This window comes from Magnetospirillum sp. SS-4, from assembly GCF_902729425.1.
Classification (GTDB): Bacteria; Pseudomonadota; Alphaproteobacteria; order Rhodospirillales; family Magnetospirillaceae; genus Phaeospirillum.
Genome location: NZ_CACVCH010000081.1, coordinates 228,678 through 278,734, shown reverse-complemented (window position 1 = coordinate 278,734; position 50,057 = coordinate 228,678). Strand labels below are relative to the sequence as shown.

Genomic DNA, 50,057 nt, shown 5'->3' with positions numbered 1-50,057 from the left:
AGCCCCCCAATGGGACGAGCGCCCGAAAGGCGGCACCTATCCCATGTCAACGGCAGCGAAAGCGGCCTGGTCCGGACGGCCGGCGGCAAACCGCCATACCGGCGGCGTCTTCTCCTGGTCCGGCGATGGCAGGGCTATCAGCGAGCCCGACACCGTGCCAAAGCCGTCGGGACGGCGAAAGCACATGGCCGGCGTCTCCTCCGACGGGTTGCCGACGCCGCCGGCATCGCTCATCAGCCCGATCCAGCCGCTCCAGTCGCCGCCATCGGGATGGTTCGGGTCGGGACGGGGCGGCGGCGCGGCGGCGAAGCGGTCAAGATAGGCATCGATGCGCGGACTGGTCCGGTCATCGAGGTCGAGCGCGCTCAGCATGTGCAGGCCGGGAGCGATGGTCAGCGCGGCGATCCGTTCGCCGTCGGACCGCAGCCAGAAGGCGTCGCGGCTGTCGGCCACCACCATGTTGAACGGCCGGTAGGCTCGGGCCGCCAGATGCGACAGCGCATCGGCGGCGTCGGCGGCGTCGGCGTGGTCGAGCGCCTCCAGCACCAGTTCGCCGCGCGACCGCTTGCCCGGCGCCGGCCCCAGGGTGCCGACGCGGTTGAGAATGGCGGCGACCACGCCCGCATCGTTCATGCCCAGCCACGATCCGCCGGCCAGGCTGTCCTGGCCGGCGATCACATCGGGCCGGTCTCCCCACCAGCGGCCGGGGGCAAGCCAGGGGCGATCCGCCATCTCGTCGCGATTGGCGGCGACGATCAGCGGCCACAATTGGGTGGGGCGGCGAAGCAGCACCAGGGTGCACATGGGCAGGATTTCCGATATTGACGCGGTTGGCCCCCCTATATACTACGGGTAGCCACCCGCAGGAGGAGCGCCAGCCCATCATGACCGTGTTCGACGATCGCGAGAAGGCCTTCGAGGCCAAGTTTCACCTTGATCAGGAGATGGAGTTCAAGGTGAGGGTCCGCCGCGACAAACTGCTGGGCCTGTGGGCGGCCGACAAGATGGGCATCAGCGGCGACGCCGCCCGGACCTACGCCCTGTCGGTGGTCGACGTGGAATTCAACGGCAGCGACCACGATTGCGGCCACAAGGTGCTGCGCGATTTCGGAGCCAACGGCATCGCCATCGGCGAGGACGAGATTCGCCATCGGATGGCGGTGCTGATGGAAATCGCCCGCGAGCAGATCTACGAGGAAATGTCCACCGGATCGCACGGCGCCAGGCCGACATAGTCGGCCTCGATGTCGGCGGCGTGTTCGGAATAGAAGCAAAAGCCGTTGCGGCCGGAATGCTTTACCCGGTACATGGCCACGTCGGCCGCCTTGCAGACGTCTTCCATGCTGGCCCCGTCATCGGGGAAGATGGCGATGCCGATGGAGGCCCCGACCCGGCATTCATTGCCCATGTACAGGATGGACTTGGCCAGGGCATCGATGATCTTGCGCGCCACCATGGCGGCCTCGGCCGGGCGGGCGATCTCCTCGACCACCACCACGAACTCGTCGCCGCCGACCCGCGACACGGTGTCGGAACCGCGTATGCACACCGACAGGCGGCTGGCAACCTCGCGCAGCACCACGTCGCCGGCCTCGTGCCCCAGGGTGTCGTTGATCGGCTTGAACTTGTCGAGATCGACGTAAAGCACCGCCATGCGGCCACCGTGGCGGCGCACGCGGGCCAGGGCGTGATTGATGCGGTCGTTCAGCAGGTTGCGGTTGGGCAGGCCGGTCAGGTTGTCGTGATGGGCCAGACGCTTGATGCGCTCCTCGTTCTCCTTGCGCTCGGATATGTCGCGCAGGATGCCGGTGAACAGGCGGCTCTTGCCGTGGCGCAGTTCGCTGACCGATATCTCGATGGGAAACATGGTGCCGTCGGCGCGACGGCCCAGGCTTTCCACCGCCCGCCCCATCAGGCGCTGGTGACTGCCGTCGAGGTACTGGCGAAACATTTCCTGGTGGTGGTCGCGCAGGCTCTCGGCCATCAGCACGCCGAGATGCTGGCGCACCAGCTTGCCGGGAGGATAGCCGAACATGCGGTCGATGGCGGGATTGGCGGTCTCGATCAGTCCTTGCTCGTTGACGGTGATGATGCCCTCGGCGACCGAGGCCAGCACGCCTTGCAGCCGCTCCTCCCGCTCGCGCAGCGCCTCGGCCGAGCGAACGAATTTCGAGATGTCGCGGGCTTCCAGCAGGAACGTTTCCTCGGGCGACGGCACCACCCGGACCCGGATCTCGGCCTCGAACAGGGTTCCGTCGGTGCGGTGCAGCTTGAGCGGCAGAAAGTCTTCCTCGGCCAGCAGGTCCCAGCCGGCCTCAACCAGAAAGCGGTAATCCGCCTCGACATAATCGACGAAGGGGGTGCCCAGGGCGACATCGACGCCGCTCAGCCCCAGCATCCGGCTGCCGGCCTGGTTGATGAACGCGACGCGCCCCTCGCGCAGAATGCAGACAAGCGAGGACACAAGCTCTAGCAGCTGGTGATCGAGAACGGCAGTTCCGGGCTTCACAGCGGCCGATGAGGGCACGGTTCCCCCTGGTTCAGGTCGTCCCGATGGTCAACCATGCGGTGCGGCCTTGTCAATATGTGGCGACCGACCCCGGTCATTTAATCAATCTTTAGATACTGCGATACTTCCGCCAGTCGTCCGAACGGTGACGCGCCCTCGGCCAGGGAGAGGTCCCCCGCCCGGCGGACGCCTTCGCGGCCGAACCGTTCGCGCACCGCATCCACCAGCCACGCCTCGGCCTGGAGATGCCGCAACCGCCGCAACCGGTGCCCCCCGGCCAGGAAGGCGGCATGGGAATCGATGCCGGAAACCAGCATATCGATCCCGTCCCGCGTATTGGAAGATACCATCAGGACCGGAACCGTCCAGCCTTCATTATCGCCGCCGCCGAGGCTGAGGGCTCCTTGGACGTCGGCCATGGCCCGCCCGGCCGCCGCCCCCATGTCGGCCTTGGTGACCACCACCAGATGCGGAATCTCGGCGATTCCGGCCTTCATGAACTGAAGCGAATCGCCCGATCCGGGCTGGACGCAGAACAGCACGGTGTCGGCGACGGCGACCACGTCGGTTTCCGACTGTCCGACTCCCACCGTCTCGATCAGGACCACGTCGAACAGGGCCCGCATCAGCACCATGGCCGAAACGGTCAGCCCGGACAGGCCGCCCAGACGGTCGCGGGCCGCCATGGAGCGGACGAAAACGCCCTGATCCTCGGGGTCGGTGGTCAGACGGGTGCGATCCCCCAGCAGGGCGCCGCCCGACCGCCGCGACGACGGATCGACGGCGATGCAGCCGACGCTCCGCCCCTGCTGTCGCCAGGCGGCGATCAGGGCGTTCATCAAGGTCGACTTGCCGACGCCGGGCGGGCCGGTCATGCCGACCACATGGGCGACCGGGGCGGCGAAGGCGGCATCGAGGAGCGCCACCGTCGCGGGCGCGTCGGGGGACCGTTCCAGTTCGGCCAATCCCCGCGCCAACCCCGCCTTGCCGGCGCTCCTGATGTCGTCCAGGGTCATCGGTCTACGACATCAACCGGTTCCACCACCCCCGGCGCGGCGGATTGGCCGGAACCGGGGCGGGCGGCGGCTCCTCGGCCGGCGCGTCCACGACGGCGGCGACCGCCGACTCCTCGGCCGGCGCGTCCACGACGGCGGCGACCACCGGCTCCTCGGCCGGCGCGTCCACGACGGCGGCGACCACCGGCTCCTCGGCCGGAGCCTCGGCCTGGAGTTCGGCCAAAGCTTCAGGAGGCGGCTCGACGGCCAAGGCCACCTCCGGCACCTCGGCGGCGGCGGGTTCGGCCTTCTTGCGCGGCGCCCGCTTGCGCTTCGGCTTGTCCTCGGTCGGAACCAAATCGGCGGCGACGGATTCGGCCTTCTTGCGCGGCGCCCGCTTGCGCTTCGGCTTGTCCTCGGCCGGAACCAAATCGGCGGCGACAGCGTCCTCAACCGCCTCGGCGATGGCGACGGCCGGCGTCTCAGCCGAAGCGGCTTCTTCCCCGGTGGCGATGTCGGCGGCGGGGCTCACGGCCCCGGTTTCGGCCTCGTCCTCGGCGGCAGTCCCGGCTTCCGACTCGATTCCGGCATCCCCCTCGCCCTCGCCGTCACGGCGGCGGCGGCGGCGGCCGCCGCGGCGGCCACGGCGGCGCTTGCGCGGCTGGTCGCCGTCATCGCCATCCTCGCCACGGGCTTCCGTCCCCTCGCCCTCGCCCTCGGCTTCATCGTCATCGGCGTCGTCGTCGCTATCGGCGGCCGTCTCGGTCTCGGACTGCCCGGCGAACGAGGGGGAATCATCCCGGCCCTCCCCACCCTGGTCCTCGCCCGGGCGCCGCTTCTTGCGGCGGCGGCGGCGGCGCTTGCGTTCCGAACGTTCGGCCTCGGTCTCCGGGCGGCTGTCGCCACCGGGCGAGGCCACGCCCGCAGTCTCGGCCTCGGCCTCGGCCTCATCGTCTTCATCCTCGGCCTCGGCGACGGAATCCTCGTCGTCCTGCGGCGGACGATGGGCGACGTCATCCATGCTGACGGCGGCGCGCGGCGGCTCGTCGGGACGGAACTCCGCCTTGACGCGATCCATGCGGTAGGCGGGCGGGATCATGGAATCATCGCCGGCCAGCAGGACGGCGAAGTCGTAGCGTTCCTCGATGGCGGCCAGGGCGCCGCGCTTCTGATTGAGGATATAAAGCGCGATGGCGGTGGAAACGTGCACCGTCACCTCGGAGGAGCGACGGCGAATGCCCTCTTCCTCGATGGCGCGCAGAACATGGACGGCGGCGGATTCCACCGAGCGGACCAGACCGGTTCCGGCGCAGTGGGGGCAGGGGCTGAAGGTGGTTTCCTGCAACGACGGCCGCAGACGCTGGCGCGACAGTTCCAGCAGGCCGAAAGCGCTGATGCGGCCGACCTGGATACGGGCGCGGTCGTTCTTCAGCGCCTCCTTCAGGCGACGTTCGACCGCATGGTTGTTGCGGCTCTCCTCCATGTCGATGAAGTCGATGACGATCAGGCCGGCCAGATCGCGCAGGCGCAACTGGCGGGCCACCTCGTCGGCGGCCTCCATGTTGGTCTTGAGCGCGGTCTCCTCGATATGGCGCTCCTTGGTGGCGCGGCCGGAATTGACGTCGATGGCGACCAGGGCCTCGGTCTGGTTGATCACCACGTAGCCGCCCGACTTCAACTGCACCGTCGGACTGTGCATGGCGTCCAGCTGCGCCTCCACCTGATAGCGGTGGAACATGGGCATCACCGGGTCCTTGTAGGGCTGGACCTTCTTGGCATGCGACGGGGTCAGCATGCGCATGTAATCCTTGGCCAGGCGATACCCCTCGTCGCCGTCGACCAGCACCTCGTCGATGTCGCGGGAATAAAGATCGCGGATCGAGCGCTTGATCAGGCTGGCTTCCTCGTAGACCAGGGCGGGGGCGCTGGAACGGAGGGTGAGTTCCCGCACGCTGTCCCACATGCGCAGCAGATATTCGGAATCGCGCTTGATCTCGGTCTTCGACCGCTCCGAGCCGGCGGTGCGGATGATCACCGCCATTCCGTCCGGAATATCCAGCTCGTTGGCGATGGACTTGAGACGGCGGCGGTCGGTGGAGCTGACGATCTTGCGCGAAACCCCGCCGCCCCGGGCGGTATTGGGCATCAAGACGCAATAGCGGCCGGCCAGCGACAGATAGGTGGTCAGCGCGGCGCCCTTGTTGCCGCGTTCCTCCTTGACCACCTGGACCAGCATGATCTGGCGGCGCTTGACCACCTCTTGAATCTTGTAGTGGCGCAGCAGCTTGGCGCGGCGGCGCTCGCTCTCGGCGTCGTCGTCGCCGCCGACGGTCTCCACCGACTGCTTGCGGCTGACCTGATCGGACTCGCCCGCATCGGCCGGAGCATCCTCGACCACGCTGCCGTCGGTGACCTCGGCCACCGCCTCGGCGGCGAGATGGCCTTCGCCGACCGGCTCGACCTCGTCGCGGTCGCCGCTGGCTTCCCGCATCACCTCGGCGCGCTGGGCCGCCAGCAGGGCCTGACGGTCGGCCACCGGAATCTGGAAGTAATCCGGGTGGATTTCACTGAAGGCGAGGAATCCGTGACGGTTGCCGCCGTATTCGACGAAGGCCGCCTGCAAGGACGGTTCGACCCGAACCACCTTGGCGAGATAGATGTTTCCCTTCAGCTGCCGCTTGGCGGCAGTCTCAACATCCAGTTCCTCGAGGCGGGTTCCATTGACCACGACGACCCGGGTCTCTTCCGGGTGCGTGGCGTCGATCAACATACGCTTGACCATTAAATCCATATCTCCGTGGCGCCGCCCGCGACGCGACATGCGCATGCGAGCGGCTGTCTGATCCAGCGAAGCCGGCGCGCACGGACACGCGATCGCAAGTTCCGCCGGCAAGGCCGGCGCCGCCTGAAGTGGAGTCCACGATCCTGAAGTCTTGGACGGGCATCATAGTGGCGAGAAACCTGATCACGGGCGATTCGCCCGGCTTCGAATTCGAGTCTGGCTCCGCAGGCCGAGATGTGGCGTTTCGCCTGGGGTCGCAGTGAATGCGAAAGGGCGCGAAACCACCGTCCAGGAATGGACGCTCGGAGAATGCGGGCTCATGACGACCAAAATAGCCGCAGCGGATAGTTTCGACAACGATCTTGTTGTCCTCGGGCAATTACGCCGTTCATTCCCCCTTGCGGATGAACGAACGAGGCCCCACCATGCCCCCATGATCAGGCGCCTGCTTTCCCTGGGCGCCGCCACGCTCGCCGCCCTGGCGGGCGGTTGCGGCGACGGCCCGTCCACGGTTCCCGGCGGCTACCGCTCGCCGGCCACCTGGAGTTCGTTCGTCTACGCCACCAGTTCGGGGCCGCTGCTGCTGGAGGTGCGGGGCGATCCGTTCGGAACCGGCACAGCGCGCCTGGAGGCGGCGGTGGCCGCCAGCATGGCCGCCGCCCTGCCCGGCCGTCCCTTCGCCATGACCACCGATGCGTCGCAGGCCCCGCGCCCCGCCTTCCGGGTGACGGTGGTACTGGGACCGGCCAGGGATCTGGACGACCGCGACATCTGCGCCGGCCGCGCCGTTCCCGTCACATCCTCGCCGGGCGATGGCGGGCGGGTCGACGTGGCCGCCGCCTTTTGCGACGGGTCGTCGCTGCTGTCGTCCAGCCGCGGCTGGGTGGCCAAGGTCGAGGATATCGACGACCGGCGGTTTCGCCGAATGCTGGAGCAGATCGCCCGCGACCTGATGGGCGATCCCCAGTGACGGGCGGCGGCGGCGACGCCGAATCGCGGCTGACCGGGCTGGAGACCGCCCTCGCCCATGCCGAGGCGGCGCTGGCCGACCTGTCCGACATGGTGGCAGTCCAGGCCGGCGAAATCGAGTCCCTGCGCCGCGACAACCGCCGCCTTCAGATCCGGATCGAGCGGCTGGAAAGCGGATTCGACGAGCCGGACGAGGCCGGCGAACGATTCATTCCGTGACTCTCCGCCGTTTTCGGGCTAGAGTGAGACACTTCTGTTCAGCCAGAAAGGCAGGACCATGGACGTTTCATCCGTCGGCGTCGCGAACTCGGCGCAATATCTCCAAAAGGCCCAGACCAAGCTGGAGGGGCCTTTTGATCCCGCGAAACAGCAAGATCAGGCCGCCCGCGTCGCCGCCCAGGTGATCGCGCAGGCTCCGCCGCCTCCCCCGCCGCCATCCGCCGCCGCCGAAGTCAGCAAACAGGGCGTCGGACGGGTGTTCGACATCAAGGTCTGATCCGTCGGGGTGAAAGCCGCCACCATCGCCGGGCGACGTCCTCGTCCGCCCGGCGGACGCGGGTGGCGTCGCCCTGCGGCCAGACCAAGCGGTGATCCCTCCGCCCGGCCGGCGGGGGGCTTTTCTGCGTGGCCGGCCGAATCGTTCAGATGATCTTGCCCTCGCCGTCTTCGAACACCCCCGACACCCCCGACAGGTACGAACGCAGCGAGCGGCGGTCCAGCAGCTTGTCCTGGGCGGGTGCCGGCAGGTCGGTGAAGGCGATCACCCGCTTTTCGATCAGCACCGCCACCAGATCCTCGACCACGCGGATGAAGGCGAGATCCGAGGCGAGAAAGCGCGACGACGCCCGCTCGCCGGCGGTGTCGCGAAACAGGAAGTCGAGCACGTCGGGATGGCTGGCGGGAAGGCTTTCCCCCACGCCTTCGGCGGGATGCTCGAACAGGCCGACGACTCGGCCGTCGCCATCGCGGCTGACATAGGGCATGGCGCTGTTTCCCTCCTACTCGTCCTTCTTGACGGCGACCGCCTTGGGCTTCCAGGTCACGACGCTAACCGGCTTGCCGGTCTGGGAGCGCAGCACGCGGGGCTTCACCACCTGATCCACATGGTCGATTCCCCCCGGCGCCTTGGTGCGGGCGGCGGCCTCGGTGGTGTAGAACCTGACGATCTCGTCAAAGGGAATTTCCTCGTTGACGCCCTTGGCCATGGCCAGGGCCACCGGGGCGTGCTCGGCCACCTTCCGGGTCAGCTGGTCGGCGGAATACTGGCCGAAGCGCCGCCAGATCCCCTCAAGGAAGTGGCGCACCTGATCGCTGAGGGGGTTGCCCTCGATCATCAGCGGCCGGCCATATGCGAAAGCGTGGAACACGGTAGGCTCCACCGGTCCGAAGGCGTCGGTGACGAAGGTCGCCGGCATCAGCTTGCGGCCGTGATAGGCCACGGCGAAATAGGCCTGCGACAGATACAGCAGGCGATGCAGCTTCTGCGGCTGGATGTATTCCCGGTCGTTGAGCGCCTGATCCGACAGCCAGAACACCACGTCGAGACAGGACTTCACCGCAATGGGCATGCTTTCTCCTCCGTCGCCCCATGATAACGTCCCCCCGCAGCCCCCGCCAGACCATTGACCATTGCCCGGATGCACTTCACCCTGGAGCGGCACGGTCGAAAGGTGAATGCATGAGGATCAGGCTGACGGTCAACGGGGCCGGGGTGGAGGCCGACATCGAACCCGCCACTCTGCTGTCGGCCCTGCTGCGCGAACGGCTGGGCCTGACCGGCACCCATCAGGGATGCGATACCGGCCAGTGCGGCGCCTGCACCGTCCATGTCGACGGCCGCGCCGTCAAGTCCTGCCTGATGCTGGCGGCCCAGGCCGACGGCCGCCGGGTGCTGACCATCGAGGGAGTCGCCGAAGGGGAAGCCCTGCATCCGGTGCAGCGGGCCTTCCGCGACCGCCACGCCCTGCAATGCGGCTTTTGCACTCCGGGCATGGTGATGACGGCGCTGGATCTGGTCGGACGTCTCGACACCGCCGACGAGGGGGCCATCCGCCACGGCCTCGCCGGCAATCTGTGCCGCTGCACCGGCTACCGCCCCATCGTCGAGGCCATCGCCGAATCGATCCGCGCCCGCCGGGGGGACGGCTGATGCATCCCTTCCGCTATCTTCGTCCCGAATCCGCCGCCGAGGCCGTCGCCGCCCGGGGCGAGGACGACGAGACCCGCTATCTGGCCGGCGGCCAGAGCCTGCTGCCGGCGCTGAAACTGCGTCTCGCCCACCCCTCGGTCCTGATCGACATCGCCCGCCTGCCGGAACTGCGCACCCTGCGCCGCCATCAGGGTGGCCTGGAGGCCGGCGCCGCCCTGACCCACGCCGAGATCGCCGGCCTGGACGACATTCCCGCCCTGGCCGCGCTGGCCGGCTCCATCGGCGACCTGCAAATCCGCAACATGGGAACCCTGGGGGGATCGCTGGCCCATAACGATCCCGCCTCGGACCACGCCGCCGCCGTGCTGGGCCTGGGCGCCACCGTCCGCACCGACCGGCGGGAAATCGCCGCCGACGGCTTCTTCCTCGACATGTTCGAGACGGCGCTGGAACCGGACGAGCTGATCGTGTCGGTGAATTTCCCCCGCCCCCGCCGGGCCGGCTACGCCAAGGTCCGCAACCCCGCCTCGGGCTATCCGGTCGTCGGCGTGTTCGTCGCCGAGACCGACGGCGGAATCCGGGTGGCGGTGACCGGGGCCGGCGGCTGCGTTTTTCGCCTTCCGGATTTCGAGGCGGCGCTGGCCGACAATTTCCGGCCGGGCGCGCTGGCCGGGCTGGCGACGCCGGTCAATGGTCTCAACCGCGACATCCACGCCACCGCCGAATACCGCGCCCACCTGATCGGCGTGCTGGCGGGCCGCGCCGTGGAGCGCTGCCGATGACCCGCGTCGCCGGCATCGTCCTGGCGGCCGGCAGCGCCCGCCGCATGGGACGCGACAAGCGGCTGGAGAAGGTCGGCGGCGTCCCGATGGTCCTGCTGGCGGTCGAGGCCGCCCTTGGCGCCGGCCTCGATCCGGTGGTGGTGGTGACCGGACCGGAACCGCTGGCGCTGCTGCCCGCCACCGTCGCGGCCGTCGCCAATCCCGCCCCCGAGCGCGGCATGGCCTCGTCCCTGGCCCTGGGGGTGGCGGCGCTGCCCGAGGATGCCGGGGCGGTGGTGGTGCTGCTGGCCGACATGCCCCGCGTCGCCGCCGCGCATGTGGACGCCCTGACGCGGGCGTTCGACCCGGCGGCGGGCCACGAGATCGCGGTGCCGGTCCACGGCGGCCGGCGCGGCAATCCGGTCCTGCTGGGCCGGCGCTTCTTCGCCGAGATGCGGGGCTTGACCGGCGACAAGGGCGCCAGGGGGCTTCTGGTCCAGCATGCCGCCCTGGTGGCGGAGGTCGAGTGCGACGATGCCGTCCTGATGGATGTGGACACGCCGGAGGACCTCAAGATGGTGGAGCCAGGATCGTGACAATCGCCGCCATCCGCGCCGCGTTCCCGGTCCTGTCGCGCGCCGGCTTTCACTATCTCGACAATGCCGCCATGGCGCAATGCCCGGGAACGGTGGTCAAGGCCGTCGCGGCCCACGACCTGACGGCGCGGGCCAACGTCCATCGCGGCCTGCACGAACTGGCGCGCCGCGCCGACGAGGCCTATGACGGCGCCCGCGAACGGGTGGCCGCCTTCCTGTCGGCCGGGGCGGACGAGGTGGTCTTCACCGGCGGCTGCACCCTGGCCCTGAACATCGTCGCCCTGGCCCTGGAGGAGCGGATGCAGGCCGGCGACCGCATCGTGGTCTCGGCGGCCGAGCACCATTCCAACCTGCTGCCCTGGCTGGCCATGGCCAGGCGCAAGGGGCTCGACGTCGCCGTCATTCCGGTCAACCGTGACGGCCGGCTCGATCTTTCCGACCTGTCCATGATCGACCGGCGCTGCAAGGTGGTGGCGGTGACCCATGCCTCCAACGTCACCGGCGCCGTCACCGACATTCCCCGTCTGGCCGGGGCCGCCCACGCGGTCGGGGCGGTGCTGGCGGTCGACGGCGCCCAGCGGCTTCCCCACGGCCCGGTGGACCCCAGGGAATTGGGTGCCGATTTCTACGCCTTCGCCGGCCACAAGACCTATGGCCCGACCGGAATCGGCGTGCTGTGGGGCCGGCGCGAGGCGCTGGAAACCCTGCCGCCGGCCTTGTGGGGCGGCGGCATGGTCGCCGGACTGGACGGCGATGTCCCCATTCCCCTCGACCCGCCCGCCCGCTTCGAGGCCGGCACGCCGCCGGTGGCCCAGGCGGTGGGGCTTGCCCGCGCCCTGGACTGGATGGCCGGGCTGGACTGGCCGGCGGTGAGGGCTCACGAGGCGGCGCTGACCCGGCGCCTGCTCGACGGGCTTGCCGGCCGCGACGGCATCCGTCTGGTCGGGCCGGCCGACCTTGCCGACCGCCTGCCGGTGGTGTCCTTCGCGGTGGAGGGCTGCCACCCCCACGACCTGTCGCACCTGCTGGCCGAGCGCGGCGTGGCGGTGCGCGGCGGCGCCCATTGCGCCCGGCCGCTGATGTCGGCCCTTGGCCTGGACGAGGGATGCGTCAGGGCCAGCCTGGCCCCCTACAACGACGAAACCGACGTCGACGCCCTGCTGAGCGGGCTCGACCATGCCATTGGGGTTTTGCGATGAGCGACGATCTGTACCAGCAGGCCATCAAGGATCTGGCCGCCCGCGAATCGAGCCGGCTGGACCCCGCCGACGTGTCCGTCACCCTGGACAACCCCCTGTGCGGCGACCGTATCGTCGTTGACGCCCGCCTCTCCGGCGGCAAGGTCGAGGCGGTGGGCCATGCCGCCAAGGGCTGCCTGCTGTGCAAGGCAGCCGCCGCGGTGATGGCCGACAACGCCGCCGGCCGCGACGCCCAGGGCGCGGCGGAACTGCTGGATGGCGCCCGCGCCATGCTGAAGCAAGGCGCCGAGCCGCCCTTGCCCGCCCTGGCCCCCTTCCTGACGGCACGGCCGCACAAAAGCCGCCACGACTGCATCCTGCTGCCGTTCAAGGCCCTGGCGAAGGCGACTTCCCCCTAGCAATAATGCCATCATCGATAACTTGTCATCACATTCCGTTGCACTCATCCCGGCAACATTTATAATCCGTTCACCACTCTGGTGAGGCGGCATCATGACCATCGGCTGGCGGGATGAATACGCCATCGGCCATTCCGAGATCGACCAGGACCATCGCTCGCTGATGGACGCCCTTGCCGTGCTTTCGTCCGGCTATTGCGAGGCCGATCTGGTCGACACCCAGATCAAGCTGCTGGAACGCTACACAATCGAGCACTTCGCCCGTGAAGAGCAACTGATGCGCGGCATCGGCTATCCCGACATCGACGCCCACCTGGCCCTGCACGACCAGTTCAGGGACAGCGTCCGGCGCCTGCGCGCCCAGTGGGCGGCCGGATACACTCCGGAACTCCAGGCCGAGATCGCGGCGGAGCTGTCGCATTGGCTGGAAAAGCATATCCTGGCCGCCGACCACGATTACGGCGCCTGGCTTCGGAAATAGAATTTCCCGCCGTCCGGCGATATGGTGCGGGTGAACGCCGCCGAGAGGGGATTTCATGTCCAGCACCGCCGAGCCGACCACCGGGACATTGGTGTCGCGGGTGGTGCTGCCCTTCGCGGCAGGGTATTTCCTGTCCTATCTCTACCGTACCGTCAACGCGGTGCTGGCCCCCGAGATCGGCCGCAGCATCCAGTTGGACGCCGCCGATGTCGGGCTGATGACCGGCATCTATTTCATCACCTTCGCCGCCGCCCAGTTACCGCTGGGCCTGCTGCTGGACCGCTTCGGCCCCAGGCGGGTCGAATCCATCCTGCTGGCCTTCGCCGCCGCCGGCGCGCTGGCGTTCTCGCTGGCCGAGGCGGTGCCGGCCCTGGTGGTCGGCCGCGCCCTGGTGGGGTTCGGCGTTTCCGCCTGCCTGATGGCGGCGCTGAAGGCCAATGTCCAGTTCTTCCCCCCCGCCCGCCTGCCGCTGATGAACGGCATCATCCTGGGAGCCGGCGGCCTGGGCGCGGTGGCGGCCACCGCTCCGGTCCATCTCGCCCTGATGGTGACCGACTGGCGAGGCGTCTATGCCGGCGTCGCCGGATTGACCCTGCTGTCGGCAATGGCCCTGTGGCTGGCGGTTCCCGACCGCCCGACCGGGGCGGGCGGCAGTCTGGCCGCCCAGATCGGGGAAGTGGCCGAAATCTTCCGAAGCCGGGACTTCTGGCGCATCGCGCCCGCCGCCATGGCGTCCACGGGCAGCTTCATGGCCATACAGGGGCTGTGGGCCGGCCCCTGGTTCCGCGACATGGCCGGATTGTCGGCCGAGGCCGCCGCCGGCGGCCTTACCGTCATGGCCGCCGGCATGGCGGTGGGCTACCTGTCGATCGGCGCGGTGGCCGAGTGGTTCGAACGCCATGGCGTGGCCCCCATGACCCTGGGCGCCGTCGGCATGGGCATCCATGCCGTCACCCTTGGCCTGATGGCGCTGGGATGGAGCGCGGCCCCCTCGCTTCTGGCGGCGGCGTACGGCTTCTCGGGAGCCTCGGCCTCCATCTATTACGCGGTGCTGACCCGCCGCTTTCCGGTGCGGCTGGCCGGCCGGGTGAACACCAGCCTGAACCTGCTGATCTTCATCGCCGCCTTCACGAGCCAATGGGGAATCGGCTGGGTGCTGGGGCTGTGGGACAAGGCCGACGGCCACTGGCCGGCCCAGGCCTGGATGGTGGCGCTCGGCCTGCCCCTGGCGGCCAAGCTGGCCGGACTGGCCTGGCTGGCGCCGGCGTGCCGGACCTCCGGGCCGCGATGACCGAAAGACCGCGTCCGGGACCATCGGCCTCGCTGCGCTGGGGGCTGGCGCTGTCGCTGCTGCTGCACGTCGTCTTCATGGCGGCGATGTACCCCGAGCTGCTGCCCGATTTCGACCGGACCACGCCCGAGCCGGCGATGGACGTCGAACTGGTCGCGGCCCCCCCGCCGGAACCGAAACCCGAACCCGAACCGAAGCCGAAACCGGAACCGGAACCCAGGCCCGAGCCGCCGCCTCCTCCGCCGCCGCCGCCACCGCCGCCGCCGAAGCCCGAGCCCCCAAAGCCGAAGCCCGCCCTGGCGCCGCCACCGCAATTGCAGCGCGGCGCCATCGCCGAGAAATCGGCCGCTCCCAAGCCGTCGGCTCCGGGAGGCGGCATTTCGTTCGAGGCCAAGCCCGCCGCGCCGGCGGTGGGGGAATTGAGCCAAACCGCCCAGGACTTCATCCTGGCGCAGATCATCAGGATGTGGCGGTTCGATTTCGCCGCCGCCAAGGGGCGCGGTTTCGGCATGACCATAACCATCCACATCAATCGCGACGGCACCCTGACCGACGAATTGCACAAGAACGCGCCCTGGAAGCCGCAAGCGGTGATCCGGGATTACGACCGGCTGCCGGACGGCTACGTCAAGCGCGCCATGGAATCCATGCTGCTGGCGTTGAAGATGGCCCAGCCGCTGGAACTGCCCCCCGACGACGGCAAGGGCTGGCCGCGCCGCATGGTGCTGCGCTTCCGCTTTGACGATCTGTGACGCGGTTGCTATCGTCCGCTCCCCCACCCCGTCGAAGGTGATCGCCATGAGCAAGGTCAGGGTCGCGATTTTGGGCGCCAGCGGTTATACCGGCGCCGAGCTGGTGCGCCTGCTGGCGCCGCATCCCCGTTTCGCCATCAAGGCGATGACCGGCGACCGCAAGGCCGGCCAGCCCATGGCCGGAGTGTTCCCCCATCTGGCCGGCCTCGACCTGCCCGACCTGATCGCCATGGATCAGGTGGATTACGCCGGCATCGACGCGGTGTTCTGCTGCCTGCCCCACGGCACCACCCAGGAGGTGATCGCCGCCCTGCCGGGCCATGTGCGCATCGTCGACCTATCGGCGGATTTCAGGCTGTCCGACGTCGCCGCCTATGCCCAGTGGTACGGGCACGAGCACCGCGCCCCCGCCCTGCAAAAGCAGGCGGTCTACGGCCTGACCGAACTGGCGCGGGCCGAAATCGCCACCGCCCGACTGGTGGCCAATCCCGGCTGCTATCCGACCTCGGCGCAGTTGCCGCTGATTCCCCTGCTGGAAGCGGGGCTGATCTCGGCCGAGGATATCGTCATCGACGCCAAGTCGGGGGTGTCGGGTGCCGGCCGCGCCGCCAAGGAGGCCAACCTGTTCACCGAGGTCGCCGAGGGCATCCACCCCTACGGCATCGCCAGCCACCGCCACGCCCCCGAGATCGAGCAGGGGCTGTCCGAGGCCGCCGGCCGGGCGGTGATGGTCAGCTTCACCCCCCATCTGATGCCCATGAGCCGGGGCATGCTGTCGACCATCTATGCCCGCGTCACCCCCGGCAACACCGCCGGGACGTTGCGCACCGCCCTGGCCGAACGGTTCCGGGGCGAGGCCTTCGTGCGGGTGCTGCCCGAAGGCGTCGTGCCGGCCACCCGCCATGTGCGCGGTTCCAACTTCTGCCTGATCAACGTGTTCGACGACCGCGTAGGAAACCGGGTCATCATCACATCGGTCATCGACAATCTGGTCAAGGGCGCCTCGGGCCAGGCCTTGCAGAACATGAACCTGATGCATGGCTTCCCCGAATCGCTGGGACTCGACCAGCAGCCCCTGTTCCCGTGAGGATACGATGAGCAACCACGTCATGCCCTTCCAGGGTACGTCTCCCACCATCGCCGACGACGTCTTCATCGCGCCCACCGCCGTGGTGATCGGCGACGTGGTGATCGGAGCGGGCACCTCGGTGTGGTTCAACTGCGTCATCCGGGGCGACGTTCACGAGATCCGTATCGGCGAGCGCACCAACATCCAGGACGGCACTATCATCCACGTCACCGGCGGCAAGCTGGGCACCTATATCGGCTCGGACATCACCATCGGCCACGGCGCCATCCTGCACGCCTGCACCCTGGAAGACAGCTGCTTCATCGGCATGGGCGCCACCATCCTGGACGGCGTGGTGGTGGAAAGCGGCGCCATGGTCGCCGCCGGCGCGGTGGTGACCCCGGGCAAGCGCGTCAAGACCGGTGAATTGTGGGCCGGCAACCCCGCCAAGCCGATGCGTCAGCTGTCGCCGCAGGAGCAGGAGTTCTTTCCGGTCTCGGCCGCCGGTTACGTTTCGCTGGCCGGACGCTACCGCGCCGGGTAGCTTGCCGGCCGCCACGCCGATCCCTATTCTTGCGACCGGCGGATGCTGGAGGAACCATGAGCGGCACACGGCCCAGGAAAAGTCTGCTCTCCAGGCTGGCGCGGCCGTTCGCGGCCCTGGGCCGGCTGGTGGGAAGGGCGGACGAGGCCGACGCCGACGCCCCGTCGCCCGCCGACGACAAGACCCGCCACAACGTGGTGGAGGACAGCTTCACCCTGGCGCTCGACGACATGCTGAGCGAGGACGCCGGGCGGTTCCAGGCCAAGCTGCAGGTCATCTCGCTGGTGGAGTTCCGCGAGGCGGTGGGCGAGAAATGGTCCCGCCTGTCCGAAAAGGTGCTGCTGATCGCCGAGGGCGTCATCAACCTGCATCTCGGCGCCGGCAACGTCTACGGCCGCCAGGGGCGCGACTGCTTCGTCCTGCTGTTCCGCACCGTTCCCCATGCCGAGGGTCGCCGCCGCGCCGTGCAGATCGCCCAGGAACTGGGAACCCGGCTGGTCGGCGCCCAGTTCGTCGGCCACGACGCGCCGCTGGCCCTGGCCGCCGAGATCGATCTGGCCAGCGCCCTTGGCCTGGACGGCCGCCTGGACCTCGGCGCCATCGACGACGCGGTCGGCGAGATGCGCGCCATCATCGCCCCGGCCGCCAAGCCCCGGACCGCCTATCGCCCCCATCTGACCCAGCCGCAGGTCAACGCCGACGAACCCATCCGCCATTCGCCCCTGCCCGAACCGCTGCCGGAACAGCAGGATCTGCGCGCCCATCTGCGTCCGTCCAGGCTGTCGGCCAAGGATTTCGCCCCGCGCCGGTCCATGCTGCCCTCCAAGCCGGCCGAAAAGGCCGAGGCGACGCCACGGCGGGTGGCCGACCCCACCTGGACGGCGGTGGAAATGGCCGGCGACGCCAAGGCGTCGCCGGCGACCCTGGCCGAGACTCCGCCCATGCCGGGCGATGCCGCCCTGTCGCTGGCATGGCGCCCCACCTGGATGGCCGAAGGCGAGGTGATCGGCGCCTATCAGGCACAGATCCAGCGGCTTGACGCCCCCGACCACGCCCCCTACCTGGGCTGCCGCGCCTACCCGCCGGGTGGCGGCGAATCGGCGCCGACCCTGGATCGCTTCGCCATCGGCAACGCCACCCGCGAGATGCGTTCCAGCCCGGCCGCGGCCATCGTCCCGCTGCATTGGGGCTCGGTGACCTCGCCGCACCGCCTCGGCCTGATGGCCCCCTTCGCCGACCTGTCCGAGGAGATCCGCGCCAGCCGGCTGTTCATCGAACTGTTCGGCATCCCCGACGGCGCCCCCGACGCCCAACTGGCCTCGGTGGTCCAGGCATTGCGGCCGTTGTGCCGCACCGTCATGCTGCGCACCCGCCTGTCCCATCCCCGCGCCCCCCGCGCCGCCGATTGCGGCTTCGGTCTGATCGGCATCGACCTCGCCGAGTTGCCGGAGGCCGAACGCACCGACGACGACCCGTTGCTGCAAGCGCTGACCGCCCTCGTCCGGGATGCCGGAACCGCCGGCCTGGGGGCCTATGCCTGGGGCATCCGCCGCCGCAAGGTGGTGGTTGGAACCGTCCAGGGCGGCTTCGCCATGATCAACGGCCCCGGCCTGATGAAGGATCTGGCCAGGCCGGCCAAGGTCCTGCCGGCCCCCAAGTCGCGGCTGGCGGGATGAGCGTCCCTCCCCGCCCAGGCCCGATCGCCGTCATCTCCACCCTGGCCATGGCCGGGGTCATCCTTGGCGCGATCGGCGGATCGGTACTGCGCCTGGATGCCGCCCGCGACGCCGCCGCGATGGCCCTGCTGCTGTTCGTCGCGCTGGAAATCCGCCGAATTCCCATCGGCGGGCTGCGGATGCTGCTGCCGGCCATGGCCGCTGCCGTCGCCGCCCTGCTGTGGCTGCCCGAACCGCTGACGGTGCTGCGGCGCGGGCTGGCCGAGGCCGCCTTCATCACCGGGCTGTTCACCTCGCTCGGCATGCTGCGCGACGCCGCCACCTCGTCGCCGCTGGTGCAGAGCTGCGGCGAGCAGATGGTGCGCCAGCCGCCCGGCCGCCGCTATGCCGTGCTCAGCCTGGGCAGCCACGTCATCTCGCTGGCGCTGAATTTCGGGGTGCTGCCGCTGCTGGGCATGATGGTGGTCAAGGGCAACACCCTGGAAGCCGCCGGCGGCGATCCGACGGTTCTGTCCATCCGCAAGCAGCGCATGCTGTCGGCCATCCTGCGCGGTTTCGCCATGATGACGGTGTGGTCGCCGCTGGCGGTGTCGTTCGCCGTCACCCAGGGCGTCATTCCCGGCCTGCCGTGGTGGCGGCTGCTTCAAATCCAGCTGGCGTTGGCGGTGCTGCTGATGGTGCTGGGCTGGATCATGGACCGTCTCGCCTTTCCGCCCCGCGCCCGCATCCTGGTCGGCGGCGATGGCGGCGTCGACTGGCGGCCGGTCCTGCGGCTGACCCTGCTGGTGATCGCCGTGGTGACGGCGGCGGTCGGCATCGCTGAAATCCTGTCGGTCCGCATGGTGATCGGCGCCATGATCGTGGTGCCGGTGGCCGCCCTGCTGTGGCAGGTGGCGCAGCAAGGCGGCGGCGATCCGCGGACCGCCCTGCGGGCCGCCGGCGGCTTTGCCGGGCGGCTGGCCGTCAGCCTGCCCGGTTTCCGCCACGAAGTCGCCATCCTGGGCGGCGCCATGTTCCTGGGCACGGTGGTCTCGGCCTTCGTCTCGCCCGAGGCCGCCGCCCGAATGATCGCCTGGCTGCCGCTGCCGCCGGTCCTGGTGGCGGTGCTGCTGGCATGGTCGGTGATGCTGCTGGCCCAGTTGGGCATCTCGCAGATCGTCACCGTGACGGTGCTGGGCAGCGCCCTCGGCAACATGGGCGGGATCGGCCTTCATCCGCTGGTGCTGGCCAGCGGCCTGATGGGGGCCTGGGCGCTGTCGGCCTGCTCGACCCCGGTCGGAGCGGCGATCATGTCGGTGGCGCGCATGGCCGAGGTTCCGGTCAGGACCGTGGCCCGCCAGTGGAACGGCCCGTTCGTGGTGGCCGGCGCCCTGCTGCTGGGACTGTGGATGCTGGGCCTCGCCATGGTGCTGGACTCATGAGGGCCATCGCCGCGACCGCCGCGGCCGTGATGGCGCTTCCGGTCCTGGCCGTGGCGGTGCCGGCGCTGATGGACTGGTCGCGCTTGCGCCCCGAGGTGGAAGCGGCGGCCAGCGCGGCGCTGGGGCGCGCCGTGACCATCTCCGGCCCGATCTCGGCCCGGCTGCTGCCCAGCCCGGCCGCGACCCTGGACGGTCTGGCGATGGATGGCGCCTCGGCCGGACGCCTGACCATCGCGGTGAAGCTGCTGCCGCTGCTGGCCGGACGGCGCGAGATCGAACGCCTGAGCCTCAGCGACGGGCGCATCGGCCCGGTCGACGGCGTCGAGGCGTCGCTTGCCCCCGATGGCGCCATGACCGCCCGTGGCCGCCTGCCCCTGCCGAATGGCGATGTCGCCGAACTCGCCTTCGACGGCTTCACCGACCTGCGCCGGGGCGAGGGCATGCTGCGGCTGACCTCGGCCCGGCTGTCGGCGGCGGGGGCGATGACGCTGACCCCCGACGAGCTGTCGCTGCCCGAGGTGACCATGACCGTCGGCGCGTCGGCCGCCCGCGCCAGCCTGATCGCCAGCCTGGGCCACGCTCCGATGGTGGTGGACGCCACCCTGGCTGCCGATGGGATCGACCTTGACGCCGCCATCGGAGCCGAGCCCCCCCGGCCCGGCCCCACTCCGTCGGCGGCACCGGCCAACGTCCCGCCGACAACTCCGGTCTCATCGGAACCGGCCGGCTTCGCCCTGCCCGCCGGCGTCACCGTCAACCTGTCGGCCTCGGTCGGGCGACTGCGCTGGCGCGGCGTCACGCTGGAGGCGGTGGAGATCGCCGGTCTGCTCGACAACGGCCGTTTCGACATCGCCCACGCCAAGGCGCGGGGTGCGGGACCGGTACAGGCGGAACTGAGCGGAACCCTCGTCGCCCGCGACGGCCGCCCCGCCTTCGATGGAATCCTGAAGGCCGCCGCCCCGCCGCCGCGCCGCCTGCGGCTGGACTCCCCCGTCACCCTTGCGGGCGAGCGCATCGCCCTGCCCCGCCTCGTCCTGACGGTGGACGACACCCGCATCCTCGGCGACGCCACGATCACCATCGGCCCCCGCCCCGTCATCACCGCCAATCTGTCGGGCAAGGGAATCAGCGCCAGCCTGACGGGCCGGCCCGAGGACGACGGCCTGATCCTGGACTCCATCCGCGCCGGAACCGGCGACGTCGCCGTGACCGGCGGCGGCCGGCTGATCCTGACCGGCCTGCCCCGCCTGGAAGCCGACATCGCCAGCCCGGCCGTCGCCCTGGCCCCCTATCTGCCGGCCTGGGGCAAGGCGATCCGGCTGACCGACATCCGCGCCCGCGTGATCCTGTCCGACGGACAGGCCAGCGTCGAGCGGTTCGACGGCCGGATGCTGGACGGCCGGATCAGCGGCGCCGGCCGCGCCAACGAGTCCGGCGCCGCCGTCACCTTGCTGGTCAGTGGAGCCGACATCGCCGGCCTCGGCCTGAGCGCCGGCGGCCTGAAGGCCAGCAAGGGACGCCTGGACGGCGAGGCGCGGCTGTCGGCCCGCTGGACCGATCCGCTGGCCAGCCTGAACGGCGATGGCCGGATGGAGGTCAGGGACGGCGTGGTCGACGGCTTCGATCTGGCCGCCATCAACGGGCAGATGAGCCGGCTGGAAAACATCGGCAGCCTGCTCGCCCTGGTTCAGACGGGGCTGTCGGGCGGCCAGTCGCGGGTATCGTCGCTGTCGGCCCCCTTCACCATCGCCAACGGAGTGGTGGACAGCCGCGACATCAAGATGGTGGCGGAAGGTGGCGGCGCCACCGGCACCGCCGTCCTCGACCTGCCGAAGGACCGCATCGACGCCCGCCTCGCCTTCCGCCTGTCGGCTCCCGACACGCCGCCGCTGGGCCTGCGGCTGGAAGGGCGGCTGGGATCACCCGGCAAGACCATCGACATCAACGCCCTGCAACGCCATCTGGTGGAGCGCGGCCTGGGCAGGGCGCTGAAGGGCAAGGGCGGCGGCCTGATCGAATCGCTGCTGGGAATCAAGCCGCGCCAGAACAGGGAATAGCTAGCTAAATCGTGCAGGTGGCCAGGTTGACCAGGAAGCCGCCGATCAGATGATGGGGATCGACGCCGAATTCCTTGCGGAAGGTGGCATCGTCCCTGGACGACAGTTCGGCCAGGGGATCGAACAGGGCATGGAAGAAGGCGCAGAATTCGTGCTCGCCGAATACGATGGGTTCCTCGTTGGGGTCATGCTCGCGGGTGACGAAGGCGTTGGACGCCAGGCTGATGGAGGTGGGGCAGTTCTGCATCAGCTTGATGAACCAGTCCTTGCGCAGGTCATAGCGCTTGAACGACGCCGCGATGTGCACCAGCGTGCGCCACAACACGATCTTGGCCTCGCCGTCGTCGTAAAAGGCGTCCCAGGTGAAATGGTCCCCCAGGTCGTCCCGTAGCGCCCCGATGATGGAGGCGCAGCGCTCGGCATGGGCGTCGACCTCGTCGCCCAGCGCCATGTGAAGGAAATTGAGGATGTTGGGAACCAGGGCGCGATCCAGCACCCCGCTCTCGAACAGGGGGCTCAGCGGATGCATGACCAGACGGCCGAAGGCGTTGTTGCGGCGCTGCTCGCGCTTGTCGCCCTCGACGATCTCCATGATCTCCCGATAGGAGCGATGGTAGAAATCATCGAAGGCGGTCGAGACCTTGAGCCCGGACACGATGCTCTCCAGCGCCGAGCGGCTGAGGGAATCGCGATGGGTGGCCTTTTCCACCGCCATGACCAGGGCGTCGAGGACCACGTTGGTGGTCTTGCGCAGATGCTGCGGCCCTCTGTCCCCCATGGGAATGAACCTTTCCGTGTCCTGGCGATCCAAAATGATCGCCCCTTCATTCCAATATAAAGCCGGAACCGTTTATTTTCCATAAGCCCTGGAAAGAGATACCACCATGCGCCGCGTCGCCATGCTTTCCCTTCTCGCCTGTATCCTGGCCGGGCCGGCCGCGGCGGAATCCTGCGGTCCATCCCGGGGGCGGACCGGAGAGTTCGACCATTACCTGCTCAGCCTGTCGTGGTCGCCGGCATTCTGCGCCGGACCGGCGGGACGCTCCAATCCGCAGCAATGCGATGGCGGCGCCCCCCGCCACGGCTTCGTCGTCCACGGCCTGTGGCCGCAATATTCCAGGGGAGGCTGGCCGCAATGCTGCGGCGGCCCTCCCCTGGCGCCGTCGGCGGTGCCTCCGGAGGTATCGCGGGTGATGATCGGCGGCAAGCTCCACACCCACCAATGGAACAAGCACGGGGCATGCGTCACCACCCGTCCGGACGAGTATTTCCGGCTGATCGGCGCGGCGGTGAGCCGCTACGGCCTGGGAGGAGAGGTCGGATCGGCCCGCATCAAGGTCTCGGCGCTGAAGCGCCTGTGGCCGGACCTTCCCCCGGCCGCCGTCACGGTCCGCTGCAAGGGCGCAGCCCTTTCCGAGGTGCGGCTGTGCCTCGACCGGACGCTGGCTCCCATGGATTGCCCCAAGGCCATCACCGACGGCGACAACTGCCCCGGCACGGTGACGATGAAGGAGCGGTGACTATTCCAGCCATCCGGCCAGCGCCGCCAGCACCGCCCCGGGCTGCTCCATGGGCGACAGGTGGCCCGCCCCCTCGACGATCTCCAGTCGGGCGCCGGGGATCAGTTCGGTCATCTCCCGGTGGCGGTCGGGCGGCGTCAGTGTGTCCTCGGCGCCGCACAGAACCAGGGTCGGGCAGGCGATGGCGGCAAGGCCGGGCCTTGAATCCGGCCGGGCCATGATGGCGGTCTGCTGACGAATGAAGGCCTCGGCCCCCACCGCCCGCGCCATGTCCCTGGCCAGTCCGGTGATGGCCGGATCGGCCAGCGAGGCGGCGCACAGCAGGTTGGGCAGCATGGCCGGCATGATCTTGTCAAAACCGCCAGACCGGGCGACGGCGATGGCGTCCAGGCGCCGCTGGCTCTGTTCCGGCAGGTCCGGACGGGCGGTGGTGTCCAGCAGGGCCAGGCGATCGACCCGTTCCGGCGCACGACGCATGATCTCCATGGCGACATAGCCGCCCATGGACAGGCCGGCCAGGGCGAAGCGCGGCGGCACGGCGGCCAGCACCCGCCGGGCGATGGCCTCGATGCCGTCATCCTGGGTCAGATCGCCCACCAGAACCGGGCGGGTGGCGGACAACGCCTCGGCCTGATGGGCCCACAAGCGCCGGTCGTTCAGCAGCCCGGGCAGAAGAACCAACGGAACCGGCATGGTGGATTCCTTATTTTATCAGTGCGGAGAGGTCCTTGAATTCCGGGGTGCCGGCCCGGTGCAGCCACTCGAAGATCACCATCTCGACCGTGGCGATCTCGATGCCGTTGGCCGCCATGCGGGCCATGGCGGTCTGATAGCTGAGCTCGGTGCGCGACGCACAGGCGTCGGCCACCACCACCGGGTCGAATCCCGCCGCCTTGAACCCCAGGGCGCTTTGCAGGACGCAGACGTGGGATTCGATGCCGGCGATCACCAGCCGCTTGCGGCCCAGCGCCTGAAAACGCTCAAGGATCGGGGACTCGGCAGCGCAGGAGAAGTGAATCTTTTCCATCACCGATCCCTCGGGCGCCAGTTCCAGCAGTTCGCCGACGGTATGCCCCAATCCCTTGGGATACTGCTCGCTGACCACCAGCGGCAGGTTTAGCCGCAGGGCGGCCCGCATCAGCAGGGAACAGCCGCGATAGACACGGCGGGGTTCGGACATCACCGGCGCCAGCCCTTGCTGGACGTCGACGACAAGCAGGGCGGAATGTTCGGCCGAGATCAGCATGGACGGGCTCCTTGACTATTGGGGAAAAGGTATCGGCGAGCGTCGCCGGACGCAATCGTCTCGACGATCCCCATCAGAAGTTGACTTGGCCGCGCGAACCCCTATTATCCGCCCGCATATGACACTCCCCAGCGAACATGGCCGTTCAGACGGCCCGGACAGCACTTCGATGACTTTCGAAGATCTTGGCCTCGGCTCCGAGTTGCTACAAGCTCTCGCGGAAGCGGGCTATACAACCCCCACGCCGATTCAGGCGCAAGCCATCCCGGTGGTCCTGATGGGACGCGACGTGCTGGGCTGCGCCCAGACCGGCACCGGCAAGACGGCGTCCTTCACCCTGCCGATGATCGAGATCCTGGCGGCCGGCCGCGCCAAGGCGCGCATGCCGCGCTCGCTCATCCTGGCGCCGACCCGCGAACTGGCGGCCCAGGTGGCCGACAATTTCGACAAGTACGGCAAGTACCACAAGCTGAACAAGGCGCTGATCATCGGCGGCGAGTCCATGAGCGACCAGGTCGCCCTGCTGGACCGCGGCGTCGACGTGCTGATCGCCACGCCCGGCCGCCTGCTCGACATGTTCGAGCGCGGCCGCATCCTGCTCAACGACGTCAAGGTCCTGGTGATCGACGAAGCCGACCGCATGCTGGACATGGGCTTCATCCCCGATGTGGAACGCATCGTCGGCCTGCTGCCCAAGATCAGGCAGACCCTGTTCTTCTCGGCGACGCTGGGGCCGGAAATCCGCCGCCTCGCCGACGCCTTCCTGATGAATCCGAAGGAGATCACCACATCTCCCGGCACGTCGACCGCCACCACGGTGGTCCAGGCCATGGCGGTGGTCGAGGAAATCGACAAGCGGGAAACCCTGCGCCACCTGATCCGCATCGAGGAGGTGAAGAACGCCTTCATCTTCTGCAACAGGAAGCGCGACGTGGACGTGCTGTACCGCTCGCTCAAGAAGCACGGCTTCGACGTGGTCCAGTTGCACGGCGACATGGCCCAGTCGGCCCGCAGCGAGACCCTGGACAAGTTCAAGAAGAACGAAGCCCGCCTGATGGTGTGCTCCGACGTCGCCGCCCGCGGCATCGACATCTCGGCGGTCAGCCACGTCTTCAATTTCGACGTGCCCATCCATGCCGAGGATTACATCCACCGCATCGGCCGCACCGGCCGCGCCGGCATGGCCGGACATGCCTTCACCATCGCCACCCCCGACGACGGCCGCTTCGTCGCCGCCATCGAGAAGCTGATCGGCAATCCTATTCCCCGCATCGAGGTCGAGGGCGTCCCCGCCCTGGAACTGGACATGTCGGCCCGCAAGGGACGCGGCGGACGCAGCGGCGGCAAGCCCGAACGCGGCGGCGACAAATCCGAGCGCGGCCCCAAGCCCGAGCGCGCCGAACGCCGCCCGCGCAAGCCTCGCGACGAAAGCGTCGAGACCGCCAAGGTGGAGGTCGTCGCCCTGGACGCGCCTCAGCCCGAACTGGCCGATCCGCCCCGGCGCGAGCCCCGCCCCGCCCGCGTTCGCGAGGAACGCCCCCACGAGGAACGTCCCCGCGAGGAACGCTCCCGCGACGACCGGGGTGGACGGGGCCGTGGCCGCGAGGACCGCGGCGGCCGTCGGCGCGGACGCATCGACGAACTGGGCATCGGCGAGATGCTGCATCCCGATGGCGTCATCGGGTTCGGCGATCATCCGCCGGATTTCATCTTCGTCACCGTGCCGCTGCCGGCCAAATCCCCGGCCCGCGACAAGGCGGACGCGGATTCCGACGAGTCCGAGGCCTGACCGGCGGGGCATCGCCCCGCCTTTCCCAAGGGAGACGCCAGGATGCAGACCATCTTCGTCCAGGTGAAATGCGAATTGGGCGCCACCTACAAGGTGGCCGACGCCGCCGTGGATATCGAACAGGTGTCCGAGGTCCACTCCATCTCGGGCCAATACGACCTGATGCTGAAATGCTATCTGGAAAGCGACGCCGATATCGGCATGTTCGTTGCCGACGTGATTCAGCGGCTGCCCGGCGTCAAGGACACCTTCACCCTGATCGCCTTCAAGGCCTTCTCATAGGCCGCTCTTCAGCGGGCAGGCGCCACGAGGCGCCCGCCTGCAAATCCCCTTGCGTCCCTACTTCGCCTTCGACAGCAACGCCTCCGGCGGAATCAGGTGCTGGTGCAGCGCCGCGTCGGTCTTGCCTTCCAGCCCGAAGGCCACCGCCATCACCTGGCTGTAGAACAGCACCGGATAATTGAAGTCGGTGCCGAAGGCCTTGTTGATCTGCGGCTGATACATTTCCAGGTTGGTCTGGCACAGCGGGCAGGGCGTGACCACGGCCTCGGCACCCGAGGCCTTCACCTCGTCCAGGATGTCCTTCATCAGGTGCAGGGTCTTGTCGGGACTCATGACGCTGACCGAACCGCCGCAGCACTTGGTCTTGCCCTTGAACGGCACCGCCTCGGCGCCGCAGGCGGCGATGAAGTCGTCGAGGAAGCTGGGATCGTCGTAGGTCTCCCAGGTGCCGCCGCGCTCGGTGTTGGCGAAGGGCCGCACCGTCTGGCAACCGACCCAGCCGGCCATCTTCATGCCGGTCAGGGGATTGGTCACCTGCTCCTTCACCTTGTCGACGCCGATATCGTTGACGATGACCTCGCAGGCATGGCGGACGTGCAGGCCGCCGTCATAGGACTTTCCGGCCTCGGCCAGCGCCTCGTTGACCTGGGCCTTCAGCGTCGGGTTCTCGCGGATCTTCTCGTTGGTGTAGTGGCTGTTGAGATAGCAGGCGGCGCAAGGCGTGACGAAATCCTCGCCCCCTGCCGCCTGGGCGTTGGCCAGATTGCGGCCCGACAACGCCGCCTGCCCCAGATGGCCGCCCTCGATATGGCCGACCGAGGCGCCGCAGCAGTTCCAGTCCTCGACGTCGCGAAGCTGAACGCCCAACTTGCCCATGACGGCGCGCAAGCTGGTATCCAGATGAACCGCCGAAGCCTGCGACGAGCAGCCGGGATAATAGGACATGGTCTTGGTCATGGCTGGTCTACCCCTGCTTGCCGTGATCGCGGGCCTCGATCTCGGCCGCCTTGGCCAGGACCTTGTGCAACTCGCCGGTGTTCTTGCACGCATGCGGCATGCCGAGATGCATGCGCTTGGTCTTGATCATGCCGAGCGCGATGGGCAGGTTCGCCATGCCGCGCTTGTAGCCCTCGGCCATGCCGAAGCTGAAATAATACTTGCCGGTCACCAGCCGCTCGTCGGTGCGGCCGTACTTGGCCGCCGACCACCAGAACGCCTTGGCGAAGCGGGCGTTGTCGCTGTTCCTGGCCTCGGCATAGCCTTCGCGCACCGCCACGGTGGCGAGATCGTGCAGGATATAGGCAACCGGCACCTTCCTGGGGCAGCGCACCACGCAATTGTAGCAGGATACGCAGTTCCACAGGGTGTTGGAGGTCAGCACCGCCTCCTTCATGCCGGCGCGGATCATCATGAACAGCTTGCGCGGGCCGTGATCCATCTGGGTGCCGATGGGGCACGAGCCCGAACAGGTGCCGCATTGCATGCACAGCGCCAGACGGTCGCCGCCGTCGACGTTGTCGTAGACCCAGCGGGCGAAGGACAGGTCGTATTTCTTCGATGGCGTGGGGGACAGGGCGGTCATGCTCAGAACCCCTTGAACGGATTGAAGCCGATGGCGGTGATCTGCTCGACGAAGGCGTCGATCACCTTGGGCAGGCGGTCTGCGTCGGCGATGGAGGCCTCGGCCTGGGTGACGCGCTCGGGCTCCAGCATCATGCTCTTCAGGGTCTCGCCGACCTTGGACAGGCGTTCCGCCGCCATGGCCGAGCCCTTGACGAAGTGGCACTGGTAGTCGTCGCCGGGCTTGCAGCCCATCATCATGACGCCGTCATAGCCCACCGACAGCGCATCCGAGATGCACAGCAGAGAAACCGAGCCCAGGCAGCGCACCGGCACGACGCGAACGTGGGCCGACCACTGGTTGCGCTTGATGCCGGCCATGTCCAGCGCCGGAATGGCATCGTTCTCGCAGGCCATGATCAGGATGCGCGGCTTGCCCGAGAACTCGTCGGGAATCTTCACCGACTTGATCATGGAAGACAGCATGTCGACCGAGTAGTTGTCGAAGCTGATGGTCCGGACCGGGCAGGCGCCCATGCAGGTGCCGCAGCGGCGGCAGCGGGTGGAATTGACGATGGGATAGGTCTGCTCGTCCTCGTCGATGGCGCCGAACGGGCATTCCACGGTGCAGCGCTTGCACTTGGTGCACTGGTTCAGGTTGATCTTCGGATACGACAGATCGCCGACGCGGGGATGCAGCGCCGCGCCGGCCGAGGCCGAACGCACCGCCTGCACCGCCTTCAGCACCGCGCCCGAGGCGTCTTCCGCCGCCTCGGCCCAATCCATCGGACGCCGCACCGGACCGGCGGTGTAGATGCCGGTGCGCCGGGTCTCGTAGGGGAAGCAGATGTAATGCGAATCGGCGAAGCCGTCATGCAGCACCGGCAGGTGCGGCCCCTGGCGATATTGCAGATTGAGCAGCGAGCCGCCCTCGGGCACCGCCTGTTCCCGCTTGGCGTGGGCCGGCGGCGCGTCGCCGCAATAGCCCGCCACCGGGAACGGCGCTTCCGGATCGACGTCGCCGGCCAGTTGCTCGGCCCCGGTTTCGGGGGCGGGCTGGTCGGGATTGGTCGAATTGGGCACCATGCCGGTGGCCAGAACCACCATGTCGAGGCCGGCCAGCGGCACGTCCTCGCCGATCAGCTCGTCGGCGACGGTCACGGTAAGATCGGCCCCCACCGTCTTGACCTTGCCCTTCATGAAGATGACGCCGGCCGACTGGGCGGTACGGTACAGTTCCTCCATCACGCCCGGCGTGCGCATCTCCTGATAGACCACGTAAGCATTGGTGTCGGGCTCGGCCTCGATCAGTTCGAGGGCCTGCTTCAGCGACGAGGCGCAGCACACCGACGAGCAATAGGGCAGATGGTCGGGATCGCGCGACCCGGCGCACTGGACGAAGGCCACCGACTTGACCGGGGCGCCGTTGGACTTGCGGGCGACCTTGCCGGCCTTCAGCATGGCTTCCAGCTCGACACCGGTCACCACGTCGGGCGAGGCGCCATAGCCGAGATGGCCCAGTTTGGAGGCATCATAGGGCCGCCAGCCGGTGGCCACCACGATGGCGCCCACCGTCTCGACACTGCCGTCGGACAGGTTGACCATGAAGCGGCCGGGCATGCCCGAGGTCTGGGTGACGGTGCAGCCGAGCCGTGCCGAAATTTTGGACTCGGCGCCGACCCTGGCGACCAGACCGGCGATGTCGTTAACCTCGGGCTGGGCATAGGGCGGACGATACGGCAGGCGCTTCGACGCATCGAGGGCACGGCCGCCGAGGCGATCCGATTTTTCCAGCAGCAGCACCTCGTGCCCCAGCGCCGCCGATTGCAGGGCGGCCTCCAGGCCGGTGACGCCGCCGCCCATCACCAGGATGCGCGACGACCACTCCCCCTCCACATAGGGTTCCGGCGCCTTGACCTTGCCGGCCTGGGTCAGGACCATGCGCACGGCATCCTCGGCCAGCGCCTGGGTGTCCTCGTGATTGGGGGCGTGGCTCCAGGTCACCTTCTCGCGCAGATCGGCGCGCAGCACCTGGATGGGCTCGAAGCCGAAGCGGTCGGTCATGACGCGGGCCGAACAGGCGGCGATGGCCACCTGATTGACGCCCGCCTCGATGTCGGCCCTGATCATGGCGACACCCTCGTCGCCGCACAGGCAGGCGTGGGTCCTGGAGTCCAGCTTGAACTCCTTCTTGGCGACGCCTTCCAGCAACGCCACGTCCACCGATTCCCCGATGCCGCAGCCGCTGCACAGGTAAATCCCGGTCTTCCTCTCGGTCATGTCCCTACTCCTGCCCGCGCACGCCCGAGACGACCTGCCCCGAAACCAGTTGGATGGCCTTGCAGGCCGCGGCGGTCGCCGATTGAACCGACATGGAAACGTCGAGCGGCCCGGAGGCGACGCCGGCGCCGATGCTGTCGCCTTCGGTAAAGACGAAGCCGTAATCGTCGTAGGCTCCGGCCAGCCTGCCGTCGCCCTCCACCGAGGCCTGCATGCCGGTGGCCAGGACCACCAGATCGTAGGGTTCGGCATAAACCTGACGGGTCAGGGTGTTCTCGCCGCAGACCACGGGGCCGCCGCTCTCGCCCCGCTCGATGCGGGCGGGCTTGGACTTGACGAAGCGGACCTGCGGATCGGCCTGAAGCCGGCGCATGAAGCTTTCCAGCTTATCGTGGGCGCGCAGGTCGATGTAGTAGACGTCCACCTCGGCCTCGGCCACCTGCTCGCGCACATAGGCGGCGTGCTTCATGGAGGCGAGACAGCAGATGCGCGAGCAATAGGCGAGATGATTGAGATCGCGCGAGCCGGCGCACTGGATCAGCGCCACCTTCCTCGGCACCGCGCCGTCGGAGGGACGCACGATGCGGCCCTTGGTGGGACCGTCGGGCGAGGCCAGGCGCTCCATCTCCACATTGGTGATGACGTCGGGAATGTCGGACCAGCGATACGCGGTCAGGTTGGCGGCAGGATAGGGCTTCCAGCCGGTGGCCCAGACGATGGCGCCCACCTCCAGGTCGAAGGTGTCGCCCTTGTCGTCCAGGTCGATGGCGCCGATCTTGCAGGCGGCCTTGATGCGCTCGCCCTCGGGGGTCTTCGCCACCTCGGGCGCCACCACGTAGCGCATGGGAAACGCCATGGTGTGGGGCAGCCAAGCGGCCTTGACCGTCTTCATGCCGTAATTGAACGGATCGGGCAACTCGGTCTCCGCCACGGCGGCGCAATCGCCGCAGGCGGTGCAGTTGGGCTTCACGAAGCGGGGCTCGGACTTCACCGTCACCGTGTAGGCGCCGGCCGAGCCCTTCACCGCCGCCACCGTCGACAGGGTGAACAGGCTGATGCGCTTCGACTTCTTGATGCGCTGGTAATTGATTTCCAGGCCGCAGGTGGGGTGGCACAGCTTGGGAAAGTAGCGGTTCATCTGGGCGACCCGGCCGCCCAGGGTCGGCGATTTCTCCACCATGACCACGTCATAGCCGGCCTCGGCCGCCTCGATGGCGGCGGTGACGCCGGCTATGCCGCCGCCGACCACCATGATGGTCCGGCTTTGCGGTTGTCTATCCGTCATATCCCTCTCCCCACTCGTTTTTTGCCCCTCAAGTGCCGGGCGCCACCTCCGGTGGCTTGGCTTTCGCGGCACGGGCCGCGCCGGCCTTTGGCCGCAACTCCGCGCCTTTCTGGCGCGTCGGGTTCCCTACACAACCACGTTCCTCGTCCTGAGGAGGCCCAAGGGGCCGTCTCGAAGGACGAGGACGACGTATCCGGTCTATAGACCGGCATAATATTCGCGCAGGATCGCCACCACTTCCGGCCGGCTGAATTCCGGCGGAATCGGCTCGCCCTTGGACAGCATCTCGCGCTGCTTGGTGCCCGAGATGTTGACCTGATGCTCGGTCCCATGCGGGCAGGTCTTGGCGGTGGCCATGCCCATGCACTTCTTGCAGTAGAAGGTGATGTCGATCTTGAGCGGCTTGGTCTCCAGCGCGCCCGGCCACAGCGTGTCGAAGACATGCTGGGCGTCGAACGGGCCGTAATAGTCGCCGACGCCGGCATGATCGCGCCCGACGATCAGGTGCGAGCAGCCGAAGTTCTGGCGGATCAGGGCGTGGATCAGCGCCTCCCTCGGGCCGGCATAGCGCATCTCGATGGGATAGCCGGCCTGGATCACCGTGCCGGGCACGAAATAGCCCTCGATCATGGCGTCGATGGCCTTGGTGCGGGTCTCGGCGGGGATGTCGCCCGGCTTCAGCTTGCCCAGCACCTGATGGATGAAGACGCCGTCGCAAACCTCGACCGCGATCTTGGCTAGATGCTCGTGCGAGCGGTGCATGGGGTTGCGGGTCTGGAAGGCGGCGACGCGGGACCATCCCTTCTCGGCGAACAGGGCGCGGCTTTCGGCCGGACGCAGATAGAGCCCCTTGTACTTGGATGGATACTCGCCCTCGGACAGGCAGCGCACCCGCCCGCCCAGGTTGACCGCGGCCTGCTCGTTGACCTTTTCCACGCCGGGATGCTTGGGGTCGGTGGTGCGGTAGACGTGCTGGCATTCGAAGGCGCGGTCGATCTCGTACTTTTCCGAGACCTCCATCACCGCCATGATCTCGCCGGTCTCGCCGTCGACCAGCGCCACCTCCTCGTCGTCCTTGATGGCCTTGGCCAGCTCGCGGGTGGCGGACAGCGTGATGGGGATCGGCCAGAACAGACCGGATTCGGTCTTCATCTCGGCGCAGACGCCCTTCCAGTCCCTGGCGCCCATGAAGCCGGTCAGCGGCGTGTAAGCGCCCATGGCCAGCATGATGACGTCGGAGGTCTCGCGGCTGGTCATGGGGACCGGCCGCAGCGTCGCGGCGCGCTTCAGTTCTTCCTTGCGTTCGATCTCGGGCAACAGCAACGGGCTCAGCGAGCCGCCGCCATGGGGCTGCACCAGCTTGGACATGTCTCCTGCACTCCCTCTCTCTGTCACGGGGGCCTCTATCGGGCCCCTCGCCTCACATTATGAAAGTCTAAATTATGCGTCTTTTCCACAAGAATCTGCTGTTGTACTAAAGTTCGTTATATTTCCGTGCGTTACCCCGCGACTTATCGATCGGGTAACGGGCCTCGTTGACGGCGATCTTGGCCTCGGCCGCCCGCGCCAGGTCGATTCCGGTGCGTTCGGCCAGCAGCAGCAGGTACAGCAGGACATCGGCGCATTCCTCCTCCAGCCGATGCCGCAGGACCGGATCGGCCAGGGCGGCGTCGACCTGCTCGTCGGTCTTCCATTGGGCGAGCTCCATCACCTCGGCCGCCTCCAGGGCCAGCGACAGCATCAGATTCTTGACGGTGTGAAACTGGCGCCAGTCCCTGGCGTCGCGGAACGCCAGCAATCTTTCGGTCAATCCGGCCAGGGACGGAGGGGGACTTGAATCCGATTCTTTCATGATTCCCGCCGATTGCGTTGCTTCATTGCATCCGTTCCAATGTTAACGAAATTGTCGGTCGCATGATGTATGTCACGCATTGCAAATATGTAAAACACGTAATATAAATGGTGAATAGCCGGTCGACCCCGGAGGGGGACGCGCAGACTCGCGCAGCCGCTCCGGATAACGGCCTCGGCCACGAGAGGGAGACCCGCCGAAAGGCAACTGGGGAGGTTTTAATGCCTACGTTTGTCCATACCGAGAAGTGCGACGGCTGCAAGGGCGGCACGGTCACCGCCTGCATGTATATTTGCCCCAATAACCTGATGAAGCTCGACACCGCCCGGATGAAGGCCTTCAACCAGGAACCCGACCAGTGCTGGGAATGCCAGTGCTGCGTCAAGGCTTGCCCGCAGCAGGCCATCGAAGTGCGTGCCTATCAGGATTTCGTCCCCATGGGCGGCGCCGTCATCCCCATGCGCACCGACAGCGCCATCATGTGGACCATCAAGTTCCGCGATGGCGAGGTGAAGCGCTTCAAGTTCCCGGTCCGCACCACCCCGGTCGGCTCCATCGACCCCTATGCCGGCAAGTCGGCTCCGGGCAGCCTGGACGACCACCTGCTGTTCACCGAGACGGGCAAGACCCTGCCGCGCATCTGAAGCCCCCGACGGGATCAGAGCACCAGGACCGCGCTTCCAAGGGAAGGAAACGACTATGACCGAATATAGCTTCGGCAATCCGGAAATTATTGAGATCGATACCGATATTCTGATCATCGGCGGCGGCATGGCCGCCTGCGGCGCCGCCTTCGAGGCCCGCCGCTGGGCTCCCGACGCCAAGATCACCCTGGTCGACAAGGCCGCCCTCGACCGCTCCGGCGCCGTCGCCATGGGCCTGTCCGCCATCAACACCTATCTCGGCCCCGACCGCGACCCGGCCGATTACTGCCGCATGGTCTCGGCCGACCTGATGGGCATCACCCGCGACGACCTGGTCTACGACGTGGGCCGTCACGTCGACGATTCGGTGCATATGTTCGAGGAATGGGGCCTGCCCATCTGGAAGGACAAGAGCACCGAGGGCGTGCCCCTGAAGGACGGCGGCAAGCCGGTCCGTTCGGGCAAGTGGCAGATCATGATCAACGGCGAGGGCTACAAGACCATCGTCGCCGAAGCCGCCAAGAAGGCGCTCGGCATCGAGAACATCATCGAGCGCTGCTTCATCGTGAAGATGCTGCTCGACCAGAACGAAGGCAACCGGATCGCCGGCGCCGTCGGTTTCTCGGTGCGCGAGCACAAGCTGTACGTCTTCCGCGCCAACGCCATCCTGGACGTGGCCGGCGGCGCGGTGAACTGCTTCCGTCCCCGCTCGACCGGCGAGGGCAACGGCCGCACCTGGTACCCGGTGTGGAACGCCGGCTCGACCTACGCCATGGCGGCGGAAGTCGGTGCCGAGCTGACCATGATGGAAAACCGCTTCGTGCCGGCCCGCTTCAAGGACGGCTACGGCCCGGTGGGCGCGTGGTTCCTGCTGTTCAAGTCGAAGGCCACCAACGGCTTCGGCGAGGACTACGTGGTGAAGAACGCCGAGATGCTGGCCGATTTCGCTCCCTACGACAAGGCCACGGTGGTTCCGACCTGCCTGCGCAACCACGCCATGCTGAAGGAAATGAAGGAGGGCCGCGGCCCGATCCTGATGCAGACCCCGGCGGCCATGGCCAAGCTGGCCGAGACCATGACCCCCCAGGAGATCAAGCACCTGGAGGCCGAGGCCTGGGAAGACTTCCTGGACATGTGCATCGGCCAGGCCGGCGTGTGGGCGGGCAACAACATCCGCCCCGAAAAGACCCCCTCCGAACTGATGCCGACCGAGCCCTACCTGCTGGGCAGCCATTCCGGCTGCTGCGGCATCTGGGTGTCGGGGCCGGACGACCTGAACTCGCCGGCTGAGTGGAAGTGGGGCTACAACCGCATGACCACCGTGAAGGGCCTGTTCACCGCCGGCGACGGCGTCGGGGCCTCGGGCCACAAGTTCTCGTCGGGCTCGCACGCCGAAGGCCGCATCGCCGCCAAGAACATGGTGAAGTTCGTCCGCGACAACAAGGGCTTCAAGCCGGCGCTGAAGGGCGACATCAAGGCGATCACCGAGGAGATCTACAAGCCGGTCCGCACCTACCTCGAGCACAAGGACAAGACCACCGCCGAGGACGTGAACCCCAACTACATCCTGCCGCGCATGCTCCAGATGCGCTTGCAGAAGCTGATGGACGAGTACGTGGCCGGCGTGTCCACCTACTACAACACCAACGGCAAGCTGCTTGAGATGGGCCTTCAGTACCTGACCATGCTGAAGGAAGACAGCAAGAAGATGCGCGCCAAGGACCTGCACGAGCTGATGCGGGCCTGGGAGAACTATCACCGCATCGTCACCGCCGAGGCGCATCTGCGGCACATCATGTTCCGCGAGGAGACCCGCTATCCGGGCTTCTACTACCGCGCCGACTATCCGAAGCTGAACGAGGCCGAGTGGAAGTGCTTCGTCAACAGCCGCATCGACCCCGACACCGGCGACTGGAAGTGCTTCAAGCGCGCCCATGTCGACATGGTCGAGAAGCGCTACGAGGGCCAGGGCCACTGAGCCCTTTCCTCCAGCGCCGATGACTTGGACGGGGCGCCGGCTTGCCGGCGCCCCGACTTGTCTTCGGCCTTTCCATGCCCCCGCCCTTCGAGACGCTTCGCTCCTCAGGACGAGGTCATGCTACTGTTCCTCATCCTGAGGAGGCCCGAGAGGGCCGTCTCGAAGGATGAGCCTAACCTGCGACTTTCGGAAGAGAGCCCCCCATGAGCAACACGCCCCGCACCCCCGGCGATGACGACGACGATTACTACATCGACGAGGAGGAACTGGCGGCCAGCACCTATGTCCCGGCCGAGCCCGACCTTCAGCTGGAGGTGTTCGACGCCGTGCGCGGCGAGGGCGGCACCCCGGTCAACCCGGTACGCCTCGATGCCGAGGACACCTTCCGCTTCCGCTGCCACAAGGGGGTGTCGTGCTGGAACCAGTGCTGCCACGGCGCCGACATCACCCTGACGCCTTACGACATCCTGCGGCTGTCCAAGCATTTCGAGGTGCGCCCGGCCCAGTTCCTGGCCGAATACACCGTGCCCGCCACCTTCGACAAATCCAACCTGCCGGTGGCCAAGCTGAAGATGGGCGGCACCGACGGCAAGGGCGCCTGCGCCTTCGTCACCGATGACGGCTGTTCGGTCTATGCCGCACGGCCAGCCACCTGCCGATACTACCCGCTAGGCGTGGTCTCCATGAAGATGAAGGACGCCGAGTCCAAGGAGGACTTCAACTTCATCGTCACCGAGCCCCATTGCAAGGGCCACGACGAGGATCAGGTCCAGAATGTCGGCGCCTACAAGGCCGAACAGCAGGTCACCGACAACGAGCGGGTGGATCGCGGCTGGATCGACATCCTGATGAAGATGGCGTCGTGGAGCACCATGGGCGGCCCCATGGGCAAGGCCCCGTCGCTGGCCACCCGCAAGATGTTCTTCATGGCCACCGCAGACGTCGACGCCTTCCGCAACTTCGTTCTCAACACCCGGTTCCTGGAGTCCTACGAAATCGCCCCCGAGGCGGTCGACATCATCAAGACCGACGACGAGGCGCTGCTGCTGCTGGGCTACGACTGGCTGAAGGCGGTGCTGTTCAATGAACCCACCCTGACGCTGAAGGAACACGTCCTCCAGCAGGCCATCGCCAAGGCCAGAACCGAGATGGGCGCCGCCTGAACCGCGCGCCGTCCGTCCAGGGGCCGGCGGCGCACGCGCCGCGCGGGCCGGCCCCTGGCGATGCGACCCCCTTCCCCCTCGAACCCGGCTGGAGTAGACTCCTCCTTGGGGAAGTTATCGGGGCATGGGCATGAGTGGGACCAAGACCAAGACCGTCGCGCAGATGTCGCGACAGGAAATGATGGATATGCTAAGCCGGTTCGCCGGCCTGCCGCCGCCCGCCGGGCACGACCAGGACGACTGGGACGACTGGCTGGTGGCGTCGGTGCTGCAACGCTGCCGCCGCGATGCCGGCGACGAGGCCAAGGGCACCGCCACCGCCATCGCCATGCTGGCTCCGCTGAAATTCTTTCCGCAATTGCTGCCCCATCTGGAGGACCAGCTGGGGCGCGGCCTCACCGCCGAGGAATTGCGGCCCGCCGCCGCCCTACGCCAGAAAAAGTAACCGCCACGCCACGCCGACGCCGCCACAGGCCGCCAGGGTGGCGATCATGCCCATGCGCAGCCGCAGCATGGCGATGATCGCCGCCGCCGCCAGCGCCAGGGCCATCGGATCGAGGCTGGCGGGGTCGGGAATGGAAAGGTGCAGCGGCCCCAGCCGGGTTTCGCTCACCCGCCCGAACAAGACGTGCAGGGCGAACCACAGGCCGAGATTGAGCACCACGCCCACCACGGCGGCGGTGATGGCCGCCAGTCCGCCGGCCAGGGCGCGGTTGCCGCGCAACGCCTCGACATAGGGAGCACCGGCCAGAATCCACAGAAAACAGGGAACGAAGGTCACCCAGACCGCCAGGACCGCCCCCAGGACCGCTCCCGGCCATTGTCCCAGCGGACCGGAATCGCGGAAGCCGGCCAGAAAGCCGACGAACTGGTTGACCAGGATCAGCGGCCCCGGCGTGGTCTCGGCCAGACCGAGACCGTCCAGCATCTCGCCCGGACGCAGCCAGCCATGGATGTCAACCGCCTCCTGCGCCACATAGGCCAGCACCGCGTAGGCGCCGCCGAAGGTCACCACCGACAGCTTGCTGAAGAACAGGCCGATGGCGCCGAACGATCCCTGTCCCCAGGCCAACGCCGCCACCACCGGCGTCCACCACAGCGCCAGGCAGACCGCGACGACGGTCAGCGACCGCCGCAGGTTGGGGCGGATATGGTCGGCGCCGTCGTCCAGCACCCGGTCGGCGGCGCCGCCGTCGCCGACCGGCCCCAGGCGGGGAAGAAAGGCCGGATGACCGGCCCTGGCCGCCAGCAGGCCGACGATGCCGGCGCTCAGCACGATCAGCGGAAAAGGGACGGCGAAAAAAAAGATGCCGACGAAGGCCGCCGCCGCGATCCACAGGAATTCGCGTCCCTTCAGCGCCCGCCGGCCGATGCGCAGCAGCGCCTCGACCACCACCGCCAGCACCGCCGGCTTGATGCCGTAGAACAAGCCGTCCACCAGCGGCACCTGCTGAAAACCGGCGTAAAGCGCCGCCAGTCCCAGCATCACCAGAAACCCGGGCAGCACGAACAAGGTGCCGGCGACGAGTCCGCCCACGCCGCGATGCAGCAGCCAGCCGATATAGGTGGCCAATTGCTGCGCCTCGGGACCGGGCAGCAGCATGCAGAAATTAAGGGCGTGCAGGAACCGGGTCTCGCCGACCCAGCGTTTCTCCTCCACCAGGATTCGGTGCATGGTGGCGATCTGGCCGGCCGGGCCGCCAAAGCTCAGCAGGCCGATCTTCAGCCAGACCCGGACCGCCTCGGCGAAGCTGGGATGCCGTCCCCCCCCGGACTCCACCGCCATCATGCCTCGGTCAGGGTCGATGAGGGAAACTCCATCAGGAAGATCTTGGCCTGCTCGGGCGGCATCGGCTTGGCGATGAGAAAGCCCTGGGCCTCGTCGCAATCCTGGGCGGCAAGGATGGTCATCTGGTCCATTTCCTCGATCCCCTCGGCCACCACCTTCAGCCCCAGGCTGTGGGCGATGCCGATGATGCTGCCCACCAGCATCATGTCGCGGGAATCCCGCGCCAGGTCGCGCACGAACGACCGGTCTATCTTCAAGGTGTGGACCGGCAGCCGTTTCAGATAGCTGAGACTGGAATAGCCGGTGCCGAAATCGTCGATGGCGAGACGGACCCCCAGCGCCCGCAGATTCTCCAGCACCTCGCGCTGGCGGACCCCCAGGTCCAGCACGAAGGTCTCGGTGATCTCCAGTTCCAGGTTCTGGGGAGGCAGGCGGGTATCGTCCAGCACCCGCCGCACCAGTTCCGCCAGATCGTCGATGCGGAAATCACGGCCCGACAGGTTGACCGCCATCACCAGCGAGGAATGCCCCTCGTCCAGCCACGTCCTGGCCTGCCGGCAGGCCTGGGCCAGCACGAACAGGTCGATGCGGTCGATCAGGTGCATTTCCTCGGCGATGGGGATGAACTCGGCCGGGGAAACCATGCCGAAGGTCGGATGCTGCCAGCGCACCAGGGCCTCGAACCCTTTGACGACGCGGGTCTTCAGGCAGGTCTTGGGCTGGTAGTGCACCATGAACTGCCCTTCGTCCACCGCCTGGCGCAGGGCGGATTCCAGTTCCATCCGCCGTTCCTCGCGCCGGGTCATCTCGGCGGTGTAGAAATTGTGACGCCCCTTGCCGCCGGCCTTGGCCTGATACATGGCGGTGTCGGCGTGCTTCAGCAATTCCTCGCCGGTGCGGCCGTCGTCGGGATAGAGGCTGATGCCGATGCTGGCCCCCACATACATCTCGCGCCCCTCGATCAGGATCGGCGCGCTCAGCTGGACCAGAACCTTGTCGGCGACCACGGCGGCATCGGCGGGCGAGGAAATCTCGTCCAGGATGATGGTGAACTCGTCGCCGCCCAGGCGGGCGATGGTGTCGGTCATGCGCACGCACTGGCGCAGGCGCACCGCCACCTCCTTCAGCAGCTCGTCGCCGGCCCGATGCCCCAGGGTGTCGTTGACCTTCTTGAAGCCGTCGAGATCAAGGAACAGCAACGCCGCCTGCCTGTCGTGACGGGTGGCGTGGACCACGGCGCGTTCCAGCCGGTCATGGAACAGAACCCGGTTGGGCAGTTCGGTCAGGACGTCATAATGGGCGAGGCGCAGGATATGGCGCTGCGCCTCCACCTGCTCGGTGATGTCGCTGAAACTGCCGATGAAATAGCGCACCACCCCGCCGTCGTCCTTGACCGCGACGATGCTTTCCCAGGCGACGAACACGCTGCCGTTCTTGCGGCGGTTCCATATCTCGCCCTGCCAGCGGCCCTCGGCCAGGATCGAGCGCCACATGTCGCGGTAGAAATCGGCGTCGTGGTGATCGGAGCGCATGATGCGGGGATTGAGTCCCACCACCTCGTCCTCGGCATAGCCGGTCAGTTCGGTGAACATGGGATTGACGCGCAGGATGCGGCCATGGGGATCGGTGATGACGGTGGCTTCCAGGGCGCCGCGGAACACATGGGCGGCCAGACGGGTTTCCTCCTCGGCGCGGCTCTTGTCCACCAGCCGCGACATCGAGCGCCGCCCGATCATGCCGATGCCGGCGATCCCCACCAGCCAGAAGGCGCCATGCGACACGGTCAAGGTGCGCAACGCCCCCTGTTCGGTCTGGCGGTACGGCGCCATGGGCACCGACACGCTGACCGCGCCCCGGACCTCGCCATTCTTGAAGCCGAGATGGCCGTGGCACTTCTGGCAGCTTTCCTCCATGGCGAACGGCTTGATCAGACGCAGATGCGAATGGCCCTCGAGATCGGAAAGCTCGACCACCTCCTCGGCCTTGCCGGCCGCGAAGGTCCGGATGGCGTCGGCCTCCCAGGCATCGGCCTCGTTGTTGGGATTGAGGTAGACGATGCCGACGATCCGCCCCTTGATGCCATAAAGCTCGCCGTAATCCTGCATCATCTCGCGCAGCATGTAGGCCGGATTCATCAAGGTCAGCGCGCGTCCGTCGTTGGTGGTCACGTCCCGGTCCGGCAGATGCGCCATCCACGGGCTGGGAGGCGTCTTCTCGGTGGGCTCGACATAGACGCCGCCATGGGACGACGCCCAGAAGCGGTAGGCCTGGTCCTTGTTGAAGGCGTCGCGGGCGGTACTCAGCGCCAGTTCGTAAGTAATTGATTGCTGCCTACTGACATTCAACCACAGGGACAAAGCAAGCAGCAGGCTCCACACCGCCACCGCCATGGCGACGTAACGGATGACGAGTCCCCTGATTCGCTTGGTTTCCGCTCCGTCCGGACCGAATGCGTCAATCGGGCCGCCCCCAGGCGATTGGGAAGGAAAAGGCATTCAGACGGCTCCCTTCTCCTCGTCCCTGCCGTTGATCACTATGTCGAGCAGACATTTCCCGCTCAGTTTAGCAGCAACAAACCACAAGATCACTTGGCGTTTTTCGAACGGCTCTACGGAGCGTTCCAGCGGATCGTCCCGATGCCGGAAATGTCGTAGCCCCCCAGGGATTCGGCCTTGGCGGCGAATTCGACGGTACGGGCGAAGGCCAGCAGCGCCTGGACCGGCGGTTCGAAATAGGCCTGGCGGTGGATGGCCAGGTCGAACCGTTCCCGGGCAAGCGGCACGAAGCCCAGCCGCAGCGACCGGGCCACCGAGGCCACCGCCAGCCCGGCATCGGCGGCGCCGTCCAGGATGGCCAGCCCCACGTCGGTCTCGCTGCGCACCGGCGCGGCCGGAACGTTCAGCCGATCCGGCGCGATGCCGGCCTCGGCCAGCAGATGCTCGAACAGCAGGCGCGAACCGGCCCCATCCTGGCGCATCGCCACGCGGGCCCTGGTCCGGACCAGATCGGCCAGCGCGGCGATCCCCAGCGGATTGTCCGCCGCGACCACCAGCCCCTGCTGGCGCCAGGCCCATTCCACCAGGACCACGTTGCGCTCGGAAAGCGCCTGCCTGGCCTGCACCACGTTGCAGGTGCCGCTGTCGGGATCGAACAGATGCATCCCCGCCACCGACGCCTCGCCGGCCGCCAGCCGGGCCAGGCCATCGGAGGAACTGCCGGACAACACCGCCAATCCCCCGCCCACCTCGCGCAGGCTCCATTCCAGCAACGGATCGTGGCTGCCGGCCACCACCATGGGAGGCGCGCCGGAAGCGGACGAACCGGTGGAGGACGAGGCGCTGTTGCGCTTCAGCCAGGCGTCGATCTCGACCTTGGGAAACAGCCACTTGCCGGTGACGCGGGTACAGGGAATGCGGCGGTCCTTGAGAAGCTCGTAGACCTTGCGTTCCTTGATGCGGAGATAGCTGGCGACCTGATGGGTGTCCATCATCTCTGGAAAATCGGATGCCGGGTCCATGGAAGCCCCCCCTGCCTGAACCCGCGCAGCATGCCTCTGGACGGCGCGATTGACAAGCCGGTCGGCCATCCGGACCAAACGGCAACGGCCGGGGCGATGCCCCGGCCGTCATACCCGACGCGGCGAACGGTATTACTCGGCCGAGCCGCCGCCGGCCACCGAGGCCAGCGCCTTGGCCAGTTCGTAGACCCGCTTGCGAACCTGGGGATCGCTGATGTTGTAATAGGCCCGCACCAGTTCCAGGGTTTCCCGCTTGGTCATGGGATCGACCTCGAAGCCGGCCGGGGCATCCTCGGACAGGCCCGACGATCCCTTGATCACGTTGACGGGGCTGAGGTTCTGGGTATTGTCCGACATGTCGTCGAAGAAATAGGACACCGGCACGTCCAGCACCCGCGACAGGTCGAACAGGCGCGAGGCGCCGATGCGGTTGGCGCCACGCTCGTACTTCTGGACCTGCTGGAAGGTCAGGCCGATGGCCTCGCCCAACTTTTCCTGACTCATGCCCAGCAATGTCCGGCGCAGCCGCATGCGGCCACCCACATGGACATCGACCGGATTGGGGGCGCCGTTTTCGAGACGGCCGCGGGTCGAAACATTACGCTTAACCAAGATAGAACTCCCGAATAAGTAGGAAATTAAGGATCATTCTATCAAGGGTTCAGTTTCATGCAACTCTTTTTAGCAGTGCGAACGCATAAGGCGATCAGATACTATAGTAGTGCATACCGCATGACGTTAGGCAAGGCCCAAAAAGAGGGTCGCCGAGGCCATGGCCGCCCGTCCATGACGCGAAAGCACCCGCCGGAAACGACGACGCCATGGCTGGGATATCCCCCCGGCCATGGCGCGTTCGGAAATGTTCAGACGACGGCCGGGGCCGCCCGGAAATGTTCAGGTGACCCGCACGTTCTTGAACTGCCACGGATCGGACAGGTCCATGTCCTCGGGAAACAGCGTCCCCCGGTCGGCCAGCGGCGTCCAATCGGTATAGGCGCCCACCACCGGCCCCAGATAGGGCGAGGCGATCTCCAGGATGCGGCGGAAATCGATATCGTCGGGCTCCACCACCCCCATAGCGGGATTCTCCAGCGCCCAGATGATGCCGGCCAGAACGGTCGCCGTGACCTGAAGGCTGGTGGCGCTGTTGTGCGGAGCCAGCTCGCGGGCCTGTTCGATGGACAGTTGCGAGCCGTACCAATAGGCGCCCTTGGCGTGACCGGCCAGCAGCACCCCCAGTTCGTCGACGCCGCCGACCAGTTCGGCCATCATCAGGCGCTGCCTGGGCTGCATCTTCCAGTTCTTGCCGGCCAGTTCGTGCAGCGACACCACCGCGTCGTCGCATGGGTGGTAGGCGTAGTGGACGGTCGGGCGATAGACCACCTTGTCGCCGTCCCTGACGGTGAAGTAATCGGCGATGGAGATGGACTCGCTGTGGGTGATGAGGAAGCCCAGGAACGGCCCCTCCTTCGGTGTCCAGGTCCGCACCCGCTGGCTGGCGCCGGGGCGCATCAGATAGATGGCGGAATCGCGCCCGAAATCGTGGCGGCGGCCGTCATGGGGCAATTCCTTCTCGTGGGTGCCCCAGCCCAGTTCGGCCGGCTGGCAGCCCTCGCCGACGAAACCGTCGATGGACCAGGTGTTGACGAACTCGCCCACCGCCTTTGGCGCCGACCCGACCTGGGTGTCGCGCTCGGCCACGTGAATCACCTTGATCCCCAGCCGGGCAGCCAGATCGCCCCAGCCCTTGCGGTCCCTGGGAACGCCGGCGTCGACGCCGGTGTCGGCGGCGATGTTGAGCAGCGCCTGCTTGACGAAATGCGACACCAGGCCGGGATTGGCGCCGTGGGTGACCAGCGCGGTCGGCATCGGGCGGCCCTCGACGCGCAGCGCCAGCATCTGTTCGCGCAGCGCGTAATTGGAACGCAACGAAGGCGACAGGCCGGGGTCGGTATAGCCGCCGGGCCAGGGTTCGATGCAGGTATCGAGATAAAGGGCGCCCAGATCGCGGCAAAGCTCGACCAGCGACACCGACGACACGTCCACCGAAAGATTCAGCAGGAAGTCGCCCTGGCGCAGCATGGGAGTCAGTCGGTCGCGGTAATCGTCCTGGGTCAGAGGCTGATTGATGAAGCGGATGCCGTATTCTCTGGCGACACCATGGCCGCGCTCGCAGGCGGTGATGATGGTGATGTTGGCCGGATCCAGGTCGAGATGACGCAGTATCAGGGGCAACACCCCTTGGCCGATACTGCCGCAACCGATCATGACCATGCGGCCCTTGAAGACAATTCTGCTCATACTAGCCTCTCCCTTGGTCCCGTGGTCTTTCGACCTCACCCCCTCGGCAAACGCCGAATGAAAATGGAACCGCCGCAGCGCCCCGGATCGCGGGGAACTGCGCGGCAAGACAACGGCGGCGCGCGACCTTGAAACCGGTCGCGACGACCGCCGTCACATACTCGAAGGAATTTCGGAAGCTCTGCCCATCTTATGGGTCACCAACATGACTACCTCCCTTTCGGGTGCCGGCACCACCCCGCCGACTCTTCCAAAAAGGACGCGTCCGTCGTTGCATAACCGACAAGGGCCATAGGCACGTGCGTGTGCGTCACTCGGGACTGTATAGCGGCCTAAGCACCGCGATGCAACACCCGTGACAGCGCCACGACGGCGATTCCGCGCGCCTCCAGGGTCTGGCGCAGCCGGCAAGCCAGGGCGACGGCGCGGGGATCATCGCCGTGGACGCAGATGGAATGGGGAACGCAGGCCAGATCGCGGCCCGACAGGGTGCGGATGACGCCGCCTTCCGCCATGCGCAGCCCATGGGCGCAGGCCGCCTCGACATCGTGGATCAGCGCCTGGGGATGGCCGCGCGGAATCAGGCTGCCGTCGTCGGCATAGGCGCGGTCGGCAAACACCTCCTCCGCCACCGCCAGCCCCGCCCGATGCCCGGCCGCCACCATGACGGAACCGGCGGGAGCCAGCAGGATCAGCCCGGAATCGACCGCCCGCACGGCGCGGGCGATGGCGGCGGCCGCCCCAAAATCCACCGCCGCCCGGTTGCTGAGCGCCCCGTGCGGCTTGACATGGGACAGCCGGGCGCCCGCCAGGGCGGCAATACCGGCCAGGGCGCCGACCTGGCAGGCCACCACCGCCTCGATCCCGGCCGGGGACAGGTCCATGGCGCGGCGACCGAATCCCTCGCGGTCGGGATAGGAGGGATGCGCCCCCAGTTCCACGCCGCGCGCCAATGCCGCGGCCACCGTCGCGGCCATCAGCGCCGCGTCGCCGGCATGAAAGCCGCAGGCGATGTTGGCCGAGGCCACCACGTCCAGCATGGCGGCGTCGTCGCCGCCGCAATCCTCGCCCAGGTCGGCGTTGAGATTGATCGCCTTCATTCGCACACCATGCCCGAGATCAGGTTGGCGGAGTACAGCGCCGCCATGTCCAGCCCGCCGGCCGCCGGCCGGATGGCCCCGACCGCCGCTTGAACCCGCCCGTCCAGGTCGCGCCGCGCCGCCGCCGCCTCGGCCACCGTCACCGCCCGGAAGGACAGCCGGGTTCCCGGCGCCATCCGGCCGGCCCTCGGCAGGTCGGCCGAGATCACCGTGGCGATCTTGGCGTAGCCGCCCACCGTCTGATGATCGGCCAGCAGCAGGATCGGCCGACCGTTGCCGGGAACCTGGACCGCACCGGTGACGATGCCCTCCGATGCGATGCCGGCGCCGCTCCGGTGGGCCAGTTCCGGACCTTCCAGCCGCAGCCCCATGCGATCGGCGTCACGACCGACCGTGAATTCCGCCGACAGGAAGGTTTCCAGCGCCCGGTCGGTGAAGGCCCCGGCCTGCGGCCCCAGCACCACCCTGAGCGGGCCGCTGCCGTATTCGAACGGATGCGGCAGGGCCAGATCCCCCTCGCCTCCGCCGCCCCCCCGCAGCGGCAGCAGGTCGCCGTCTTCGAGGGCGCGCCCGTTCAGCGGTCCGATGCCGGCCCGGACATAGGTGGAAAGGGAACCCATCACCGGGGCGAGGTCGAAGCCGCCCGCGACCGCCAGCACCGCCACGGCGGCGCCACCGACCGCCCCGGTGGCCAGGCGGTCGCCACGCCTGAGGGTATGGCCGCGCTCGCACTCAAGAATCCGGGTGTCGCCGTCCCGCGTCAGACTCGGCCGGGCCGGGCCGCTGATGGCGACGCCAATGCTGTCGGCCTCCACCAGCAAGGTCGGCCCAAGGGTATGAAGCTCCAGCCCGGCCTCGTCCGGAAGATTGCCCACCAGGGCATTGGCCAGGGCCAGGGCCACCGGGTCCAGCATGCCGGCCACCGGCACGCCCTGGTCCTGATAGCCGAAGCGCCCCAGGTCCTGCACCGTCGTGTGCAGGCCCGGCGACAATACCCGCAGCAGGCCGGACACGCTCACAATCCCCGAATCCAGCGGGGGCGCAGACGCACCTGCCCCGCCAGCGCCGCGTCCAACTGCGTCAGTAGTTTGGCGCGGTCCTTGGGCAAGGTGCCGGCCAGGGCCAGGGTATTGCTGGCGTGATTGGAGCGGAAGATCACCGGCGCCGGCGGATCGAGCCGCTCCACCAGCCGGCGCAGCTCCACCAGGATCGCCTGATCGTCCTGCCACTTGAATCCGCCTTCGAAACGGTCGAGGAAGCGGGACGCCACACTGTTCTCCAGCCCCAGTTGCAGGGTGGACAGATAAACCGGCGGCGCCCGGTTGACCAGATCGGCGGTGGACTCGATGTGGTCTTGCCAGTGGTCCTGGCCGCCGAGGCCGAGAATCACCGTGGCCGAGACCTTGAGGCCGCATTCCCTGGCCCGGCCCAGCGCCGCCTCCATCTGGCGGGCCGAGCCCTTGGCGACGCGCTTCAACAGGAAATCCGATCCCGTTTCGATGCCGAGATAAACCAGCCCGAGCCGTTTCGCCCTCAGCAGAGCGATCTCGTCCGGGCTCTTCTTCAAGATGTCGAACGGAGTGGCGTAGGCCGACACCCGCTGAAGCTGGGGAAAGGTCAGGGCCAGACGGTCGCACAGCGCCGCCAGGGTCTCGGTCGGCAGGCAATAGGCGTCGCCGTCGGCCAGGAACACCCGGCGGGCATCGGGCCAGTCCCGCGCCGCCGCCGCCATGTCGGCGAACACCTCGTCCAGCGGCCGCGCCCGGAAGTCCTTGGCCTTGTACATGGAACAGAAGCTGCACTGGTTGTAGCGGCACCCCAGCGTCGCCTGGATGATCAGGTTGTCGCCCTCCGACGGCGGCCGCCACAGCGGGAAATCGTAATCGATCATGGCCGCCTTTCCCGCATGGTCACCAGTTCCTCGGCCGCCGTGGGATGGATGCCGACGGTGGCGTCGAACTGGGCCTTGGTGGCGCCGCATTTCAGCGCCACGGCGAAGCCCTGGACGATCTCGGGCGCGTCGGCGCCCGCCATGTGCAATCCCACCACCCGGTCGCTGGCCCGGTCCACCAGCAGCTTCATCATGGTGCGCTCGTCGCGCCCGGCCAGGATGTTGCGCATCGGCTTGAAGCGCGACAGATAGACGTCGATCTCGCCGTATCGGCGGCACGCCTCGGCCTCGGTCAGTCCCACCGTGGCGATGGGCGGCTGGCTGAACACCGCCGACGGGATGGCGTCGTAATCCATGGCGGCGGGCATCCCGAGAAAGGCGGTCCGCACGAAGGCCACGGCCTCGTTGATGGCCACCGGCGTCAGGTTGACCCGGTCGGTGACGTCGCCCACCGCCCAGATGTTGGCGACACTGGTGCGCGAATATTCGTCCACCACCACGGCGCCCTTGCCGTTCAGCGCCACGCCGGCCCGCTCCAGCCCCAGCCCGGCGGTATTGGGAGCCCGTCCGGTGGCGTAGAGCACCAGATCGGCCTCGACGGTCTCGTCCCCCGTCAGCCGCAGGCTGTAGCCGTGATCGTTGCGCTCGATGGACTGGACCTGGGTCTCGGTCCTGAGGTCGATGCCGGCGCGGACCATCTCCTCGGCCAGGGCGGCGCGGATATCCTGGTCGAAGCCGCGCAGCACGGTGTCGCCGCGCAGCACCTGGACCACCGCCGCCCCCAGGGCATTGAAGATGCCGGCGAACTCGACCGCGATATAGCCGCCGCCGACGATGACGACCCGGCCCGGCAACTGCATCAGGTCAAGCGCCTCGTTGGAGGTGATGGCGTGCTCGATGCCGGGAATATCGGGCAGTGACGGCCGGCCGCCGGTGGCGATCAGGATGGTGTCGGCGGTATGGCTCCGCCCCCCCACCATGACGGTATGGGCGTCGGCCAGGGTGCCGCGCCCCTCGATCAAGGTGACGCCGCTGTCGCGCAGGATGCGCTGGTAGACACCTTCCAGCCGGTTGAGCTCGGCGTTCTTGGCGGCGATCAGCCGTGGCCAGTCGAAGGCGACGCCCTCGACGTCCCAGCCGTAACCCTGGCAATCGGCGAGATCCTGGGCGAAGTGGGCGCCATAGACCAGCAGCTTCTTCGGCACGCAGCCGCGCATGACGCAGGTGCCGCCCACCCGGCTTTCCTCCACCACCGCCACCCGCTTGCCGGCCTGGGCCGCCAGCCGGCTGGCCCGCACGCCGCCGGAACCGGCCCCCAGGGTGATCAGGTCGAAATCATGGCTGCTCATGAGCTATCCTCGCGGGCGAAAAGAAGCGTCAGCCTAACAAGTGGTTCCCCGCCAGAGAAGCTCAATGGCCGCTTGGCACGCGCATGCTCGCCATGCCAAGCTCGGGCAGATTATTTTAAGAGGAAAACATGCCGCATCGTCCCGGCCGCGCCCTGGCCACCCGCCTGCCCTTCCATTATGGCTGGGCGGTGGTGATGGCCGGAACCGTCACCACCTTCGCCTGCCTGGGAATGGGGCGCTTCGCTCTCGGCATGCTGCTGCCGTCCATGGGGACCGACCTGCCCCTGACCCGCAGCGAGATGGGCTGGATATCCACCGGCAACTTCATCGGCTACATGGCGGCTGTCGCCCTGGGCGGCCGCATGGTCGCCCGCCTGGGGGCGCGGCGAACCATCATCGCCGGCCTGATCCTGGTGGGGCTGTCGATGATGCTGGTGTCGCGGGCCGACGGCGCCCTTCAGGTGCTTCTGCTCTACGTGCTGACCGGCTATGGCAGCGGCGCCGCCAACGTGCCGGTGATGGGCCTGATCGCCCATTGGTTCAATCGGGGCGTGCGCGGCCGCGCCGCCGGATTCGTGGTGATCGGCGCCGGCGCCGCCATCGTGGTCAGCGGCTTCCTGGTGCCGGCCATCAACGCCTCGCAAGGCGCCGAGGGCTGGCGGCTGTCCTGGCTGGTGATCGGGGCCATCGTCATGCTGGCCGCGGCCATCGACTGGCTGGTGCTGAGCAATCATCCGTCGGACCTTGGGCTGGAGCCGGTGGGAGGCGCCACCGCTCCCCCGGTGTCGTCTCCCTGCGCCGCCGCGCCGCCGATGGCGTCGCGACGCCGGGTGCTGGCCCATCTGGGGGCGCTGTACGCCGC

49 protein-coding genes (1 of these 49 only partly in view) are annotated in these 50,057 nt (G+C 67.9%); 25 read left to right on the top strand and 24 right to left on the bottom strand.

The features are described from left to right. Positions 1-36: 36 nt before the first annotated feature. Positions 37-804: an NRDE family protein gene (locus MTBSS4_RS15585; protein ID WP_173984313.1), complete on the bottom strand. Its 768-nt coding sequence runs from the start codon at positions 802-804 to the stop codon at positions 37-39. 80 nt (positions 805-884) lie between these two features. Between MTBSS4_RS15585 and MTBSS4_RS15580 the strand changes: the two genes are divergently transcribed. Next, complete coding sequence (locus MTBSS4_RS15580; RefSeq protein ID WP_173984312.1) at positions 885-1,235, top strand: DUF1476 domain-containing protein; 351 nt, start codon at positions 885-887, stop codon at positions 1,233-1,235. On the opposite strand, the gene MTBSS4_RS15575 is transcribed toward MTBSS4_RS15580, so the two are convergent. From MTBSS4_RS15575 to MTBSS4_RS15565, 3 genes are all read right to left on the bottom strand, one after another. Then, a complete protein-coding gene (locus MTBSS4_RS15575; protein WP_368667794.1) occupies positions 1,190-2,509 on the bottom strand; it encodes a diguanylate cyclase in 1,320 nt (439 codons plus the stop codon). The two genes, MTBSS4_RS15580 and MTBSS4_RS15575, sit on opposite strands and share 46 nt — an antisense overlap. A gap of 98 nt (positions 2,510-2,607) precedes the next feature. Further along, a complete protein-coding gene (locus MTBSS4_RS15570; protein ID WP_173984310.1) occupies positions 2,608-3,525 on the bottom strand; it encodes an ArgK/MeaB family GTPase in 918 nt (305 codons plus the stop codon). A 4-nt stretch (positions 3,526-3,529) separates the two neighbouring features. Further along, positions 3,530-6,286 carry an Rne/Rng family ribonuclease gene (locus tag MTBSS4_RS15565; protein WP_173984309.1) on the bottom strand — a complete coding sequence of 919 codons (2,757 nt, stop codon included), beginning with the start codon at positions 6,284-6,286 and terminating at the stop codon, positions 3,530-3,532. A 433-nt stretch (positions 6,287-6,719) separates the two neighbouring features. On the opposite strand from MTBSS4_RS15565, the gene MTBSS4_RS15560 reads away from it, so the two are divergent. From MTBSS4_RS15560 to MTBSS4_RS15550, 3 genes are read left to right on the top strand one after another with little or no spacing between them, the layout of a single operon-like run. Beyond that, positions 6,720-7,256, top strand: coding sequence for a hypothetical protein (locus MTBSS4_RS15560; RefSeq protein WP_173984308.1), 537 nt, complete (start codon positions 6,720-6,722; stop codon positions 7,254-7,256). Then, on the top strand, positions 7,253-7,474 hold the full coding sequence (locus tag MTBSS4_RS15555) for a SlyX family protein (protein WP_173984307.1): 222 nt from the start codon (positions 7,253-7,255) through the stop codon (positions 7,472-7,474). The genes MTBSS4_RS15560 and MTBSS4_RS15555 overlap by 4 nt, the downstream gene beginning before the upstream one ends. Positions 7,475-7,532: 58 nt before the next feature. Next, entirely contained in the window at positions 7,533-7,751 is a 219-nt protein-coding gene (locus tag MTBSS4_RS15550; RefSeq protein WP_173984306.1) for a hypothetical protein, read from the top strand. A gap of 145 nt (positions 7,752-7,896) precedes the next feature. Here MTBSS4_RS15550 and MTBSS4_RS15545 read toward each other — a convergent pair whose 3' ends face one another. Together MTBSS4_RS15545 and MTBSS4_RS15540 are read right to left on the bottom strand one after the other, a co-directional pair. Continuing rightward, entirely contained in the window at positions 7,897-8,238 is a 342-nt protein-coding gene (locus MTBSS4_RS15545; RefSeq protein WP_173984305.1) for a hypothetical protein, read from the bottom strand. Positions 8,239-8,253: 15 nt separating this feature from the next. Beyond that, positions 8,254-8,823, bottom strand: coding sequence for a Panacea domain-containing protein (locus tag MTBSS4_RS15540; RefSeq protein WP_173984304.1), 570 nt, complete (start codon positions 8,821-8,823; stop codon positions 8,254-8,256). Positions 8,824-8,933: 110 nt separating this feature from the next. Here MTBSS4_RS15540 and MTBSS4_RS15535 point away from each other — a divergent pair, with 110 nt between their 5' ends. The 13 genes from MTBSS4_RS15535 (at position 8,934) to MTBSS4_RS15475 (ending at position 21,649) form a co-directional block, all read left to right on the top strand. After that, entirely contained in the window at positions 8,934-9,404 is a 471-nt protein-coding gene (locus MTBSS4_RS15535; RefSeq protein WP_173984303.1) for a (2Fe-2S)-binding protein, read from the top strand. Next, positions 9,404-10,186, top strand: coding sequence for a xanthine dehydrogenase family protein subunit M (locus tag MTBSS4_RS15530; RefSeq protein WP_173984302.1), 783 nt, complete (start codon positions 9,404-9,406; stop codon positions 10,184-10,186). Before MTBSS4_RS15535 ends, MTBSS4_RS15530 begins: the two co-directional genes overlap by 1 nt. Continuing rightward, positions 10,183-10,761: an NTP transferase domain-containing protein gene (locus MTBSS4_RS15525; protein ID WP_173984301.1), complete on the top strand. Its 579-nt coding sequence runs from the start codon at positions 10,183-10,185 to the stop codon at positions 10,759-10,761. Before MTBSS4_RS15530 ends, MTBSS4_RS15525 begins: the two co-directional genes overlap by 4 nt. After that, positions 10,758-11,960, top strand: coding sequence for an aminotransferase class V-fold PLP-dependent enzyme (locus MTBSS4_RS15520; protein ID WP_254432587.1), 1,203 nt, complete (start codon positions 10,758-10,760; stop codon positions 11,958-11,960). The genes MTBSS4_RS15525 and MTBSS4_RS15520 overlap by 4 nt, the downstream gene beginning before the upstream one ends. After that, on the top strand, positions 11,957-12,358 hold the full coding sequence (locus MTBSS4_RS15515) for an iron-sulfur cluster assembly scaffold protein (RefSeq protein ID WP_173984300.1): 402 nt from the start codon (positions 11,957-11,959) through the stop codon (positions 12,356-12,358). The genes MTBSS4_RS15520 and MTBSS4_RS15515 overlap by 4 nt, the downstream gene beginning before the upstream one ends. Positions 12,359-12,452: 94 nt before the next feature. Further along, positions 12,453-12,839 carry a bacteriohemerythrin gene (locus MTBSS4_RS15510; protein ID WP_173984299.1) on the top strand — a complete coding sequence of 129 codons (387 nt, stop codon included), beginning with the start codon at positions 12,453-12,455 and terminating at the stop codon, positions 12,837-12,839. Between the two features lie 55 nt (positions 12,840-12,894). After that, entirely contained in the window at positions 12,895-14,130 is a 1,236-nt protein-coding gene (locus MTBSS4_RS15505; RefSeq protein ID WP_173984298.1) for a nitrate/nitrite transporter, read from the top strand. After that, complete coding sequence (locus tag MTBSS4_RS15500; protein ID WP_173984297.1) at positions 14,127-14,882, top strand: energy transducer TonB; 756 nt, start codon at positions 14,127-14,129, stop codon at positions 14,880-14,882. Before MTBSS4_RS15505 ends, MTBSS4_RS15500 begins: the two co-directional genes overlap by 4 nt. 46 nt (positions 14,883-14,928) lie before the next feature. Then, positions 14,929-15,969 carry an N-acetyl-gamma-glutamyl-phosphate reductase gene (gene argC / locus MTBSS4_RS15495; RefSeq protein ID WP_173984296.1) on the top strand — a complete coding sequence of 347 codons (1,041 nt, stop codon included), beginning with the start codon at positions 14,929-14,931 and terminating at the stop codon, positions 15,967-15,969. 7 nt (positions 15,970-15,976) lie between these two features. Beyond that, positions 15,977-16,495: a gamma carbonic anhydrase family protein gene (locus MTBSS4_RS15490; protein WP_173984295.1), complete on the top strand. Its 519-nt coding sequence runs from the start codon at positions 15,977-15,979 to the stop codon at positions 16,493-16,495. A 56-nt stretch (positions 16,496-16,551) separates the two neighbouring features. Beyond that, positions 16,552-18,171, top strand: a complete 1,620-nt coding sequence (locus MTBSS4_RS15485; protein ID WP_173984294.1) for a hypothetical protein — start codon at positions 16,552-16,554, stop codon at positions 18,169-18,171. Further along, on the top strand, positions 18,168-19,592 hold the full coding sequence (locus tag MTBSS4_RS15480) for a hypothetical protein (RefSeq protein ID WP_173984293.1): 1,425 nt from the start codon (positions 18,168-18,170) through the stop codon (positions 19,590-19,592). The genes MTBSS4_RS15485 and MTBSS4_RS15480 overlap by 4 nt, the downstream gene beginning before the upstream one ends. Beyond that, the gene (locus MTBSS4_RS15475) at positions 19,589-21,649 is read left to right on the top strand and encodes an AsmA-like C-terminal region-containing protein (protein WP_173984292.1); all 2,061 of its coding nucleotides are present in this window, start codon (positions 19,589-19,591) and stop codon (positions 21,647-21,649) included. Before MTBSS4_RS15480 ends, MTBSS4_RS15475 begins: the two co-directional genes overlap by 4 nt. Before the next feature lie 4 nt (positions 21,650-21,653). On the opposite strand, the gene MTBSS4_RS15470 is transcribed toward MTBSS4_RS15475, so the two are convergent. Further along, a complete protein-coding gene (locus MTBSS4_RS15470) occupies positions 21,654-22,427 on the bottom strand; it encodes a hypothetical protein (protein WP_173984291.1) in 774 nt (257 codons plus the stop codon). A 106-nt stretch (positions 22,428-22,533) separates the two neighbouring features. On the opposite strand from MTBSS4_RS15470, the gene MTBSS4_RS15465 reads away from it, so the two are divergent. Further along, positions 22,534-23,169, top strand: a complete 636-nt coding sequence (locus MTBSS4_RS15465; protein WP_173984290.1) for a ribonuclease T2 — start codon at positions 22,534-22,536, stop codon at positions 23,167-23,169. Here the strand turns inward: MTBSS4_RS15465 and MTBSS4_RS15460 are convergent, their stop codons facing one another. Together MTBSS4_RS15460 and MTBSS4_RS15455 are read right to left on the bottom strand one after the other, a co-directional pair. Then, positions 23,170-23,862, bottom strand: coding sequence for an alpha/beta fold hydrolase (locus tag MTBSS4_RS15460; RefSeq protein WP_173984289.1), 693 nt, complete (start codon positions 23,860-23,862; stop codon positions 23,170-23,172). Between the two features lie 10 nt (positions 23,863-23,872). Next, positions 23,873-24,415, bottom strand: a complete 543-nt coding sequence (locus MTBSS4_RS15455) for a hydrolase (protein ID WP_173984288.1) — start codon at positions 24,413-24,415, stop codon at positions 23,873-23,875. Between the two features lie 169 nt (positions 24,416-24,584). On the opposite strand from MTBSS4_RS15455, the gene MTBSS4_RS15450 reads away from it, so the two are divergent. Continuing rightward, positions 24,585-26,204 carry a DEAD/DEAH box helicase gene (locus tag MTBSS4_RS15450; RefSeq protein ID WP_173984287.1) on the top strand — a complete coding sequence of 540 codons (1,620 nt, stop codon included), beginning with the start codon at positions 24,585-24,587 and terminating at the stop codon, positions 26,202-26,204. 42 nt (positions 26,205-26,246) lie between these two features. After that, positions 26,247-26,486 (top strand): Lrp/AsnC ligand binding domain-containing protein, encoded by a 240-nt coding sequence (locus MTBSS4_RS15445; protein WP_173984286.1) that lies wholly within the window; start codon positions 26,247-26,249, stop codon positions 26,484-26,486. A 57-nt stretch (positions 26,487-26,543) separates the two neighbouring features. Here the strand turns inward: MTBSS4_RS15445 and MTBSS4_RS15440 are convergent, their stop codons facing one another. The 6 genes from MTBSS4_RS15440 to MTBSS4_RS15415 form a co-directional block, all read right to left on the bottom strand. Further along, entirely contained in the window at positions 26,544-27,443 is a 900-nt protein-coding gene (locus MTBSS4_RS15440) for a CoB--CoM heterodisulfide reductase iron-sulfur subunit B family protein (RefSeq protein ID WP_173984285.1), read from the bottom strand. A gap of 7 nt (positions 27,444-27,450) precedes the next feature. Next, the gene (locus MTBSS4_RS15435) at positions 27,451-28,068 is read right to left on the bottom strand and encodes a 4Fe-4S dicluster domain-containing protein (protein ID WP_173984284.1); all 618 of its coding nucleotides are present in this window, start codon (positions 28,066-28,068) and stop codon (positions 27,451-27,453) included. 2 nt (positions 28,069-28,070) lie between these two features. Then, on the bottom strand, positions 28,071-30,326 hold the full coding sequence (locus MTBSS4_RS15430; protein WP_173984283.1) for a hydrogenase iron-sulfur subunit: 2,256 nt from the start codon (positions 30,324-30,326) through the stop codon (positions 28,071-28,073). A gap of 4 nt (positions 30,327-30,330) precedes the next feature. Beyond that, on the bottom strand, positions 30,331-31,611 hold the full coding sequence (locus MTBSS4_RS15425; RefSeq protein ID WP_173984282.1) for an FAD-dependent oxidoreductase: 1,281 nt from the start codon (positions 31,609-31,611) through the stop codon (positions 30,331-30,333). A gap of 198 nt (positions 31,612-31,809) precedes the next feature. After that, positions 31,810-32,979 carry a sulfate adenylyltransferase gene (gene sat / locus MTBSS4_RS15420; RefSeq protein ID WP_173984281.1) on the bottom strand — a complete coding sequence of 390 codons (1,170 nt, stop codon included), beginning with the start codon at positions 32,977-32,979 and terminating at the stop codon, positions 31,810-31,812. 106 nt (positions 32,980-33,085) lie between these two features. After that, positions 33,086-33,463 (bottom strand): nucleotide pyrophosphohydrolase, encoded by a 378-nt coding sequence (locus MTBSS4_RS15415; RefSeq protein ID WP_173984280.1) that lies wholly within the window; start codon positions 33,461-33,463, stop codon positions 33,086-33,088. Positions 33,464-33,684: 221 nt separating this feature from the next. Here MTBSS4_RS15415 and aprB point away from each other — a divergent pair, with 221 nt between their 5' ends. The 4 genes from aprB (at position 33,685) to MTBSS4_RS15395 (ending at position 37,693) form a co-directional block, all read left to right on the top strand. Then, complete coding sequence (aprB, locus tag MTBSS4_RS15410; RefSeq protein ID WP_173984279.1) at positions 33,685-34,107, top strand: adenylyl-sulfate reductase subunit beta; 423 nt, start codon at positions 33,685-33,687, stop codon at positions 34,105-34,107. Between the two features lie 55 nt (positions 34,108-34,162). Continuing rightward, positions 34,163-36,085, top strand: coding sequence for an adenylyl-sulfate reductase subunit alpha (gene aprA, locus MTBSS4_RS15405; RefSeq protein WP_173984278.1), 1,923 nt, complete (start codon positions 34,163-34,165; stop codon positions 36,083-36,085). 203 nt (positions 36,086-36,288) lie between these two features. Beyond that, complete coding sequence (locus tag MTBSS4_RS15400) at positions 36,289-37,248, top strand: YkgJ family cysteine cluster protein (protein ID WP_173984277.1); 960 nt, start codon at positions 36,289-36,291, stop codon at positions 37,246-37,248. A 130-nt stretch (positions 37,249-37,378) separates the two neighbouring features. Continuing rightward, a complete protein-coding gene (locus tag MTBSS4_RS15395) occupies positions 37,379-37,693 on the top strand; it encodes an acyltransferase (protein ID WP_254432586.1) in 315 nt (104 codons plus the stop codon). Here the strand turns inward: MTBSS4_RS15395 and chrA are convergent. The 9 genes from chrA to gor form a co-directional block, all read right to left on the bottom strand. After that, positions 37,676-39,037, bottom strand: coding sequence for a chromate efflux transporter (gene chrA, locus MTBSS4_RS15390; RefSeq protein ID WP_173984276.1), 1,362 nt, complete (start codon positions 39,035-39,037; stop codon positions 37,676-37,678). The genes MTBSS4_RS15395 and chrA overlap by 18 nt on opposite strands. Further along, entirely contained in the window at positions 39,034-41,532 is a 2,499-nt protein-coding gene (locus MTBSS4_RS15385; protein ID WP_173984275.1) for an EAL domain-containing protein, read from the bottom strand. Before MTBSS4_RS15385 ends, chrA begins: the two co-directional genes overlap by 4 nt. 113 nt (positions 41,533-41,645) lie before the next feature. Beyond that, entirely contained in the window at positions 41,646-42,554 is a 909-nt protein-coding gene (locus MTBSS4_RS15380) for a helix-turn-helix transcriptional regulator (protein ID WP_173984274.1), read from the bottom strand. A gap of 132 nt (positions 42,555-42,686) precedes the next feature. Beyond that, positions 42,687-43,166 carry a helix-turn-helix domain-containing protein gene (locus MTBSS4_RS15375; protein ID WP_173984273.1) on the bottom strand — a complete coding sequence of 160 codons (480 nt, stop codon included), beginning with the start codon at positions 43,164-43,166 and terminating at the stop codon, positions 42,687-42,689. A gap of 282 nt (positions 43,167-43,448) precedes the next feature. Continuing rightward, positions 43,449-44,855, bottom strand: a complete 1,407-nt coding sequence (locus MTBSS4_RS15370; RefSeq protein ID WP_173984272.1) for a homospermidine synthase — start codon at positions 44,853-44,855, stop codon at positions 43,449-43,451. Between the two features lie 332 nt (positions 44,856-45,187). Further along, positions 45,188-45,955: a 5-oxoprolinase subunit PxpA gene (gene pxpA, locus MTBSS4_RS15365; RefSeq protein WP_173984271.1), complete on the bottom strand. Its 768-nt coding sequence runs from the start codon at positions 45,953-45,955 to the stop codon at positions 45,188-45,190. Next, on the bottom strand, positions 45,952-46,974 hold the full coding sequence (locus tag MTBSS4_RS15360; protein ID WP_254432585.1) for a biotin-dependent carboxyltransferase family protein: 1,023 nt from the start codon (positions 46,972-46,974) through the stop codon (positions 45,952-45,954). The genes pxpA and MTBSS4_RS15360 overlap by 4 nt, the downstream gene beginning before the upstream one ends. After that, positions 46,971-47,846 (bottom strand): radical SAM protein, encoded by an 876-nt coding sequence (locus tag MTBSS4_RS15355; protein ID WP_173984270.1) that lies wholly within the window; start codon positions 47,844-47,846, stop codon positions 46,971-46,973. The genes MTBSS4_RS15360 and MTBSS4_RS15355 overlap by 4 nt, the downstream gene beginning before the upstream one ends. Beyond that, a complete protein-coding gene (gene gor / locus MTBSS4_RS15350; protein WP_173984269.1) occupies positions 47,843-49,195 on the bottom strand; it encodes a glutathione-disulfide reductase in 1,353 nt (450 codons plus the stop codon). The genes MTBSS4_RS15355 and gor overlap by 4 nt, the downstream gene beginning before the upstream one ends. Before the next feature lie 128 nt (positions 49,196-49,323). Here gor and MTBSS4_RS15345 point away from each other — a divergent pair, with 128 nt between their 5' ends. Beyond that, positions 49,324-50,057: the 5' portion of an MFS transporter gene (locus tag MTBSS4_RS15345; protein ID WP_173984268.1), read on the top strand. It continues 517 nt past the right edge of the window; 734 of the gene's 1,251 nt are visible here — the first part of the coding sequence; its start codon is at positions 49,324-49,326; its stop codon lies off the right edge, out of view.

Coding starts and splice junctions, on each gene's coding strand:
- MTBSS4_RS15585 (WP_173984313.1), bottom strand. CDS start 804: ATGTGCACCCTGGTGCTGCTTCGCCGCCCCACCCAATTGTGGCCGCTG.
- MTBSS4_RS15580 (WP_173984312.1), top strand. CDS start 885: ATGACCGTGTTCGACGATCGCGAGAAGGCCTTCGAGGCCAAGTTTCAC.
- MTBSS4_RS15570 (WP_173984310.1), bottom strand. CDS start 3,525: ATGACCCTGGACGACATCAGGAGCGCCGGCAAGGCGGGGTTGGCGCGG.
- MTBSS4_RS15565 (WP_173984309.1), bottom strand. CDS start 6,286: ATGGTCAAGCGTATGTTGATCGACGCCACGCACCCGGAAGAGACCCGG.
- MTBSS4_RS15560 (WP_173984308.1), top strand. CDS start 6,720: ATGATCAGGCGCCTGCTTTCCCTGGGCGCCGCCACGCTCGCCGCCCTG.
- MTBSS4_RS15550 (WP_173984306.1), top strand. CDS start 7,533: ATGGACGTTTCATCCGTCGGCGTCGCGAACTCGGCGCAATATCTCCAA.
- MTBSS4_RS15545 (WP_173984305.1), bottom strand. CDS start 8,238: ATGCCCTATGTCAGCCGCGATGGCGACGGCCGAGTCGTCGGCCTGTTC.
- MTBSS4_RS15540 (WP_173984304.1), bottom strand. CDS start 8,823: ATGCCCATTGCGGTGAAGTCCTGTCTCGACGTGGTGTTCTGGCTGTCG.
- MTBSS4_RS15535 (WP_173984303.1), top strand. CDS start 8,934: ATGAGGATCAGGCTGACGGTCAACGGGGCCGGGGTGGAGGCCGACATC.
- MTBSS4_RS15530 (WP_173984302.1), top strand. CDS start 9,404: ATGCATCCCTTCCGCTATCTTCGTCCCGAATCCGCCGCCGAGGCCGTC.
- MTBSS4_RS15525 (WP_173984301.1), top strand. CDS start 10,183: ATGACCCGCGTCGCCGGCATCGTCCTGGCGGCCGGCAGCGCCCGCCGC.
- MTBSS4_RS15515 (WP_173984300.1), top strand. CDS start 11,957: ATGAGCGACGATCTGTACCAGCAGGCCATCAAGGATCTGGCCGCCCGC.
- MTBSS4_RS15510 (WP_173984299.1), top strand. CDS start 12,453: ATGACCATCGGCTGGCGGGATGAATACGCCATCGGCCATTCCGAGATC.
- MTBSS4_RS15505 (WP_173984298.1), top strand. CDS start 12,895: ATGTCCAGCACCGCCGAGCCGACCACCGGGACATTGGTGTCGCGGGTG.
- MTBSS4_RS15500 (WP_173984297.1), top strand. CDS start 14,127: ATGACCGAAAGACCGCGTCCGGGACCATCGGCCTCGCTGCGCTGGGGG.
- argC (WP_173984296.1), top strand. CDS start 14,929: ATGAGCAAGGTCAGGGTCGCGATTTTGGGCGCCAGCGGTTATACCGGC.
- MTBSS4_RS15490 (WP_173984295.1), top strand. CDS start 15,977: ATGAGCAACCACGTCATGCCCTTCCAGGGTACGTCTCCCACCATCGCC.
- MTBSS4_RS15485 (WP_173984294.1), top strand. CDS start 16,552: ATGAGCGGCACACGGCCCAGGAAAAGTCTGCTCTCCAGGCTGGCGCGG.
- MTBSS4_RS15480 (WP_173984293.1), top strand. CDS start 18,168: ATGAGCGTCCCTCCCCGCCCAGGCCCGATCGCCGTCATCTCCACCCTG.
- MTBSS4_RS15475 (WP_173984292.1), top strand. CDS start 19,589: ATGAGGGCCATCGCCGCGACCGCCGCGGCCGTGATGGCGCTTCCGGTC.
- MTBSS4_RS15470 (WP_173984291.1), bottom strand. CDS start 22,427: ATGGGGGACAGAGGGCCGCAGCATCTGCGCAAGACCACCAACGTGGTC.
- MTBSS4_RS15465 (WP_173984290.1), top strand. CDS start 22,534: ATGCGCCGCGTCGCCATGCTTTCCCTTCTCGCCTGTATCCTGGCCGGG.
- MTBSS4_RS15460 (WP_173984289.1), bottom strand. CDS start 23,862: ATGCCGGTTCCGTTGGTTCTTCTGCCCGGGCTGCTGAACGACCGGCGC.
- MTBSS4_RS15455 (WP_173984288.1), bottom strand. CDS start 24,415: ATGCTGATCTCGGCCGAACATTCCGCCCTGCTTGTCGTCGACGTCCAG.
- MTBSS4_RS15450 (WP_173984287.1), top strand. CDS start 24,585: ATGACTTTCGAAGATCTTGGCCTCGGCTCCGAGTTGCTACAAGCTCTC.
- MTBSS4_RS15445 (WP_173984286.1), top strand. CDS start 26,247: ATGCAGACCATCTTCGTCCAGGTGAAATGCGAATTGGGCGCCACCTAC.
- MTBSS4_RS15440 (WP_173984285.1), bottom strand. CDS start 27,443: ATGACCAAGACCATGTCCTATTATCCCGGCTGCTCGTCGCAGGCTTCG.
- MTBSS4_RS15435 (WP_173984284.1), bottom strand. CDS start 28,068: ATGACCGCCCTGTCCCCCACGCCATCGAAGAAATACGACCTGTCCTTC.
- MTBSS4_RS15430 (WP_173984283.1), bottom strand. CDS start 30,326: ATGACCGAGAGGAAGACCGGGATTTACCTGTGCAGCGGCTGCGGCATC.
- MTBSS4_RS15425 (WP_173984282.1), bottom strand. CDS start 31,611: ATGACGGATAGACAACCGCAAAGCCGGACCATCATGGTGGTCGGCGGC.
- sat (WP_173984281.1), bottom strand. CDS start 32,979: ATGTCCAAGCTGGTGCAGCCCCATGGCGGCGGCTCGCTGAGCCCGTTG.
- MTBSS4_RS15415 (WP_173984280.1), bottom strand. CDS start 33,463: ATGAAAGAATCGGATTCAAGTCCCCCTCCGTCCCTGGCCGGATTGACC.
- aprB (WP_173984279.1), top strand. CDS start 33,685: ATGCCTACGTTTGTCCATACCGAGAAGTGCGACGGCTGCAAGGGCGGC.
- aprA (WP_173984278.1), top strand. CDS start 34,163: ATGACCGAATATAGCTTCGGCAATCCGGAAATTATTGAGATCGATACC.
- MTBSS4_RS15400 (WP_173984277.1), top strand. CDS start 36,289: ATGAGCAACACGCCCCGCACCCCCGGCGATGACGACGACGATTACTAC.
- MTBSS4_RS15395 (WP_254432586.1), top strand. CDS start 37,379: ATGAGTGGGACCAAGACCAAGACCGTCGCGCAGATGTCGCGACAGGAA.
- chrA (WP_173984276.1), bottom strand. CDS start 39,037: ATGATGGCGGTGGAGTCCGGGGGGGGACGGCATCCCAGCTTCGCCGAG.
- MTBSS4_RS15385 (WP_173984275.1), bottom strand. CDS start 41,532: ATGCCTTTTCCTTCCCAATCGCCTGGGGGCGGCCCGATTGACGCATTC.
- MTBSS4_RS15380 (WP_173984274.1), bottom strand. CDS start 42,554: ATGGACCCGGCATCCGATTTTCCAGAGATGATGGACACCCATCAGGTC.
- MTBSS4_RS15370 (WP_173984272.1), bottom strand. CDS start 44,855: ATGAGCAGAATTGTCTTCAAGGGCCGCATGGTCATGATCGGTTGCGGC.
- pxpA (WP_173984271.1), bottom strand. CDS start 45,955: ATGAAGGCGATCAATCTCAACGCCGACCTGGGCGAGGATTGCGGCGGC.
- MTBSS4_RS15355 (WP_173984270.1), bottom strand. CDS start 47,846: ATGATCGATTACGATTTCCCGCTGTGGCGGCCGCCGTCGGAGGGCGAC.
- gor (WP_173984269.1), bottom strand. CDS start 49,195: ATGAGCAGCCATGATTTCGACCTGATCACCCTGGGGGCCGGTTCCGGC.